49 protein-coding genes (2 of these 49 only partly in view) are annotated in these 57,671 nt (G+C 63.0%); 7 read left to right on the top strand and 42 right to left on the bottom strand.

The window, feature by feature from the left end; translation table 11 throughout:
- From LRX77_RS04575 to LRX77_RS04550, 6 genes are all read right to left on the bottom strand, one after another.
- Positions 1 to 1,134: the 5' portion of an amidase family protein gene (locus tag LRX77_RS04575; protein ID WP_231831751.1), read on the bottom strand. 828 nt of this gene lie to the left of the window's left edge; the window shows 1,134 of its 1,962 coding nt (coding positions 1-1,134); its start codon is at positions 1,132 to 1,134; its stop codon lies off the left edge, out of view.
- Positions 1,135 to 1,255: 121 nt separating this feature from the next.
- Positions 1,256 to 2,815 (bottom strand): ABC transporter substrate-binding protein, encoded by a 1,560-nt coding sequence (locus LRX77_RS04570; RefSeq protein WP_231831750.1) that lies wholly within the window; start codon positions 2,813 to 2,815, stop codon positions 1,256 to 1,258.
- A gap of 80 nt (positions 2,816 to 2,895) precedes the next feature.
- Positions 2,896 to 3,723, bottom strand: a complete 828-nt coding sequence (locus LRX77_RS04565) for an ATP-binding cassette domain-containing protein (protein WP_231831749.1) — start codon at positions 3,721 to 3,723, stop codon at positions 2,896 to 2,898.
- Positions 3,720 to 4,763 (bottom strand): ABC transporter ATP-binding protein, encoded by a 1,044-nt coding sequence (locus LRX77_RS04560; protein WP_231831748.1) that lies wholly within the window; start codon positions 4,761 to 4,763, stop codon positions 3,720 to 3,722. The genes LRX77_RS04565 and LRX77_RS04560 overlap by 4 nt, the downstream gene beginning before the upstream one ends.
- Before the next feature lie 47 nt (positions 4,764 to 4,810).
- Positions 4,811 to 5,719, bottom strand: coding sequence for an ABC transporter permease (locus tag LRX77_RS04555; protein ID WP_231831747.1), 909 nt, complete (start codon positions 5,717 to 5,719; stop codon positions 4,811 to 4,813).
- Between the two features lies 1 nt (position 5,720).
- Positions 5,721 to 6,671: an ABC transporter permease gene (locus LRX77_RS04550; RefSeq protein WP_231831746.1), complete on the bottom strand. Its 951-nt coding sequence runs from the start codon at positions 6,669 to 6,671 to the stop codon at positions 5,721 to 5,723.
- A 243-nt stretch (positions 6,672 to 6,914) separates the two neighbouring features.
- On the opposite strand from LRX77_RS04550, the gene LRX77_RS04545 reads away from it, so the two are divergent.
- Positions 6,915 to 8,327, top strand: coding sequence for an amidase (locus LRX77_RS04545; RefSeq protein ID WP_231831745.1), 1,413 nt, complete (start codon positions 6,915 to 6,917; stop codon positions 8,325 to 8,327).
- 82 nt (positions 8,328 to 8,409) lie between these two features.
- Here the strand turns inward: LRX77_RS04545 and LRX77_RS04540 are convergent, their stop codons facing one another.
- From LRX77_RS04540 to LRX77_RS04510, 7 genes are all read right to left on the bottom strand, one after another.
- A complete protein-coding gene (locus tag LRX77_RS04540; RefSeq protein ID WP_231831744.1) occupies positions 8,410 to 9,504 on the bottom strand; it encodes a phosphotransferase in 1,095 nt (364 codons plus the stop codon).
- Positions 9,505 to 10,473, bottom strand: a complete 969-nt coding sequence (locus LRX77_RS04535; RefSeq protein WP_231831743.1) for a C-terminal binding protein — start codon at positions 10,471 to 10,473, stop codon at positions 9,505 to 9,507. It lies immediately after the preceding gene.
- 17 nt (positions 10,474 to 10,490) lie between these two features.
- Entirely contained in the window at positions 10,491 to 11,474 is a 984-nt protein-coding gene (locus LRX77_RS04530) for an NAD(P)-dependent oxidoreductase (RefSeq protein ID WP_231831742.1), read from the bottom strand.
- On the bottom strand, positions 11,464 to 12,528 hold the full coding sequence (locus tag LRX77_RS04525; RefSeq protein ID WP_231831741.1) for an ABC transporter ATP-binding protein: 1,065 nt from the start codon (positions 12,526 to 12,528) through the stop codon (positions 11,464 to 11,466). The genes LRX77_RS04530 and LRX77_RS04525 overlap by 11 nt, the downstream gene beginning before the upstream one ends.
- A gap of 86 nt (positions 12,529 to 12,614) precedes the next feature.
- Positions 12,615 to 13,427 carry an ABC transporter permease gene (locus LRX77_RS04520; protein WP_231831740.1) on the bottom strand — a complete coding sequence of 271 codons (813 nt, stop codon included), beginning with the start codon at positions 13,425 to 13,427 and terminating at the stop codon, positions 12,615 to 12,617.
- Complete coding sequence (locus LRX77_RS04515) at positions 13,424 to 14,293, bottom strand: ABC transporter permease (protein ID WP_231831739.1); 870 nt, start codon at positions 14,291 to 14,293, stop codon at positions 13,424 to 13,426. Before LRX77_RS04515 ends, LRX77_RS04520 begins: the two co-directional genes overlap by 4 nt.
- Positions 14,294 to 14,449: 156 nt before the next feature.
- The gene (locus LRX77_RS04510) at positions 14,450 to 15,670 is read right to left on the bottom strand and encodes an aspartate aminotransferase family protein (protein ID WP_231831738.1); all 1,221 of its coding nucleotides are present in this window, start codon (positions 15,668 to 15,670) and stop codon (positions 14,450 to 14,452) included.
- A gap of 116 nt (positions 15,671 to 15,786) precedes the next feature.
- On the opposite strand from LRX77_RS04510, the gene LRX77_RS04505 reads away from it, so the two are divergent.
- Positions 15,787 to 16,737: an SDR family NAD(P)-dependent oxidoreductase gene (locus LRX77_RS04505; protein ID WP_231831737.1), complete on the top strand. Its 951-nt coding sequence runs from the start codon at positions 15,787 to 15,789 to the stop codon at positions 16,735 to 16,737.
- Between the two features lie 18 nt (positions 16,738 to 16,755).
- Here LRX77_RS04505 and LRX77_RS04500 read toward each other — a convergent pair whose 3' ends face one another.
- The 4 genes from LRX77_RS04500 to LRX77_RS04485 all read right to left on the bottom strand — a co-directional run bounded on the left by LRX77_RS04500 (position 16,756) and on the right by LRX77_RS04485 (position 21,531).
- Positions 16,756 to 17,664, bottom strand: coding sequence for an NAD(P)-dependent oxidoreductase (locus tag LRX77_RS04500; protein ID WP_231832004.1), 909 nt, complete (start codon positions 17,662 to 17,664; stop codon positions 16,756 to 16,758).
- Positions 17,665 to 17,748: 84 nt separating this feature from the next.
- Complete coding sequence (solA, locus tag LRX77_RS04495) at positions 17,749 to 18,924, bottom strand: N-methyl-L-tryptophan oxidase (RefSeq protein WP_231831736.1); 1,176 nt, start codon at positions 18,922 to 18,924, stop codon at positions 17,749 to 17,751.
- 39 nt (positions 18,925 to 18,963) lie between these two features.
- On the bottom strand, positions 18,964 to 20,103 hold the full coding sequence (locus LRX77_RS04490; protein WP_231831735.1) for a tyramine oxidase subunit B: 1,140 nt from the start codon (positions 20,101 to 20,103) through the stop codon (positions 18,964 to 18,966).
- A 42-nt stretch (positions 20,104 to 20,145) separates the two neighbouring features.
- Positions 20,146 to 21,531 (bottom strand): NAD-dependent succinate-semialdehyde dehydrogenase, encoded by a 1,386-nt coding sequence (locus LRX77_RS04485; RefSeq protein WP_231831734.1) that lies wholly within the window; start codon positions 21,529 to 21,531, stop codon positions 20,146 to 20,148.
- A gap of 358 nt (positions 21,532 to 21,889) precedes the next feature.
- On the opposite strand from LRX77_RS04485, the gene LRX77_RS04480 reads away from it, so the two are divergent.
- On the top strand, positions 21,890 to 22,921 hold the full coding sequence (locus LRX77_RS04480) for an extracellular solute-binding protein (RefSeq protein ID WP_231831733.1): 1,032 nt from the start codon (positions 21,890 to 21,892) through the stop codon (positions 22,919 to 22,921).
- Positions 22,922 to 22,988: 67 nt separating this feature from the next.
- On the opposite strand, the gene LRX77_RS04475 is transcribed toward LRX77_RS04480, so the two are convergent.
- From LRX77_RS04475 to dnaB, 7 genes are all read right to left on the bottom strand, one after another.
- Positions 22,989 to 23,696, bottom strand: a complete 708-nt coding sequence (locus tag LRX77_RS04475; RefSeq protein ID WP_231831732.1) for an SDR family NAD(P)-dependent oxidoreductase — start codon at positions 23,694 to 23,696, stop codon at positions 22,989 to 22,991.
- A gap of 7 nt (positions 23,697 to 23,703) precedes the next feature.
- Positions 23,704 to 25,155, bottom strand: a complete 1,452-nt coding sequence (locus LRX77_RS04470; protein ID WP_231831731.1) for an aspartate ammonia-lyase — start codon at positions 25,153 to 25,155, stop codon at positions 23,704 to 23,706.
- A 202-nt stretch (positions 25,156 to 25,357) separates the two neighbouring features.
- A complete protein-coding gene (locus tag LRX77_RS04465; protein WP_231831730.1) occupies positions 25,358 to 25,819 on the bottom strand; it encodes a hypothetical protein in 462 nt (153 codons plus the stop codon).
- A complete protein-coding gene (locus tag LRX77_RS04460; RefSeq protein ID WP_231831729.1) occupies positions 25,816 to 26,427 on the bottom strand; it encodes an HdeD family acid-resistance protein in 612 nt (203 codons plus the stop codon). The genes LRX77_RS04465 and LRX77_RS04460 overlap by 4 nt, the downstream gene beginning before the upstream one ends.
- A 46-nt stretch (positions 26,428 to 26,473) precedes the next feature.
- Positions 26,474 to 28,069 carry a peptidase C39 family protein gene (locus tag LRX77_RS10490; protein ID WP_231831728.1) on the bottom strand — a complete coding sequence of 532 codons (1,596 nt, stop codon included), beginning with the start codon at positions 28,067 to 28,069 and terminating at the stop codon, positions 26,474 to 26,476.
- A gap of 58 nt (positions 28,070 to 28,127) precedes the next feature.
- Positions 28,128 to 29,960, bottom strand: a complete 1,833-nt coding sequence (locus tag LRX77_RS04450) for an N-acetylmuramoyl-L-alanine amidase (protein ID WP_231831727.1) — start codon at positions 29,958 to 29,960, stop codon at positions 28,128 to 28,130.
- 277 nt (positions 29,961 to 30,237) lie between these two features.
- Positions 30,238 to 31,692, bottom strand: coding sequence for a replicative DNA helicase (gene dnaB / locus LRX77_RS04445; RefSeq protein WP_231832003.1), 1,455 nt, complete (start codon positions 31,690 to 31,692; stop codon positions 30,238 to 30,240).
- A gap of 566 nt (positions 31,693 to 32,258) precedes the next feature.
- Here dnaB and LRX77_RS04440 point away from each other — a divergent pair.
- The gene (locus LRX77_RS04440; RefSeq protein WP_231831726.1) at positions 32,259 to 32,903 is read left to right on the top strand and encodes a TetR/AcrR family transcriptional regulator; all 645 of its coding nucleotides are present in this window, start codon (positions 32,259 to 32,261) and stop codon (positions 32,901 to 32,903) included.
- 68 nt (positions 32,904 to 32,971) lie between these two features.
- Here LRX77_RS04440 and LRX77_RS04435 read toward each other — a convergent pair whose 3' ends face one another.
- The gene (locus tag LRX77_RS04435; protein ID WP_231831725.1) at positions 32,972 to 34,450 is read right to left on the bottom strand and encodes a peptide MFS transporter; all 1,479 of its coding nucleotides are present in this window, start codon (positions 34,448 to 34,450) and stop codon (positions 32,972 to 32,974) included.
- An 847-nt stretch (positions 34,451 to 35,297) separates the two neighbouring features.
- Between LRX77_RS04435 and LRX77_RS04430 the strand changes: the two genes are divergently transcribed.
- Complete coding sequence (locus LRX77_RS04430; protein WP_231831724.1) at positions 35,298 to 36,689, top strand: NAD(P)/FAD-dependent oxidoreductase; 1,392 nt, start codon at positions 35,298 to 35,300, stop codon at positions 36,687 to 36,689.
- Positions 36,690 to 36,730: 41 nt separating this feature from the next.
- Here LRX77_RS04430 and LRX77_RS04425 read toward each other — a convergent pair whose 3' ends face one another.
- Together LRX77_RS04425 and LRX77_RS04420 are read right to left on the bottom strand one after the other, a co-directional pair.
- Positions 36,731 to 38,836, bottom strand: a complete 2,106-nt coding sequence (locus tag LRX77_RS04425) for an LPXTG cell wall anchor domain-containing protein (RefSeq protein WP_231831723.1) — start codon at positions 38,834 to 38,836, stop codon at positions 36,731 to 36,733.
- A 55-nt stretch (positions 38,837 to 38,891) separates the two neighbouring features.
- Positions 38,892 to 41,048 (bottom strand): alkaline phosphatase family protein, encoded by a 2,157-nt coding sequence (locus LRX77_RS04420; protein WP_231831722.1) that lies wholly within the window; start codon positions 41,046 to 41,048, stop codon positions 38,892 to 38,894.
- 276 nt (positions 41,049 to 41,324) lie between these two features.
- Between LRX77_RS04420 and LRX77_RS04415 the strand changes: the two genes are divergently transcribed.
- Positions 41,325 to 42,098: a GntR family transcriptional regulator gene (locus LRX77_RS04415; protein ID WP_231831721.1), complete on the top strand. Its 774-nt coding sequence runs from the start codon at positions 41,325 to 41,327 to the stop codon at positions 42,096 to 42,098.
- Positions 42,099 to 42,100: 2 nt separating this feature from the next.
- Here the strand turns inward: LRX77_RS04415 and LRX77_RS04410 are convergent, their stop codons facing one another.
- The 15 genes from LRX77_RS04410 to LRX77_RS04340 all read right to left on the bottom strand — a co-directional run bounded on the left by LRX77_RS04410 (position 42,101) and on the right by LRX77_RS04340 (position 56,569).
- Positions 42,101 to 43,459 (bottom strand): aspartate aminotransferase family protein, encoded by a 1,359-nt coding sequence (locus LRX77_RS04410; RefSeq protein WP_231831720.1) that lies wholly within the window; start codon positions 43,457 to 43,459, stop codon positions 42,101 to 42,103.
- A 146-nt stretch (positions 43,460 to 43,605) separates the two neighbouring features.
- On the bottom strand, positions 43,606 to 44,319 hold the full coding sequence (locus LRX77_RS04405; RefSeq protein ID WP_231831719.1) for a GntR family transcriptional regulator: 714 nt from the start codon (positions 44,317 to 44,319) through the stop codon (positions 43,606 to 43,608).
- Between the two features lie 217 nt (positions 44,320 to 44,536).
- Positions 44,537 to 44,989: a 50S ribosomal protein L9 gene (gene rplI / locus LRX77_RS04400; protein WP_231831718.1), complete on the bottom strand. Its 453-nt coding sequence runs from the start codon at positions 44,987 to 44,989 to the stop codon at positions 44,537 to 44,539.
- Positions 44,990 to 45,019: 30 nt separating this feature from the next.
- A complete protein-coding gene (gene rpsR, locus LRX77_RS04395; RefSeq protein WP_158030521.1) occupies positions 45,020 to 45,283 on the bottom strand; it encodes a 30S ribosomal protein S18 in 264 nt (87 codons plus the stop codon).
- A 93-nt stretch (positions 45,284 to 45,376) separates the two neighbouring features.
- The gene (locus tag LRX77_RS04390) at positions 45,377 to 46,006 is read right to left on the bottom strand and encodes a single-stranded DNA-binding protein (RefSeq protein WP_231831717.1); all 630 of its coding nucleotides are present in this window, start codon (positions 46,004 to 46,006) and stop codon (positions 45,377 to 45,379) included.
- Between the two features lie 2 nt (positions 46,007 to 46,008).
- Entirely contained in the window at positions 46,009 to 46,344 is a 336-nt protein-coding gene (rpsF, locus tag LRX77_RS04385) for a 30S ribosomal protein S6 (protein WP_225732897.1), read from the bottom strand.
- Between the two features lie 396 nt (positions 46,345 to 46,740).
- The gene (locus LRX77_RS04380) at positions 46,741 to 47,538 is read right to left on the bottom strand and encodes a serine hydrolase (RefSeq protein ID WP_231831716.1); all 798 of its coding nucleotides are present in this window, start codon (positions 47,536 to 47,538) and stop codon (positions 46,741 to 46,743) included.
- Positions 47,538 to 48,629: a C45 family autoproteolytic acyltransferase/hydolase gene (locus tag LRX77_RS04375; RefSeq protein ID WP_231831715.1), complete on the bottom strand. Its 1,092-nt coding sequence runs from the start codon at positions 48,627 to 48,629 to the stop codon at positions 47,538 to 47,540. The genes LRX77_RS04380 and LRX77_RS04375 overlap by 1 nt, the downstream gene beginning before the upstream one ends.
- Positions 48,626 to 49,447, bottom strand: a complete 822-nt coding sequence (locus LRX77_RS04370) for a serine hydrolase (protein WP_231831714.1) — start codon at positions 49,445 to 49,447, stop codon at positions 48,626 to 48,628. Before LRX77_RS04370 ends, LRX77_RS04375 begins: the two co-directional genes overlap by 4 nt.
- Entirely contained in the window at positions 49,444 to 49,959 is a 516-nt protein-coding gene (locus tag LRX77_RS04365) for an Lrp/AsnC family transcriptional regulator (protein WP_231831713.1), read from the bottom strand. Before LRX77_RS04365 ends, LRX77_RS04370 begins: the two co-directional genes overlap by 4 nt.
- A 21-nt stretch (positions 49,960 to 49,980) precedes the next feature.
- Complete coding sequence (locus LRX77_RS04360) at positions 49,981 to 50,985, bottom strand: S66 peptidase family protein (protein WP_231831712.1); 1,005 nt, start codon at positions 50,983 to 50,985, stop codon at positions 49,981 to 49,983.
- Positions 50,982 to 52,634 carry an ATP-binding cassette domain-containing protein gene (locus LRX77_RS04355; protein WP_231831711.1) on the bottom strand — a complete coding sequence of 551 codons (1,653 nt, stop codon included), beginning with the start codon at positions 52,632 to 52,634 and terminating at the stop codon, positions 50,982 to 50,984. The genes LRX77_RS04360 and LRX77_RS04355 overlap by 4 nt, the downstream gene beginning before the upstream one ends.
- A 2-nt stretch (positions 52,635 to 52,636) precedes the next feature.
- Positions 52,637 to 53,563, bottom strand: coding sequence for an ABC transporter permease (locus LRX77_RS04350; protein ID WP_231831710.1), 927 nt, complete (start codon positions 53,561 to 53,563; stop codon positions 52,637 to 52,639).
- Entirely contained in the window at positions 53,560 to 54,603 is a 1,044-nt protein-coding gene (locus LRX77_RS04345; protein WP_231831709.1) for an ABC transporter permease, read from the bottom strand. Before LRX77_RS04345 ends, LRX77_RS04350 begins: the two co-directional genes overlap by 4 nt.
- Positions 54,604 to 54,721: 118 nt before the next feature.
- A complete protein-coding gene (locus LRX77_RS04340; protein WP_231831708.1) occupies positions 54,722 to 56,569 on the bottom strand; it encodes an ABC transporter substrate-binding protein in 1,848 nt (615 codons plus the stop codon).
- 286 nt (positions 56,570 to 56,855) lie between these two features.
- On the opposite strand from LRX77_RS04340, the gene LRX77_RS10350 reads away from it, so the two are divergent.
- Positions 56,856 to 57,671, top strand: partial view of a C39 family peptidase gene (locus LRX77_RS10350; protein ID WP_269453692.1) — the beginning only. Its footprint extends 873 nt past the window's final position; the window shows 816 of its 1,689 coding nt (coding positions 1-816); the start codon lies at positions 56,856 to 56,858; the stop codon falls past the right edge of the window.

The following is a 57,671-nucleotide window of genomic DNA, read 5'->3' as shown; positions in this document are numbered from 1 at the left end:
CACAAGTGAGTGCGGACCAGTGAAGTTGAAATCACGCATGAACTGTTGCGTCACCAGGGGGTTGAGCACCCCCCACTCCGTGCTCATCCATTCGGCGGGCAGCACCCCATCACGCACGAACGATGCGAGTGTACGTGGTGCCGACTCATAACGATCACGCAGCGGAAAGTCGACCCAGATGACTTGGGCCCCGTGAGCGCGAAGGGTCTCGAGCGCCTCATCGAACAGCCTTCGAATACTAGGCCGCACGTGCACAGCGGGAATCTCTCCAGAGGTCAGCCCCGCGTACGGGCTGAGTACACCAATGCGCAGACCAACAAGCCCTTGTCTTTCAGACAGGTCAACTGTGGCAAGCTCGACAGCCTGCTGCTGCCGCCAGAAATCGCCACGCGTATCGTCGTCAGGCACGGCCAGTACGTCGATAACTTCACACAGATCAGCAACCGTGCGCGCATGTGGCACCACGACATCCTTTGTCGCGTGCAACGGCCAGTTGCCCCGCAGCGAGAGCACGCCCCGAGAAGGTGTATACGCCGCTAAACCATTGTTCGATGCCGGGGATCGGCCAGAAGAAACGGTCTCCTCAGCCATGCCGAATGCGGCGAAGCTCGCTGCAGTCGAGACGCCAGACCCGTTTGACGACCCAGAATCCCAAGCAGCTGACAACCAGTCGCGGCTATACGGGCTCTCGGCACGCCCGTACACCCCTCGTTGCACACCACCAGCAGCCATCGGCGGCATGTTGGTGCGGCCGATCACGAGCGCACCTGCCGCGCGCAGCCTAGCGACTGTCGCGCTGTCCTCATGCGACTCGGTCGCAACCAATGCAGGCGATCCAGCGGCCATGCTCATGCCGCGCACAAGATAACTGTCTTTCACGGTGAATGGAATGCCGTGCAGAGGCCCGAGAAGCCGCCCCTCGGCCCGAAGTCGATCGAGGCGGGCAGCCTCAAGGAATGCGTCACGTGCCACCAGAGGGACGGCGTTCAGACGAATGCCACCAAGGTCATAGCGGAAGATCCTGTTCAGATACTGCACGACGAGCTCAGTACTTGTCACCGCTCCGCATTCGAGCCAGCCTCGCAATGTGGCGACCGAGGCCTCCACCACATCCACTTCTCGTGGATTCTCCATCTTCCTTCTCCTTCACCCTGTCAGCTGCACTCACTCTCACGCGAGCACTGAGGGTCCGGGGGCACCATCCACGAATGAATGATGCCCCCGACCACCAGCGTCATACGCTGGCAGAGATCGGCTACTCAGTCAGCTGCAGCGAGTAGAAGATGGGCCCCTGGATGCCCGTGCGATACCCGCTGAGCGAGTTCGTGCGGACACTGACCTGCTCGAGTTGGTCGATGATGACCACAGGAACGTAGTCATAGAACCAGTTCTGTAGCGCGTCATATCCGGCCTGCTTCTCTTTGTCGGTGCTGGCAGTGTTGATCTGCTCGTTGATGCTGGTCAGATCGTCGCTGACGGTCCAGCCTGAACCGGTGGGTTGCAAGAAGGCATAGTTCGTCGGGTCAGATGAGTAGCTGTAGTCGGTGAGCATCATGTCCCAGGCATCAGGCACGAACAGTTTTTGCAGCTGTGTAGCCCAGTCCATGACATCAAGTTGAACGTTGAGGCCGATCTCTTTCAACTGCTGCTGGATCTCAAGCGAGCCATCGTACATGAAGGAGTAATCCTTGTTCGCCATCATGTGAATGGTCTCGCCGTTGTAACCCGACTCAGCGACCAACTGCTTGGACTGCTCGACATCTCCTTGGTTGTATTTATCGAGTGATGCATCCGAACGGAGCGAGCTGCTCGCTGGCATCATGCCACCGTCAAGCGTGTAAAGATCGTCTGACTGGTGTGCAGCCTTGGCAATCTTTGACATGTCCAGCCCAGTAAGCACGGCTTGGCGAAGCTTCTGGTTGGTCGCGAAGACGCCTTGCTTCTTGTTGAACAGCAGCACCTCGACCATGGGGTCATTCTCTGCCGTCAGCGTGGAATCGTTCTTGACCTGCGAATACTGGCTCTCAGCGAGCGCGTAGCCGACTTGGTCAGTACCGCTGGTCACGTTCGCCAGTCGCGTGTTGCTATCTGGAATGATGTCAAACTGCAGAGCGTCAAGGTGAGGCGTACGATCACCGGCATAGCCGTTGGCCTCACCCTCAGGGCTCTTGTAGTCGGCGAACTTCTCCAGTTTGATGTTCTGGTCTTTCTCCCACGAGACGAACTTGAATGGGCCAGTACCGATGTATTCCTTGACGCCAGTCGCATCTGCGGCATCAATAGCAGACTTTGGCATGATCGCCATCGCTCGGTTCATGTCTGCCATCTGGTAAAGACCAGTCGCCAGGGGCTTCGCTGACTGGATCACCACGGTGTCAGCCGACGGTGAGGTAACGGTCGCATCGCCGAAGTAGGTCTTACCAACCAACGACTGTGATGCCCAGCGCTGCACCGAGGCCACAACGTCCTCTGCCGTCATGACAGCGCCATTGTGGAACTTCACACCTTGACGAAGTTTGAAAGTGAAGGTCTTGTTGTCATCGCTGACGTCATAGCTCTCGGCCAGCAACGGCGCAACGTTTCCATCAGCATCCAGAGTCACAAGCGACTCGAACACATTACGAGTCACATCTCGCGTGACATACGCACCAGTCATGATGGGGTCAAGCGTAACGGGGTTCGCGTTCAATGCGATCCGAGCCGTTCCGCCTTCTTTCGGCGTTCCACCGGTCGAGGAGCCGCCAGCACATCCGGTGAGTGATATCACCACAGCCAATGCCGCAGCGACAACGAGACTTCGTTTCGTTTTCTTCATTTCTTCTCCTTATTCAGCCGATGCCCTGACGGATCTCGGTAGGTGATGCCGCACCGTTGCCGTGCAACGAGACGGAGTTCTCAGACAAGCTGCCTGCGGGTGGGGTCGGGGATCGGAACGCTGCGAAGCAGCAAACGGGTGTACTCCGACTCCGGGGACTCAAAGATCTGTGAGACGTCACCTTCCTCGACCATTTCACCCATGCGCAGCACACCGACTTTGTCGGCCATGAAGCGCACGACGCTGAGGTCGTGTGTGATGAACAAGTAGCTCAGCGAGAATTCAGACTTCAGCTCCTGCAGAAGGTTCAACACTTGGGCCTGAATCGAGACGTCGAGAGCAGACACCGACTCATCAAGCACGATCAGTCGCGGACGCACGGCGAGCGTGCGCGCAACGCTGACGCGCTGCAACTGCCCACCAGAGAACTGGTGGGGGTACCGGTCGAAGTGCCACCGTGAGAAGCCCACGCGCTCAAGTGCAGCAACAGCCAGCTGCCGACGTTCCTCACGCGAAGACCCCAGACCTCGAATGCGCAAGGTCTCTTCGATAGCTGCACCGATAGTCTTCCGGGGGTTCAGCGCAGAGAAGGGATCTTGGAAGACCATCTGCACGCTGCCCCGCAAGGACTGCCTCAAGACGCGCTCTGGATCGTGCGTGTAATCACGCCCGTCAAGCTCGACGCTGCCCGAAGTGATGTCTTCCAGCCGACAGATCATGCGCCCGGTCGTGGTCTTACCGCTGCCTGATTCCCCCACCAACGCGTAGGTCTGACCTGCTTCAAGGGTGAACGACACCCCTTTCACGGCGTGTGTCACCGAGGTCGTGCGCCCGAAGCCACGGGCGACATAATCCTTGACGAGATCCGTCACTTTCAGCAGGGGTGCCGCGTTCGTCGTGGTGCTCATGCTAAGACCTCCTCGAGCGTCTGATCGGTCTTGATACAGCGCACATCGTGAGTGACTCCGAGACCGACATCATGCATGTCGATGTCTTCTGCGACACATGCAGCAGTCGCGAGCGGGCATCTGGTCGCGAAACGACATCCGACATGATCACTTGCCAGACGAGGCACAGAGCCCTCAATTGCCGACAGGCGCTCAGGGATTGGCCCCGACATCGGCGGCGTCGACGCGAGCAGACCGCGTGTGTACGGGTGTCGCGGGTGAGCGAAGAGCTCCTCGACGGGGGCAGTCTCGACGACTTGTCCCAAATACATGACCGCAACTCGATCGCAGACCTCGGCGACCACGCCCATGTCATGGGTGATCAGAATGACACTCATATCACGTTCGCGACTCAACTGGCGGATCACCCGCAACACCTGTGCCTGAGTGGTTACATCGAGCGCCGTCGTGGGCTCATCAGCAATCAACAACGACGGGTCGCCGAGCAGTGCGAGCCCAATCATCACACGCTGAATCATGCCGCCAGACATCTGGTGCGGATACCGGGCCATCCATCCATCCGGGTCGTCCGATCCTGCCGCCGTGAGTGCGCGACGGCACCGTTCGAGTGCTTCAGCGCGCGATTCCTCAGGAAAGTGCACATGCACGGTCTCCAGGAGCTGCTCCTGAATCGTGAACAGCGGGTCCAGGCTCGACATTGGGTTCTGAAAGATCATGCCGATCTGTCGCCCACGCAGATGCCGCAGAGCAGCCGCGTCCATGTGCAGAACGTCCTCGCCTTCGAAGCTCACCTCGCCCGAGTACTGGGTCGAGACGGCATCGTGCAGGCGAAGCAGCGAAAAGGCTGTGACGCTCTTTCCGCATCCGGATTCGCCAACCACACCGAGGATCTCCCCACGGTTCACCGAATAGCTCACACCTTCGATGGCCGGGTTCCACCCGCCGTCCTCACCGCGAAACCGAACTTCAAGGTCGCGAATCGAGACCAGCTCGGAAGGAGGTGTCGCATCGTTGGCTGCCACTGCGTCATGCGGGCTCATGTCGACTCTTTTCTTCGTCTGAACGTGTGTTGCTGCCGTGGATATATTCATCGCCTTCCCTTCGGATCAAGCCACTCGCGCAACCCGTCGCCGAAGAGGTTGATGCCGAGCACCGTGATGGCCAGCGCAGCGCCGGGGAATGCCAGCATCCACCCGGCTTGATAGAGGTAGTTTCGCGCGTCGTAGAGCATGTTGCCCCAGCTCGGGGTGGGGGCCGGTATGCCGGCGCCGATGAAGCTCATGGCCGCTTCAACCAGAATGGCATCAGCAAAGATGAACGTTACTTGGATCAGCCAGGGCGAGATCACGTTCCGGGCGATATTCCCCCACAAGATGCGAGTACTGGAAGCGCCCATATTGACCAAGACCTCAACGAATTGCTCGCCCTTGACAGTCATTGCCGAGGACCGAACAACACGTGCAACGTAGGGAAAGAACACCACGCTCAGGGCGAGAATCACATTCTGGATGCTCTGTCCGAAAGCACCCATCAACACGATTCCAAACAAGATCGCGGGAAAGGCCATCAAGCCGTCGCAGATACGCATGATCACGTAACCGACGCGAGGGTAGTACGCTGCGTATAGACCGGCCACGAAGCCCGAGGCACCCGAAATGATGGCCACGGCAAAGCCGACAGTCAGTGACACCTGACCGCCGATCAGCACTCGACTCGTCACGTCACGTCCGACGTTATCCGTACCCATGAGATGTGTGCCTGATGGACCGAGCAGCATCACATCGGTATCTGTCGAGTACGGATCGAGGTTGGCAATCAAGGGGTAGAGCATGCACGCAACGATCATGAAGAGCAGCAGTACAGCGCCCATGGCCAGTGCGGGATAGTTCTTGAGACGCCTCAGTAGTTGTCTGCGCTGAGCCCGTCGAGTGGGTTCACCCGGCTGCATGGGGGCAGGCGCCTGTCCTGGGATCTTCTCGAGTGTGGTGACAGTCATGTCAGAACGACCTCTCTCGGATGCGGGGATCAATGACTGCGTAGAAGATGTCAACGACCAAATTGATGATGATGAATGCGAGTGCCGTGAGCATAAGCACGCCCTGTACCACGGAGTAGTCGCGCCTTAGAATGGAGTTGGCGACAAGCTGCCCGATACCGGGAATATTGAAGACGGTCTCAACCACCACGGTGCCTGCGATGAGAGCACCGAACGATTGACCAACAACGGTCAGCACGGGGATGGAGGCGTTCTTCAAGCCGTGCTTCCAGATGATCTTTCGCTCTGGAAGACCTTTTGCACGAGTCGTTCGGATGAAGTCTCCAGTCAACACATCGACCATTGATGATCGGGTCATGCGCGTCACCACAGCGATCTGCAGAGAAGTCACCGCGATGGCGGGGAGCACCAAGTGCGAGACAAATCCAGCGAAGTTCTGGGTGGGTTCAACCCACCCACTCGCGGGGAGCACCTTGAGAGTCACCGCGAAGAACGCGATCAGGAGCAACCCCACGAGGAAGCTAGGGAACGCGGTGGTGAGTGTGGCAAAGCCCATGATGCCCTGGTCAGTCCAAGTACCCTTCCGCCGTGCGGCCTGAACTCCGAGAGGAATCGCCACGAGCAGCGCCAGAATCTGTCCAAGCAAAGCGATCGCGATGGTCGGCCCGAAGTGACTCGTGATCGCTTCGGTCACGCTCTGCTGCATGACATACGAGTAGCCGAGATTGCCCTGCACTAAGTGTCCACCCCAAACCAACAGCTGCTCGTACAAGGGATGGTCGAGGCCCATCTCGGAACGGACTGCTGAGATCTGTTCATCAGTGGCGTCGCCTCCGAGCAGGACACGTGCAGGATCGCCTCCGCTGAGACGGGTCATGAAGAACACGATCAGCGCGACGATGATCAGCACAGGAACCGCCGAAACCAATCGCTTCAGGATGTATTTGATCATTAATGACCCAGACCTTTCATGGACGAGATGCAGGCAAGTATCCAGTGGTCGTGTTTCCTCGTGATTTCGCTATGTTTACCAGCAGCAAACACTCTGTCTGTGTTCATTAAGGCGCTAGCGCTCGCTGTTGCGACCAGTGATCTACTGGTCATGCCTCGGCAATATCCGAGAAACACTTAGCTCCTAGCCTCCGAACAGTAACGACCGAATCTCGGTCATCCCATGGAGTCATGAAGGAGTGTCATGGTAGACGAATTGTGGGCGTGGTCGGCCACGCGATTGGCGACGGCCATCGCTGCGAAGGACGTCTCAGCGAAGGACGCCGTCACTGCATCCTTCGCACGCATTGATGCGCTCAACCCCAGCCTCAACGCGATGGTCGACGTCTATCGGGAGGAAGCCATCAACGCGGCCGAGGCTACCGACCAGTACCTTGCTGCAGGCTTCTCACTCGGCCCATTGGGCGGTGTTCCCGTGGCGATCAAAGACAACACGCATTCAGCCGGACACCCCGCCACAAATGGTATTCCTGCTCATGCGACGGAAATCTCTGCCGTTGACGATCCGGTGGTCGCACATTTGCGCCGAGGCGGGGCGAACGTCATCGGCCGCACCAACCTGCCGCCTTGGTGCTGGCAATGGTTCTCGACGAATGAGCTCTTTGGCTCGACGCTTAACCCACGAAACTCCGCTCTTACCCCCGGAGGATCGAGTGGTGGCGCTGGTGCTGCCGTCGCTGCCGGTTTTGTCTCGGTCGCGCAGGGCAATGACATCGCCGGTTCGATCCGTTACCCTGCCTACGCCAATGGCGTGGTGGGGCTGCGCCCGACGGTTGGAGCGGTGCCGGGCAATGACCCTTCGCCCGAGGATAAGCCGCTAGCGAATCAGCTCTTCGCCGTTCAGGGCCCCCTCACTCGCAGCGTGTCTGACGTGAAGCTGGCCTTCCAAGTGATGCGTGGGTACTCTCCCCGAGATGCGGTGACAGTTCCCCCTGTTGATCTTTCTGCCGGAACACGGCGCGTGGCCATCTACCGAGGAACCGAGATCGCCCCACTCGCTCCTGAGGTGGCGCAGGCACTCAACGCTTCAGCGCACGCGTTGGAATCGGCTGGCTACGAGGTCGAAGAGATCGAGACGAACCTCTTCGAGCAGATGTTCGAGTTGGAGGAGCTGCTTGCCCTGCAGGAGTTCATCCAGTCTGGGTCTACTCACCTCGATGAGGGAGGCGAGATTCTGCAGAAGGGCTTGGAAGGGCACCGTGCCCTCGTTGAGCAGTACTTCGGCAAGGGGTACGAGCTGACGCTCGGCGACTACACGCAGGCGCTGGCACGCCGCGGCACGGTCATCCGTGGTCTGCAGGCGCAGCTCGAGAAAACCCCAATCATTCTTACCCCAGCCTCTGCCGAGCTTCCATACGCACAAGACGAAGACCAACACGCACCGCTCGCTCGCAAGCTCGAGATGGTGCTCGCAGCTTGGCCGATGTGCACGACTCCGGCCGTCGGCTTCCCTGGCCTCGTCGTTCCCACTGATGTTGTAGGGCAGGGAGTTCCTCTCGGTGTGCAGCTGGTCTCGCGGCGATTTGCTGAGAACGATCTGTTCGCTGCTGGCCAAGCGCTTGAGGACACATTTGGTCCGGTGACGATCGCCCAGTGAGGTGATGCCACTCGGCATCAGAAAAGCGCCGAGGCCATCGAGAAGATGGCGCCTCGGCGCTTTTCTTTGTCTGAGAAGCTGATCAGCGAAGAGCCCGAAGCGACTCCACGCGATCATCGACAGACATGTCTAACACCCGCGTGAGCGGAGTGACCAGATCAGTCGCGTGCGAAGCCAGGTACGCGGCACGTTCAGGAGACTGCGCCGAGGCCAGCCCTCGCAGCAGGATGCGTTGGGCCTGACGCGCCGGAGCAGCCACAGCAAGCACTTGCAGTTCGGTATCGCTGATCGGGCAAACACTCTGATAGCCCGAGACGAATCGCTCAACCAACCACCAGCCTCGAGCATCCAAATCGATCATGCTGCCGGCAGCGACAGAAGTATTGAGAATGGCCGCGGTGCGCACCACATCGCCGAAGTCGATGACGCCGGCGATTCGTGCACCGTTGCCGACAAGAACGTTGAAAGGGTTGAAATCGTTATGCTCTACTTGCCAACGCATATCAGCGATCGCTGGCCACGCATAGTGAGCAAATTCGTTCAAGGATTGCTTGGTGAGGTCGAGATCCTGCCCGTTGAGGTGCTGAGTCAGTGGAGCCAAGGTAGGCAGCTCCGCAAGGTCCCAAGCGAGCCGCCGAGAATCGGCGGGGTGATTGAACCCGTTCAGGGATTCGGCAAGGCAGGCGCACGCTCCCCCAAGACGCTCCATTGCCGCCCCGTCGAGTTTCGGAGCATCATCGCTGCCAATCGGCACTCCCGGAAGAAACTCGAGCACCCGAAGCACGCGCGGGTAGCGCTGGGATTGCGAGGGATCGTCTGTCAGTGAAACTGTGGCGGCCCCAGTGGTGGTGCGCAGCACCCGGGGCACCGGTGGGCCTTCGGCACTCATATGCGCACCGGCCCAGATCATGGCCTCGGTCTGCAGACTGATAAGGTTTGGCGCCTCTGAGGCAGCAGAGATCTTGACCGTCCACGAGGCTTCATCGGTCGCCGCACGAAAGGTGTCGTCTTTCTCTGTCGGCAGTCGACGCAAGTCGACGTCGAGCGCGTAGTGCTCACGGAGCAGATCTCGAACCTGATGTTCATCGAGATGATTCACTGGCTCTTCGGTAAACCCCGATTCGCCAAGCAGAGCGGTGAGGTCGGCCTCGCGTGCTGGTGTACTGACTCGGGACATTTAGAACTCCACTTCCTGGTTCACCAGACTCGACGGCCGGGTGCATTCGACCAAGCGCTCGACGTGACTGCGCAGCACGCGCTCCCGTGCGTCAAGGAACGATTCCTCTGAAAGAAAGGCGGCATGCGGCGTGATCACCGTTTGTTCAAGTGCGCTCAACGCCCTCGGCGGCACGGGCTCGCCTTCGCAGACATCGAGCGCGGCTCCGGCGATGACCCCGTTTGTGAGGGCCGCAACCAGCGCGGTCTCGTCGACGACTGCTCCCCGGGCAGTGTTCACGAGCACCGCGCTATCACGCATCCGTTGAAACTCTGCGGTACCCATCAGGTGCCGGGTCTCAGGCAGCAACGGGCAGTGCAGCGAGACGATATCGCTCTGCGTCAACAACTCGTCGAGCGTGCCCACCTGACGAGCCCCGCACGAGCGGATGAACTCTGCTGTCTTGGTGGGAGCAAAGACGAGAATCTCGAGGCCGAGCGCGCGCAGACCGGAAACCATGCGCTGAGGAATGCCCCCGAAAAACACCAGCCCGACTGTGCGCCCGACCAGTCGGTGAGGCATTGGCGCAGCAAACGGATTCCATTCTCCGCGTCGCACTGATCGGTCAAGGCGCGTGATGCCACGGGTGATGTCGATGATCAGGCCAAGGGCGTGCGCGGCGACCTCTTCGACGCAGAACCCCGGCGCATTCGTCACACACACTCCACGCTCGGTGGCTGTGCCGGAATCGATGTTGTTTGTGCCGATAGCTTGCACGGAGACTATTCGCAGGTCGGGCAGGTGCCTGATAACCTCGCCAGTCACCTCGACGTACTCGACGACAACGCCGGCTGCACCTTGGGCGGCCTCGATAAGTGCCTCGGCGGTATCGGGGCCCGTGGCCCGTCGCAGCGTGATTTCATCAGCTACGCCCCAGCGACTGAGCAGCTCTTGTTCGTATGCTAAATCGTCAGCGATGTTGAAGTACACGACCTCTGGATGCGTCGTCATGAGGCCTTCCCCTCTCCCGTTGCTGCTTCGACTGCGACATCCCAGCCTCGATATCGACTCCCCGGAGTTAACCAGGCTTGATGTGGGGTCACCAAAGCGTGGGGCGCCGAAAGCAACGGATCTGTCTGCCACAGCGGAGGCTCGTGTTCGAGCACATCGAGTACGGCACCGCGAAGATGCTGCCGATGCAGCGCATCGGCCACCGCAGTAGCGTCGATTAGCCCACCACGCGCAGTGTTGACCAAGCCGCTCCCAGCCTTCATCCAGGTCAGAAACTGTGGACCGACCATGTTCGCCGTGCTATTGGTAAGTGGGACGTGCAAAGACACGACATCGCACGTTGCCACCAAGTCCTGCATGGAGGCGCAGAATTCCACGTGCGATGACTCCGGATACCGATCAATGGCTGAGCGGTTCCAAACGAGCGTGCGTACGTCCAATTCATGCAGCTGCACAGCCAAGCGACGCGCAATCGTGCCAAACCCGATGAGCCCGACCACAGCATCCTGCAGGGCAATGGGTTCAAGTTGACGGCAGCGCCACTCGCGATCTGCCACGGTAGCGGCACCACGCAGGAGGTCTTTGAGCAACAACAATATTCCGCTTAGTGCATATTCAGCGACTTCGGTGGCGTTGTACCCAGGAGCGCTACAGACGGTGATCCCCAAAGCCTGCGCGGCGCCAATGTCGATGTGATCGACTCCGACCGACGGAGTGGCTACGGCCCGAAGCCCAGCGATGCCACAAAGAAACCGCCCATCGACTGGCGACGCCGGCGCCGCGAGCAGCAACGATGCTGCTTGGCCCTCAGGAACTGACTCAGGACTTGCCGAAACCAGGTGAAAACCCCGATGCTCGACCAAGGATCGGATGTACTCTACCTCAGCATCGGTCTGATCGACGCGCAGCAGCAGAGCGGTGCCAGTGCCAGACTCAGCCATCATCTCATACCCACCGAATCCAGCCAGCTCAGGCTTCATCTGACGGCACTAGCGAAATGTCCTCAGGCGCCCATGACACGCTCACTCGCTCGCCCTTGCGCGTCTCTCCCTCTGGAAGGTGGCGGCGCACACGAACTTCGATTTCGAAGCCAAGGTCACAGCTTACGTAGAACCGGTATGCTGTGCCTAGGTAAATCACCTCACGCACCGTTCCCTGCACCTCAGGCCCCTTGACCTGCGCGGTATCAGCGCGGGAATGCCGGCTGCGCAGTGTGACCTGTTCAGGCCGCACGATGATCGCCGCCCGGTCTCCATCAGAGATCCGCCCCTTGCTACGTGTGGGAATCGGGAAGACCTGACCTCCAACCGCAAGGGCTCCTTGGCTCATCTGCCCGCGAAGAATATTCGACTCACCGATGAAGTCAGCAACGAAGATGGACGCGGGGTTTTCATAAAGATCCTGCGAGGTACCATACTGTTCTATTCCGCCATCGTTATAGATGGCGATCTGGTCGCTCATCACTAAGGCCTCTTCTTGGTCGTGTGTTACGAAGACAACCGTTGAATTCAGCTGCTCAGCGATGTTCTTGATGCTGATCTGCATGGTCTCGCGCAGACGCTTGTCAAGAGCACCCAGTGGCTCGTCCATGAGCAGGAGATCCGGCTCAAACACGATCGCTCGGGCCAAAGCGACACGCTGCTGCTGACCGCCTGACAGCTCCTTAGGGAATGCTCGGGCTCGGTGCCCGAGCTCAACAAGCTCGAGAGCCGCGGCTGCCTTCGCTGCAGCTTCTCGCCGCTTCATTCCTCGCACCTCAAGTGGGAAGGCCACGTTGCGCAGTACGTTCAGATGGGGGAAGAGCGAGTAGTTCTGGAAGACCATGCCGATAGCGCGCTTGTTGGGCAGAAGCGTGGTGATGTCTCGGCCGCGCAGACGAATGGTTCCTTCCGTGGGATCGAGAAACCCCGCGATCATGTTGAGCGTCGTCGACTTGCCTGAACCAGATGGGCCCAGCATAGTCAGAAAGGTCCCTTGCTCAAGTTCGAAACTGACATCACGCACAGCGTAGGAATCACCGAATTTCTTACCCACCCCCTCAAGTATGAGGGCGGGCCCGTCTGCCTCTCGTGCAGCGAACTGGTCAGCGATGGATGGGGTATTCAACGCAGTCGACATGGTTACTTCGAGCCTTTCTGTACGCGGGTTAGCCCGATCAGAGCCACTGTGGAGATGATCATGAGCACGGTACTCAATGCCGCAAGCGTTGGCGTGAGCGTGGTGCGCGACTGCGTCCACATCTCGACGGGCAGCGTTTTCAACTTGGGCGACACCAAGAAAGTCGAGACGACCACTTCATCCCACGACGTCACGAAAGCGAACAACCCGCCGGCGATCACGCCGGGGGTAATCTGCGGGAGTGTCACTCTGCAGAAAGTGGTGAGCGGCCCAGCCCCCAAGATGGATGCCGCGCGAGCCTGGTTCGGGTCGAGTTGAGCGATGCTCGACCCGACCACGACCATGACAAATGGAATGCAGATGACGGTGTGCCCAATGACGAAGCCAAGCAAGGTACCGTACAGCCCGATCTTGAGGAACAGCATATAAAGGCCAATACCGACGATCACAGCAGGGATGATCATGGGCGCCATGGTCAGCCCCTGGATAATGCCCTGCACCTTCTTAGACGACTTCAAGATACCCATCGCTGCGGCAGTGCCGAGCACCGTGGCAAATACCGTGGCGATCAGCCCGACCTGCAGGCTCACCCAGGCGGTGCGTGCCCACACGGGGTCTTCTACCAGCTGCTGGTACCAATGCAAGGTCCAACCCCCGCGGAACTGGCCGAGAGTTGGACTCTCAGTCAACGACATCGGAACGATGAACAGTGTGGGAAGCACGAGGTAGAGACCAATCAAGCCGGTGAGGATGCCCAGTACCACCCACCGAGGCTGCACCCGGCCACGAGTTTTCCGTATCGAGGAATTGCTCACTTGCGCTTCTCCTTGGTTGTGGTTGTGATCTGCTGAACCGCTGCAACCAGAGCCAGTGAGACCAGAGTGCCGCCCAACAGAATCATGCCGATGGCGCTGGCACGCACCGTGCCGATCTTCTGCACCTCTTGGATGAGCAATTCACCGACCATCATGTTGTCGGGCGAGCCCAGGAGCGCCGGAGTGATGTAGAAGCCAAGGCTCATCACGAAGACGAGCACGCCCCCGGCGAGCACCCCAGGCACAGACAACGGCAGAAAAACCTTAAAGAACCGCTGCCAAGGGTTCGCACCCAAGCTGACTGCAGCACGCAGATACGAACCGTCGATGTTGCCCATCGCGTTCATCAGCGGAATCACAGTGAACGGCAGCAACACATGCACCATGCCGATGAGTACTCCCAGTTCAGTGCGGATCAACGGCAGTGGCGCGTCGGTCACCCCCCAATCCATGAGCGTCTGGTTGATCACCCCTGTGTCTTGCAGCAGGCCGACCCAGGCAAAGGATCGGGTCAGCACACTCACCCAGAACGGCATGAGCACGAGCGCTGTGAGCAGCAACCTTAATCGCGCCCCCACACGCTGCATGACGTAGGCGTAAGGATAGGCCGATGCAAGGCAGACGACGGTGGTGATCACCGCTGTCTTCAAGGTGTTACCGAACACTTTCATGTGTGAGGGAGATGTAAACACCTCTGCGTAGGTGACCACGCCATCTTTCAGAGAATTCGCTAGCATCAGTGCCAGCGGCACGATGAAGAACACCGCGAGAAAGAGCACGCCTGGGAGCACCAACGTCCAGCCAGGCAATCGACGAGGTGCAAATCGCGTGCGCTCTCGCGCTGAGGCTGTGCCTTGAGTCATCATGCGGTGTCCTTCGTGCGGGCCTCTCACTTGTCGGTAGGCCCGCTGCAGATCAGAGATTCTTGCGATGATGCCAAATACCGTTTCACGGACACGTTTCCGATGAACGTGCCAACTGTTACATCCATGTGTCCGGACGACGAAACATGCAGCGATCGTTCAGTGCAGAATTCCCTCGCTGCGCAGCTGCGTGCACACGGCATCGAACTCGCTGAGCAGACGATCGGCGTCTCCTGCCCTGAACGCCATCGGAGGACGAATCTTCAGTATGTTGCCGTCCACACCAGAGGCAGAGATCAGCACCCGCCGCTCGCGCAATCGATTCACGATCTCCGAGGCCAATGCTGCATCCGGCGTCCAGCGTTCTCGGTCACAGACCAGATCGACACCAATGAACAACCCACTACCACGTACCTCGGCAACAGCGGCATCGTTCGCCGTCACCGACAGCAGCCCTGCCATGATCTGACGCCCCACGGCCTGTGCGTTCGCGATGAGGTGCTCATCCTCGATCACGTCGAACACCGCCTGGGCAGCTGCGATTGACACGGAGTTTCCCCCGAAGGTGTTGAAGTACCTGATTCGAGCGCCGAAGCTGTCGAGCAGTTCTGGCTGGAATACAGCGGCGGCGATGGGGACGCCGTTGCCCATGGGTTTGCCCATCGTCACGATGTCAGGAATCACCCCGTGACGCATGAATCCCCACCACCCATCACCGAGACGCCCGAACCCCGGCTGCACTTCATCGGCGATGTACAGGCCGCCAGCCTCGCGCACCACAGTAGCGGCCTCAGCCAGCCAGCCAGTGGGGTCAGGATGCACACCGTCAGAAGAGAATGCGCAGTCAGTGATCAGCGCAGCCACGGCGATCCCGTGCCGCTGCAGATCGTCCACGGCGGCCTGCACGCTGGCGCGCATCACGGCGTTGAATTCTGCTCCGCTCACTCCTAGGCGAAGCGGGTCGGGGGCTGGAATCAAGCGCACATGTGGACCCAACGGCACATGCTGTCCGAGCGACGGAGAGAATGTCGCGACCGTCTCTGTGACCCCATGATAGGCATTCGCCGTAACGATAACGCCGGTACCTCCCGTATGCCAATGCGCAACTCGCATTGCGAGATCATTGGCTTCCGATCCAGAGCAGGTGAACATTACGTGGCCCAGCTCGTCGGGGAATGTGGCCAGCAGCCGCTCGGCGTAGTCCACCAGACCAGGTTGCAGATATCGGGTATTCGTGTTCACCCGCTGCATCTGTGCATGGACTGCCTCGACGACATGAGGATGGGCGTGCCCTACGCAGGGAACATTGTTGTAAACATCAAGATACTCGTTACCGTCAGGGTCGTAGAGGTGCACCCCCGAAGCATGATCGACGGTCACGGGATGCTTGTAGAACAATCGGTATGCTGGCCCCAGAGATTCGTTACGACGCCTGATGAGCGCGCGTTCAGCACTGGAAAGTGTGTCAACGCGCGACGGGTCAAAACCATTCACCATTGCACCAGACGAAGATGTTTCAGACGTTCGGACAGACATGGAGGCACTCCTCGCTCAGATCGACCGCAGGGATTCGCGGCCAGCCTCTTCATTTCACTCCACAGGGGCCTCTCGTACACATGAAGTCGCGACACTGCAACGAACTGGAAACACTCGCGTCACAGAGCGAGCTTAGATTTACCATCATGTCCATCCACCCGACTACTGACGTACCACAGGGCACACGGGCCTGTATTTTTGGCGGCAATCGCGGTATTGGTCTTGCGGTCACCGAACGACTGCTGAGCGTAGGCGCCGAGGTCTGCTACCTGTCGCGCGCACCGGCTGATGACAGCCGGGCCACGGGCGCGCAACATCTGCCGGTGGATCTCCGATCGCCAAAAGACACGCGTCGCGCCTTCCACGACGCGATCGACACGCTGGGTGGGCTCGACCTGCTTGTATTCGGCTCAGCCTCGTTCGACCGCGGTCGCCTTGAACACCTCGACCCGCAGACTTGGGATTCCGTCGTGGCAGTGAATCTCTCCGCCGCCTTTCATATTATGCAAGAGGCCATCCCAGTGCTGCGAAATTCCACGTGCCCGCGGATCATCGTGATCTCATCGATCACTGGCCCAGTGACTGGGCTGCCCGGGATGGCACACTACGGTGCGACGAAATCAGCCCTTGAAGGGCTCGTGCGTGGTACCGCAGTCGAACTCGCCCCAGATGGCATCACCGTCAACGCTGTGCAGCCCGGGCTGATCCTCACGGACAACATGCGTGAAAGTTACGGAGCCGAGCGCCTTGAGCAGATGGATTCCCTCGTGCCAGGCGGAACGATCGGCCGGCCCGAAGACATCGCCGCTGCAATCTCATACCTGGCCAGCCCTGCCGCAGGTTTCGTCACGGGGACCACGCTGTGCGTCGACGGCGGCATGACGCTCACCGAAAACCCGTACGCGCCCTGATCGTCGGCGCCCGCCGAATCATTCTTGCAGTATCTGATCAAGCAGAGTTCGCAGCCGACCCCCGACATCGCGATACAGTTCAGTCGCTGAGCGGTCTGAGTACCACCCCATGTGCGGAGTGAGCAGCACACGCCCCATGCTCAGTAACGGGTCATCTGCTGCAGGGGGCTCGGTCTCAAGTACATCGAGGGCCGCATGCAGAATGTGGCCTTCATCAATCGCTCGAGCGAGTGCCTTCTGATCGATGATCGCGCCTCGAGCCGTATTGATGATGGCGCTGCCAGGTTTCATCATGCGAAGCTGCTGAGCCCCGATGAGCCCTCTCGTCGCAGGAGTCAGCGGGATGTGCAGCGACACAATATCCACACTCGACAGCAGCGTCATCAGGTCGGGCGCCTGCCTGGCACCCGCAGCCTCGGCCGCCGGAGTCAGACCTTTGATCTCATGGACCAACACATCCATCCCTAATGCGAGCGCATCCATGGCGACGAGCTGAGCGACATCCCCAAAACCGATCAATCCGAGCCGTCTGCCGCGAATGAGCCTCGGGCGGGTCTCCAGCACGTTCCACTCGCCGGTGCGGGCAACTCGATCGGCCTGCCGAAGATCGCGAATCACGTTGAGGATGAGCGCAAGCGTGTGGTCTGCCGCCTCACGACGATTGTGCCCAGGAGTATTGACCACCTGTACCCCACGCTGCTTCGCTGTGGCGAGGTCAACATGGTCGGTTCCCACCGAAGGCGTGATGATGACTTTGAGGTTGGGCGGCGCCAGTATGGTGTTCCTGCCAAATGACAGATCGGTCTCAGCCACCATGGCCACAGCTGCAGGGTCGTTCAAATCGTTCGGCCCCATAACCACGCGGTAGCCCGCCCCAAGAGTTTCTTGCAGGATATCGCGTTGATGAGCAAGCGGCAGCCTCGTCATCAAGGCCACGATGGGTCTCTCTATCAACTTAGTGCTCCTGTCGTCAATGCTCCTTTGACCAGTGGAACAACACCGATCGCTCAGTCACTGCCCTAATGCTGCCAGATGTGCAGGGATGTCGTAATCGGCTGCTGCGAAAGTAATCTCATCACCGAATACGAATTGCTCAGCCATTTCACCGACGGCCGGGGCGAGTTTGAAGCCATGTCCAGAGAATCCGGTCAGTGTAAGTACGGTCCCCGTCGAATCGACGTCGACCACCGGCACCTTGTTAATGGTGAAGGCGTCATGGTGCACGCTGGAGTGCACGGGCTCTGGGTTCAGATCGGGGAAGAATGACTGGGCTAAGAGCCCAATCTCGCTGAGCTTCTCGGGCGTAATCACGGCAGGAACCTCGCTGACATCAGCCACTGGGTCGTGGAAATGGCGTGGAGTGACTTTCAGGCTATAACCGTCGAGCGACGGCGCACCGAAGAAGTGCACGCCGCCCTCATCTCGAATAAAGGCTGGAAAGCGATCGGGGGTGAACAGCTCGAGATGATGCGGCATGAACCACGTCAAAGGCAACGGTTGCACAGAGAGGATTCGGGACAGCTCGGGTGACAGCCGCTTGGCCCAAGAGCCTTGTGCCACAACGGCCTGACGGGCACGAATCGTGCGACGATCAGTGGTGATGGTAACGCGTTCAGGGCCATCGACCGAGATGTCGAGTACTTTTTCGTTGGCCAGCACTTGGGCGCCGAAGCGCTGAGCCTGTTCCAGTGCACTGAGCACGCTCAATTCGGGGCGCATACCACCACCAAAGACGTCAAGAACTCCGATGTTCCCGTTCTTTACTGCGTGCTGCGGGTAACGCTCGCGCAACTGAGCAGGGTCGAGGACTTCATGCGGCAGGTCGTACTCACGCACGCTGTCGATCACGTTCTGCACCGCGGCGTCTTCGGCATATCCCACAGTCAGTGTGCCAACCTGCAGCAGCAGCTGACGACCGCTGTCCTTCTCAAGTTCATGCCAAAGCTCTCGCGACCTCAGCAGTGTGGGCACATAACGGGTTCCCTCATGATAGGCCGTCCGGAACACTCGAGACTCACCAGTAAACGATCCATGGCTGTGCACCAACCCGTACTGTTCAATGCCGACAACGGAACGAGCAGACCTGCGTGCAATACGCCACAGAGCCATCGCCCCCATTGTGCCCAGTCCGACGACCGCGACATCCGCCTCGATATGGTTCGACTCTGTCTGCTTGCGGGTATCCACCTTGTGCTCCTCTGTCTCTTCACCCATCATGTTCAGCTGCTACGCGAGATCTGGCTGATCCCAGAAGGGCAACCGGGTGCCAATGCTTTGGCGTACTGCATTGCGATAGACCTCGGTACCCCACGCCATGTCTTCAACCGGCATACCGCCAATGCTCAGAACGATGATCTCGTCATCACTCGTGCGCCCCGGATGCTCGCCCTTGATAATGGCTCCGAGGTTCGTGACTTCGTCTTGGCTGATGTGACCTTCCTTTACCAGGTCGATAAACTCCGTGCCAATGATGCCGATGAACTCGTGCAGAGCGGGCACGTCATACTCGTTTGCCCAAGATTCGTAGAGCCCAAGATAGTCGACGATCTTAGTCGCACGATTCATCAAGAATTCAGGGTCAAGCTGGAGATTCGCAGGCACGCTGAGCAAGGCACCGGGTTTGATCCAAGACTCATCGATAAAAGGATAGTTCTGCGAGCCGCGTGCACCTGTGGTGGCGGAGCTCACGATATCGGCACCACGCACCGCCTGCTCGATCGAGTCTGCGATGACGATGTTCTTGATCCCAGGAAAGTGCTCGCGAGCGTAGTCGGCGAATGCTTCTGAGGTGACGGTACGGCGACCAAAGATTTGCAGCGTGTCGATGCCCGGTCGAACGCTGAGAAACGACTCCAGCGCAGTGCGGTTCATCACTCCGGGGCCGATGATGCCCAGCACGTGGGCATCTTCTCTGGCCAGGTGGCGCGCACCGACGCCTGGCACCGCGCCAGTGCGGTAGGCACTGACCAAGTTACCCGCCATAATCGCCTTGGGTGCTCCGGTCTCCTTGTCGTTCAGCACGACAACGTGGATGGATCTGGGAAGCCCCTGTTCACGGTTCTTGGTGTTCGACCCATACCATTTGACGCCCGCGGCATCGAAGCCGCCGCCGATATATGCCGGCATCGCCATAAACCGTCGATCAGGGGCGTTCACAGGCATGTTCGGGAACGGCGAGGCATCGGGGAAAGTGATCATCATCCCATGCGAGTTATGGTCGCTTCCACCCATCCGGTAATCGCCATCGTGCAGCAGCGTCAAAACTTCTGACATGGCATCGATGCATTTAGGCATATCCTTGACACCGGCTGCGATCATGTCTGGCTCGCTGAGGTACAACACATCGAGAGCGGTTGATGAAGTCACAAGAATCTCCTTGAGGGTGCAATGGTGGCGGTCGTCATGAGGTCAGGCATTGATATCACCAAGACCGATGACTTTGAGGTTGACGAACTCCAACAGCCCCAGCTCAGTCAGCTCACGGCCGTACCCAGATCGCTTCGTTCCGCCAAATGGTACGTCAGCCCCGCCCAGCGATGGCCGGTTGATCGACACCATGCCCGTGTCGAGCCGCCCGCCGACAGCCAGGGCCCGCTGCTCATCGGCACCGAAGACAGAACCGCCCAGCCCATACGGGCTCGAGTTCGCCACAGCAACGGCTTCATTCTCATCGGCGACGCAATAGAGTTGCGTGACCGGACCGAAGAACTCTTCGGTGTAGGCGGGGTTGTCAGGAGTAATATCAGTCAGGATTACCGGCGTGAAAAACCAGCCGGAGTCTGGAAGCGCCACGTCAACGGTCTCGACGGTTGCACCAGCGGCACCGGCCCGGGCCACCTGTGCGAGCAGCTCGTCGCGTGCAGCCTGTGAACTCAGCGGCGCGAGGGTCGTGGTCTCATCACGGGGATCACCTGCGACCAGTGCGGCAACGTTCTTGCGGTACGCCGAGACGAAACGGTCATAGACAGCGTCGACAACAATCATGCGCTTCGACGACACGCACACCTGCCCCGCATTTCGGTGACGCCCGTTCGCCGCCCATTTTGCGGCGAGATCGACATTGGCATCATCGAGAACGATGAGGGCATCCGCTCCGCCGAGCTCCATAGTGCTCTTCTTGAGCGCTGCGGCAGCCTGACCGGCGATGATCGCTCCAGCCTGCTCACTGCCGGTCAAGGCAACACCGCGTACGCGCTCATCGGCGATGATGCGCGCGCTCTGCGCATGAGTGGCGAAGACGTTCGTGAACAGACCGTCTGGCGCACCAGCCTCCCCCATGAGCTTCTGCCACGCGGCTGCGGCACGAGGCACGTTTGAGGCATGCTTGAGAATCACGGTATTGCCCGCAGCAAGCTGCGGCGCGAGCACGCGAGCGATCTGATAGTACGGAAAGTTCCAAGGCTCGACGATGTAGATGATTCCTACCGGCGTGGGAACCACTTGATACTGCCCGCCCTTGTAATTCTGTGAAGGTCGCACTTGAGGCGCGAGCGCTGCTGAAGCGTGCTTCGCGTACCAGCGCAGAATGCGCACGCAATTGTCCACTTCGGCACGAGCCTCAACCAGTGTTTTGCCCATGTCAGCGGTCAGCACAGGTGCGTACGTCTCACGATCTCGTTCCAGCAAGTCGGCAATGGCGCCCAGCAGCCTTGCACGCTGCGCATGATCTGTCTCGCGCCAGTTCAGAAAGGCCTGATGAGCAGTATCCAGTGCCGAATCGACCTGCGCATCGGTCGCGTTCGGGAACTCTTGCTCGACCTGCTCGGTATAGGGGTTGATCGCTGTATACGCCACTTCTCTACTCCGTTCGCCTTATCTGGTTGACACTAGGCAGCGTGTGTTTCATTGACATTTCACATCGGTTTCCATCCCACACGCACAGGAGCCGAACGTCCAGTCGCCCACTGCGACAGCCATTGCTCGGAGGTCTACTAAACACGGCAAACACCTGGTGCAGATTAAGACTCAGTGCGACAACGTTAATGCCTATGAAACACAGCTGTCTCACAAGATCCTTAGGGTCTTCCACAAGCGAAGCTACCGCGCCGCCGTCTCACCACCAGCAACGACGAAAGAAAGAAGAGCCGCGATGAGTCTGAGATCCACCGCCAAAAAGTCCCGTGCCCTGAAGCACTCGCGTATAGCCCAGGGAATGGCAGTCGCCGCGGCAACCGCGGCTGCATTCACACTCGTGGGTTGCGCCGATTCCTCCGATGACTCGAAAACTATAACCATTTACGACTGGAGTGCGACCACTGGCACCGGCTACACACCGACGAACAATACCTATCTCTATGAGCCATGTGCACAAGACCTGGGCGTAACGGTAGAGGTCGACAACCCCATCGATTACTCCAAGATTCGCACCGCGATCGAGTCAGGCAATGTGCCTTGGGATCTCATGAACGTGCAGAACGACTTCGGGGCCAGTCCCAACGAGCTCGAACCAATTGACTACTCAGTAATCAATCGCGACCGCTTCTCCGACGACTACGCGCAGGACTACCGTGTGGGTTCAGACATTCAGGCCACAGCTGTCGCCTACAACTCCGAGTTATTCCCCACCGGTTTCGATGACTTCTCGGCCTTTTTCGACACTGAGCGGTTCCCTGGCAAGCGTGCCGTTCCCAAAAGTCTGTTCGCCGGGCTAATCGAGGCTGCGCTCATCGCTGATGGCGTGCCGAAGGATCAGATCTACACCATGCCCCTAGATGAAACACTCGACCGAGCATTCGCCAAACTCGACACCATAAAGGATGACCTCGTGTTCTGGGAAACCGGTGCTGACTCCCAGTCGAAGCTCTCCAGCGGAGAAGCAGTGGCAGGGCTAGTCTGGGTCAACCGTGCCGATGACGCAGTCAAAAATGACGGTGCACCACTTAAGGTCGTCAAGAGTGAGTGGATCCAGACCGATGACTACTGGGTCATTCCAAAGGGTGCTCCCCACGCCGAGCTGGCACAGCAGTTCATAAACTGCATCACCGACCCGGCAAAGCAGGTGCAGTGGTCGAACCACATCGTGTTCGGGCCGACGACCACCGAGGCACTGGAATCACCTGATCTCGAAGCGAACCCCAACCGTCCCACGAGCTACATCGAGGGTCAGGTAAAAGTTGACGACGACTGGTGGACTGAGAACTACAAGGCGATCGCTGAACGCTACAACTCGTGGATGCTCAGCTGATTGCTCTGTAGCAACGTGTCAACACCGGGCGGGGTCGCGGCTGGGGTCTTGACCCCGCGCGGTGTTATCAGAGCATATCTTCCAAGCGGCAGTTAACCAGCAACTCGGCAACTGACGCCTCGTTCGGGAGATCGACGATCGTACGCATCAAATGGGCGAGAGTGACCGGCTGTGTCATCTCTTTAGGGGCAATCTTCGTGGCATGAGCCGTCATATCAGTGCGCACGAAACTCGGGCACACCACACATACTCGCACGCCATCGTCCCAGGCCTCTTGACGAAGAGTGTGCGCGAGAGCAACCACACCGGACTTGCTCTCGCTGTACGCGACTTTGTCGTTACGCACGCGTTTCCCTGACATGGATGCCAGCAAGAGCACTCGGCCGCGGTGCGATGCGCGCAGGCTGGGCAGCACGGCCTGCGCTAGCATCGTGGGGGCGAGTGTGTTCACCCGCCACACCCGTTCGATTTCATCAGGCTGAGCTGTCTGGAACGGCTGAGAGCTGTTAACGCCTGCACAGTGAATCAGCGCATCCACGTGACCGGCCCAACGCAATGTCTCTTCATGCCAGCACCCGGCTGCAGCAGTGTCACAGGCGTCATACCAGGTCACCAACACGCGCTTTGAACTCGCTAGTTCCGTATCCACGCCGCTGAGGTCTCGCACGCCCAAAGACAGTTGCCAACCGGCGTCATACAGTTCTCGAGCGACTGCAGCGCCAATGCCGCGTGTCGCGCCCGAGATCATGGCCAGCCGCGGGGTCTGCGATGGCATGACCGTGTCAGTCCTCGACCACAGGAATCCACGGGTGGATCAGGTGTTCGGGCAGCAGAGCGGCCTCCAGCTGCTCGTCGCTCATGAGGCCCTCTTCGCGCACGATATCGGGGATGCTGCGGTTCTGCGCCAGCGCATCCTGCGCCACGCGGGTCGCGGTCTGATACCCGAGCACTGGAGACAGAGCAGTCACGATCGACACCGAGTTCCAGACCTGCTCGCGCAGGTGCTCAGTATTGGCGGTGATGCCGACGATGCACCGATCGGTGAGCGTGCACAGTGCACGCTCGAGATGCCGGATCTCTTCGAAGAGCGAGTGCGCGATGATCGGTTCGAAGGCATTCAGCTGCAGCTGCCCGCCCTCGGCTGCGAGCGAGATGGTCACATCGTGACCGATGATCTCGTACGCGACCTGGTTGACCACCTCGGGGATCACCGGGTTAACCTTGCCCGGCATGATCGACGAACCAGCCTGCACCGGAGGCAGGTTGATCTCACCCAGGCCCGAGCGCGGGCCGCTCGAGAGCAGCCGCAGATCGTTGCAGACCTTCGAGATCTTCACCGCGATGCGTTTGAGCACACCCGAGAGCTGCACGAAGCCGCCGACGTCCTGCGTTGCCTCGACAAGGTTGCCGGCGCCCAAAAGGCCCAGCCCGGTCAGTCGGTTCAGCTCGACGATCATCGCCGGGGCATACTCCGGTGGCGTGTTGATGCCGGTGCCGATGGCGGTGCCGCCGATGTTCAGCTCTTTGAGCAGCGCGCGAGCGGCAGCCAGCACCTTGATGTCTGCGCGGATCATCTCGGCGTAGGTGCCGAACTCCTGACCGAGCGTCATCGGCACGGCATCCTGCAGCTGGGTGCGCCCGAGCTTCAGCACATGCGCGAACTCGCTCTCTTTCACGGCGAAGGCGTCGGCCGTGTATGCGAGCGCCTCGCTCAGCTCGTCGAGCATCAGCAGCAGGGCGATCTTGATCGCACTGGGGTAGACGTCGTTGGTCGACTGGCAGCAGTTGACGTCGTTGTGCGGGTCGATCAGGTCATAGCGCCCCTTCTGCTCGCCGATCTCTTCGAGGGCCGCGTTCGCCACGACCTCATTGGCATTCATATTGGTCGAGGTGCCGGCGCCGCCCTGAATCATGCCGACGGCGAACTCGTCATGCAGCTCACCGGAGCGGATGCGCTCGCACGCATCGACGATCGCCTTCGACGTGTTCGGCTTGATCAGCCCGAGATGCGCATTGACCGAGGCCGCCGCCTGCTTCAGCACAGCCAGAGCGTTCACGAACTCCGGGTAGCTGCCGACCGGCTTGTGCGTGATCGGAAAGTTCTGCAGCGCCCGTTCGGTGTTGATGCCGTAGTAGTGCGAATTGTCGATATCCAGCGTGCCGAGCAGGTCGCTCTCCTGCCGCCGAGATTCGGCGGTCGCGGTATCGGTGTGGGCATCCATGATCTTGCTCATGCGCGGTGTTTTCTCCTTGTGGGAACGTAATCGGTCGCATGACCTGGGCAGCCGGCCCTCGTCTGCCGGACGCATGCCGTTCAGTCTAGAAGCGCCGATGTGTCAGCCGTGTTGCGAGAAGTTGTCCAGTCTGGATATCGAAGAGCCACAGCGGCGCTTGTTCGAGTCGGCTCGCTGTGGCAGACGTGTGGCAGGCAGCCGATCAGCGGTCGGAGTCTCTGGTTCGGCGCTCGTCGTCTGACGTCTCGGCTGTGTGCGGTGCACGACTGTCTGGCCGCTGCGCCTCAAGCTGGTCGTTGAGCTCTTTGACCCGAGCCGTCTGCGCCTCGATGCGCGCGGCCTGCTGCCGAATGGCCTCATCGATCTCGCGCTGGCGCTGCTCTCGCTCGATCTCCTGCTTTTCACTCTGATCTGGCTTCACCGTGAGCGCCAGCGTGGCGAACACCACCAGCACCACGATGAACGCGATGCCGAAGGCGGTCGCCGTCAGCGTGACCGAGCGCGTACCGATCATGACGACGGCGGCGGCGAAGACGCTGAAGACGCCCGCAAGGCTCACGATCTCGTAGGGTTTCGCACGGGCCTGCAGCGGCGGACGCTGCTGAGGCTTGGGTGCGGACGTTCCGTTCTCGCCGTTCGACGGCGCTGAGGATTCTTCGCTCATGCGTGGTTCCGCTTCGTCTGGGACTGTGCAGGACCGACTTGGCGCCCTGCGCCGCGCAGCCCCACACCGGCCAGAATGAGCTGCACTCCGATGAGGGCGGTGTAGAAGCCGAACAGGCCCGCTCCCCAGAGCCCGGCACCGCTGAAGTACTCGGCGACGGCGAAGAGCACGGTGAGAGAGCCGGCGATGATGTGATCAGCCCGCATGTCTGAGCCCGCTGAGAGACGCAGCCCGAGGATGAGCTCCACCAGACCTGCGACGATCGCCCACACGGCGATCAGCACAGTGATCGGCTGGTCGGTCATGCCCTGCCAGAACGGTGCCAGCACTCCGGCGAGAACGGTGACGCCGGCGAGCACTCCGACATAGAAGCGAGACATCGTCTCGGTCAGACCGGTGGCGGCGAATCCGACCATCGTGGCGCCGACGACGACGCCCCACACAGCAAAGATCATCGTGGTGAACTGATCTGTGTGGTTCAGGCTCAGCGTGATGATCACACCCATGGCTGCGCTGGCGACACCGCGTGCGAGCACCCACCACCAGGCGTTGGGCGTCACAGTCGTGGTGAGCACACGTTCTTCATCACTCACAGTGGTCTCATTCATATCGACTTGAGTCTAGTCGAGCTGCCTTTCAACCAGCGCCATCGCCTCACATGCTGCGAGCGCACCGACGCGCGTTTCCACGACGACCAACCATGACGGTGAAGAGCCCAATCAGGGCGGCTCCTGAAGCGGCAGCTGCGACGACATGCCAAGCTGCCATGGCAGATCCGGTCTGCGCAAGCTGCTGTTTCGGTCTGCCGCCCCCGCCAGACGAGCTCGAAATCCCCTGCTGATCGTCCGTACTCACGGGTGACGTGGGAGTCGGCTGAGTGGCGAGACTCGTCTTGTCGGTCGGAGTCGGCTCCGGATTCGCAGGCGTAGAGCCCGTGGGCGCCACGGGCGATACAGGCGACGCCTCTCCGGGCAGCGGATGGCCTTGCGGCAGCGTGATGTAGGCGGTGCCGTTCGAGCCGTTCAGCCAGACCTGCTCGAAGTTCGCACGGGGGTAGATTCGGCGCACCTCCTCATTGGTCGGCGAGTACGGGTCGTTCACGATGACATCGCCCGCAGCGGTGAATCCGACGATGACGAGCAGGTGCCCGTTCGTCGAGTACCCAGCCTGGGGCAGTTCGGCGCGTGTAAATGCCACCGATGCCACGAGAGGAATGCCAGCGGCGATGTACGTCTCGGCTTCGGCCAGGTTTTGCATCCTGGTCACGAAGCTCTTCAGCCCGAACGACGCGGAGTACGCCGAATTGAAGGGCCAGTTCCCGGCCCCTTCGTATGCGAAGTCATAGGTGTGCATCGCCGCCCAGTCGACCTGGGGGTCGCCATTCGGAGCTATGACGCTCTGAAGATTTGCCGACTTCGGTCCCATCTTCCAGTACCCGAGCACCATGCTCGAAGAAGTCGGTGAGCACCAGGCTTCGCCGCCGTTGTCGAATTCCGGGTACTCGCCACGGTGGATCTCTTGTGACAGCTGCGGCACGTCGAGCGTCATGTCTTTGGTCATACTCGTCGTGCTCGGCTTCGTGGTTGTCGCTCCAAGACGAGAGGCGACGACACTGACCAGCGAGACAGACACGTCGGCGAGCGCCCCAACCGGCCGCAGCAGGGTCACCCTCGCCTGGTCGCTCACGATCGGTTTGCCATCGGCAGCTGAGAACGTGTCCGTGTAGACGTCTCCGTCGGCGTTCGACTGCCCGTCCACCGAGGTGCGGTGGATGTCGCCGGCGGCGAAGTCCATGCCGCTCGCCCAACGCCCCATCACGAACCACTCGGTCCATGTTCCGTCGGCATGCCGGCCGCGCATCTCGCTCTGCACCCAGGTGCCGGTCGGAGTCGCCGCGTTCCACGAGACGATGGCGTCTGAGGCCTCGAAGCCGATGTCGTGCACTGGTGACGTCCATGTGCCCGTCTCATACTCGACAGCGGCACGCTGATCTGCGAAGGGGTCGGCATACGATGTACGCCCCTCGGGCATTGACGTCAGACTCAGCGTCTCGTCTCGGTCGATCTCGACTCCCGTCCCCTCTCCGAGGCTGAAGTCTGCTGCCGAGTCCCAGGCCTGAAAGTCGGCAGTCCTCGGTTGGGCTTCACTCTGCGGCAGCTCATCGGCTGTCGCGGTGGGCACCCCGATCATGAGCACGGCCCCGATCGCGGTCAGGGTGGAAAGCGCCGCACGAAGTGTCTGTCTGTTCACGAATCTCTTCCTTCCACGCTTGCTGTGGGATGACGGCGGTCTTGCCTCGGCTCAAGACCTAGCGGTGCAGCCTCACGTCATCCCCCTTGATGAAGGCGAGTCTGTGCCCGAGATACACCAAGAGGTATTGGGTGCGCCCCACGATGTCGACATGATCGCCGGGGGTGTCAGGATCGAAGGTCTGCGCGCGGTAGTAGTCGGTCGCCGGTCGGTCGCCGACGACCACATAGCGCTGGCCTCGCCCGAGCCGGTAGACAAGAGGCGGGGCCTCGACCACATCCGCCGCATTCGCGAAGGCCTGGGCCTCTGGGTAGGCGGCGCCGAAGACCGCCGTGTCGTCATGCCTAATCTCAGCGACCGTCGGCCGCGACACGACCCGCACGACGGGCCGCTGGGCCGAGTTGCGCAGCCAGCCGCGAGCACCGAGGTACCAGACGGCGATCCAGTCGTCGCGTACGTCGGCGACGACGTAGTCCGTGCCCGCCGATGCACGAGCGCCGACATCGGCGACGTCGGTGGTCGGGGTGTCATTCGGATGCTGTCCGACGTCGACGAGCAGCGGGGCGTTGTCGTCGGGCGCGGTGCGCAGCGGCACGAAGTTGCACGAGGTCGGCGAGCCGTCGAGGGTGCCCTGCGCGGAACTGCCGGTGATCACCTGCAGGTTCTCGGCGAATCCCGGCAGGATCCGAACGGTGCTGCCCGGGCGCAGACGACGTCCTGCCGGCGTCGTCCCTCGGTCGAGAGGCCTGCCCAGCAGGCGGAAGTAGCGCTCCCAATCCCAGAACGGTCCCGGATCCCAGTGCATGCCACGAATGCCTTCTGACTTGAGAGCGGGCACCTGGTCGTGTCCGAGGATGTGCCCACGATCTAGCGGGATACGGTATTTCTCGCACAAGTACGCGACAAGGCGAGCCGACTTGCGGTACATGGCGTCGGTGTACCACTCGGTGCCGCTGATCGCGTAGCCCTCGTGTTCCACACCGACGGCGTGCGTGTTGACGTACCAGTTGCCAGCGTGCCAGCCGATGTCTTTCGTGCGCAGGTGCTGTGCGATCTTGCCGTCTGAGGAGCGAACGGTGTAGTTCCACGCCAAGTAGTTCGGATCCTGTACAAGGTTCATCGCCTGATCGTATGAGCACTCGGTGTCATGGATGACGACCATGTCGAGCGAGGGGCTGCGCGGCCGGTCGCCGAGATCATGGTTGCCGTAGTCTCCGGCGCCGGCGCCCGTCTGCAGGTATGGCGCCTCGACCCACTCCACGCCGAGGTCGCGCGGCGCGTCGACGGGCGATGACGACGGCACTGCGTGATGCCACCGGTCGCGGCGGCGGCGCAGCGCCCTGTCGCTCCCGGTTCGGTCGACTGACCGACCCGGCTGGCGCACGACGTCATGGCCGACCTTCAGCGTCGTGCCCTGCTCCAGACGCTCACGAAGACCGTCAGCGAACGAAGTCTGAGCGTCGAGAGACGGGCGGCCGCTCACCAGGGTCGCCGCCGCGATCCAGTCGGCGGGGTCGGTGTCCTGCCCCAGGCTTCCACCGGACTGCCGCTGAGCGTCGGCGAGCAGCGCTGCAGCCGCCTGGAGGTTGGCAGCCGGATCGCTCACGACCTCTTGTGCAGGTCGGCCGGAGAGCCGAACGGCTTCACCCAGCTGGTCGACAGGTGCCGGCGCGCTGCCGCCGTACGCTGCGTCTCTCGCCTGACGCGCAGCGGATCCGTCGACCAGGGTCGTCGGAAGGCCCGATTGGGAGTTCGAGCCATCGTGGTTGAGTACACAGAAGGCGGCGATGACGGATATCGGCACCTGATGATCTGCGGCCGCCGCTTCGAGGCCGGCGGAGACCTCTGCGGCGACGGCGGCCGGTGGCCGCGAGGCGTTCAGTGTGCTCACGGCAGCAGCCGAACTCAGAGCAAGAAGAAAGTGACGTCGGGAGATGGGCATGTGGGACTCTTTCACGAAAGCGCGACACTACGCACATGTGACTGAGCTGACAGTGACCTTTGGGCAGGCTGTCAGCTCCGGGGGACAAGAGTCACTCTAGGAGCGTGGACCGTGGAGGCACCGTGCATTCACCACTTCGCAACAATCGTTTACCTTGCTGCAATATTGCATATTTGTCGGATATTATCCGGCAAAAAACATATAGTGCAGCAAATGCACCGCCCGTTCAGACCGGCTCTTCGACGTCGCTGTACGCCATGTTCGCGAAGCGCGACAGATGCCCCTGGAAGGCCACACGCAGATTGGCCGTCGGGCCGTTACGGTGCTTGGCCACGATCATCTCGGCCTCGCCCAGTCCCGAGACCGCCCCCGGTTCGTAGCTCGACTCGCGGTGCAGCAGAATCACCATGTCGGCATCCTGCTCAATCGAGCCCGACTCTCGCAGATCGCTCAGAGCAGGCCGCTTGTCTTGCCTCTGCTCGGGGCCACGGTTCAGCTGCGACAGCGCGACGACCGGCACGTTCAGCTCTTTCGACAGCAGTTTGAGCGCACGAGAGAACTCGCTGACCTCCTGCTGACGCGACTCCACCTTCTTGCCGCTCGTCATCAGCTGCAGATAGTCGATGACGACGAGCTTCAGACCGATCTGCTGCTTGAGGCGACGGCACTTCGCACGAATCTCGACCAGAGTCAGGTTCGGCGAATCGTCCAGATAGAGCGGCGCATCATTGATGCGCCCATGCGTCGACGCGATTGTCGTCCAGTCTTGCCCGTCGAGCATGCCCTTGCGGAGCTTCTGCAGCTCGACCCCGGCCTCGGCCGAGAGCAGGCGCATCGCGATCTCGGTCTGCCCCATCTCGAGAGAGAAGAACGCGGTGGGCATGTTGTGCGCGATCGCGGCCGAACGGGCGAAGTCGAGCGCCAGTGTCGACTTTCCGAGACCCGGTCGGGCAGCCACGATGATCAGCTGGCCGACGTGCAGGCCGTTGGTCAGTTTGTCAAGGTCGACGAAGCCCGTCGGCACGCCGGTCATCGAGCCGTCGCGCCCCTTGGCCGACTCGATCTCGGCGATGGCCTTCTCGACCGCCGCCGACAGCGGGCTGACGTCTTCGGACTGATCTTTGCCTCCGACGCCATAGATCTCTGCTTGCGCCTCGTTGACAAGGTCGGTGACTTCACCCTCGGCGTTGTACCCGAGTTGCGCGACGTGCGTGCCCACCTCGACCAGTCGGCGCAGCAGCGACTTCTCTTGCACGATGCGCGCATAGTAGCCGGCGTTGGCGGCCGTCGGCACAATGGCCGTCAGAGTATGCAGGTACTCGATGCCCCCGGCGCGCGAGATCTGCCCGGTCTTGGTCAGCTCGTCAGTCACGGCGATGACGTCGGTCGGTTCACCCTTTGAATACAGGTCGAAGATCGCATTGAAGATGATCTCGTGCTTCGGCTGGTAGAAGTCGGTGGCCTTGACCTCTTCGAGTGCGGTCGCCACAGCGTCTTTGTTCAGCAGCATGCCGCCCAGCACCGACTGCTCGCTCAGATCGTCATGGGGCGGCGTGCGATCGACGCCGGACAGCGTGCCGGCGAAACCCTCGCCGCGTGACGATCCGCGGTGGTCATCGTTCCAGGAGTCTTTCGAGCGAGAGCCGCCCGAGGCATCGCCCGTGATGTTCGCGATGCTCATCATGAGTGGCCTCCTCTGTCGTGCGATCCGTCGCCATCATTGTGATGGCACCCTGCGACATCGCTCCAGGCGCGGAGCGCCGCACGGTCACACCGTGGGCAGTCGGGGCGGCTGCCCCGCACCTCTCAGAGAGACAGCCCGCACCACTCTATGCACCTCGGGCCACATTGTGCACCCCTCGAACCGTGAGTTATCCACATCCACAGGAATCTTTCTGTGGATAACCTGGTGAGAACTCTCCCCAACCTGCGCATAACCATGTGGAAAACTCCGACTTTTGTGCACAGCCTTCCACACACAGACGGAACTTCCCCGGAATTCCGGCGTTCTCTCGTGTGGAAAACTCGACACCGCAAGTTCACCTGAATCTCATATTGAAGGTTGTCCGGCATTTGACAACACTCCCGCGAGCGCGCTAGCGCTCGATTCCACACCCGTTATCCCCAAGTTATCCACAGGCGCATCGGCGTTATTCCGGCCATCTGCCGGCAAACGCCGCATCCGTCGATCACTCCGGCCATCGGCGCAGACCCGACGACACGCCCACCCTCGGGTAACGTGTTGGCATGACTGTGACGCAGCGCGGCGAAGCCCGACGCAGAGACATTCTTCGGCACACGATCGAGACAATTGCCGACCGCGGCATCGAGAACACACGATTCCAAGACGTGGCGGCGTCAGCCGACGTGTCGATCGGCACGGTGCAGCATTATTTCGGCTCTCGCGACGACCTCATCGACGCAGCGCTCTCAGCACACACTCTCGCGACGATCAGCGAGATCTGGTCGACCATTCCAGAAGCGGGCGACCCCTGGCAGGGGCTGGTGTCCTTGCTGCACGGGTACCGTGTGTCTGGCGATATTCGTCAACGCGCACGAATCTGGATCTCACTCTCGAACTCTGCGATGAACAACCCGAGACATCGCACGCTGCTCGAGTCACTGTACTTCGAGTGGGGGCGCCCCTTCATGGCGGTCATCCAACGCGGCACAGAGCAAGGGGTCTTCCATCTGCTGATGCCGGTTGAGACCTGTGTCGACATCTTGCTGCGGCTGACCGACGGCTACGCCATGGCCGAGGCGACCAGTCTCACCGGCGGGCCCGCACTGAGCAGCACGCTCGCTGCGCAGGCCGTTCCCGGAGTCGACGATCGTACTGAAGCCGTCTTCGTAGGGCTGGCCGCCGCACTCGTCGGCAGAAGAGCAGCGTGAGGGTCGGCGACTCCGGAAGGATCCGACCCTCACGTACAGGCAGCCCAGTCGCCGCGCCACGCCGGGTGTTACTCGATGATGCGGTTCAGCGGGCGACGCACCAGCATCAGCACACCGCCGAGCACGAGACCCGTGCAGGCCACGATGGTGAAGTAGGCCCCGTTCGGAATTGCGGTGAAGAGCTGACCGAGCAGACCGGAGAGCGAAGAGCCGAGGGCCAGGGAGAGGAAATTCAGCCCCACCATCTGCGCCTCGAACGACTTCGGTCCGATCTTCGTGGCCAGCGCGAGGCCGATCGGGCCGATGAACACCTCGGACGAACCCGCGAAGCACATGAACAGCAGAATCAGTGCCAACGGGATCATCGCATCCCCCGTCACGCTTGAGATGAGCAGCAGATACAGATAGGCGCAGCCGATCTGGATCAGGCCGATGGCGTACTTCGTCGCGGGCTTCGGCTGGCGCGTGCCCAGACGCTGCCAGAGTTTGGCGATCAGCGGCGTGATCAGCACCGCGGAGAGCGGGCTGACCATCGTGATCCAGGCAACCGGGAACGTCCATGACCCGATGTGCAGGTCGATGCGCTCGGTGACCAGGATCGAGATGGCCGTGAACTTCTGGAACAGCAGGCCGAAGTAGATTCCTGAGAGCAGGAACAGCGGCAGGAAGGCTGCGACTCGCCGCTTCTCGAAGGTCGTCACCTGTTTCGAGGAGAGCATGACGGTGAAGTAGGCACCCGCTGCGACAAGCGCGATGATCGTCACGATGCTCGAGAGGTTCTCGGCACGCAGCAGACCAGTCACCGCGGCGACGACGATCACGCCGACGCCGAGAACCAGCCACACGACCGGGGCGAGGCGACGCGAGCGCGGGAGCGGGTTGTCCACCTGGCCGGCGCGCTCCGGCAGACGCTTCATCGACGGAATGTACTGGATCAGTGCCGCGATCATACCGATCGCCGCGAGTCCGAAGCCGTAGTGGAAGCCCAGCTGGTTCTGTGCCAGACCGGTCGTGAGCGGACCGACGACTGCACCGACGTTGATCGCCATGTAGAAGTATGAGAAGCCGGCATCCCGACGGCTGGTCTCGGCACCCTCGAGCATGTAGCCGACGATCGTGGTGATGTTGGTCTTGAGGGCGCCAGTGCCGACGATGATGAGCACCAGCCCCACACCGAGGCCGAGCAGGCCTGGCAGCGCCGCCAGAGCGAGGTGTCCTGCGGTGATCACGATGCCGCCGATCAGCACCATGCGCTTCGGCGAGATCAGTCGGTCGCCGGCCCAGGCGCCGAGCAGCTGAGCGAGGTAGACCGAGCCTCCGTAGGCCCCGACGATTCCTGCAGCCGCTGCGGGCGCGACCTCGAGCCCGCCTTTGTCGAGCGAGTAGAGCAGGTAGAACGAGAGGATCCCCTGCAGCCCGTAGAACGAGAATCGCTCCCAGAGCTCGGTGAAGGCCATCTGCCAGATGCCTTTGGGGATGCGATCTCGACGAGACGCCTCAGGCGCATCGCCTGGTGGTGTCTGCACGTACGGGGCAGTTGTCATCATGTGTTCTCCTCGACATTCGACGCTCGGAGAGGTGGGGGAACCGAGCGGATGGTGCGGGCCCGGATGGCGCCCGCAGGCCGTGACTCCGAATCAGGAGCACGGCGAGCTTGGGGGTGGGAGTGTCAAGTCCTGTCAGTACGTCGGGGGCGACATGCCCCAGACCACACGCGCCGACTGACGGCCGGTGCTCTCGACCACTCAGTGCGGTTGACTGCTGCGCTAGTGCACCGAGTCGAGGGCCGAGAGATGGTGCTCCTCGTCTGCGATGAAGACGTCCACCTCGCCCTCGATCACGAGCAGGATCTCTTCTCAATCGCCATGTGTGCACGTCTCTGGCCCGGTCGAGCCGCCGGGGTCGAAACCTCCCAGCAGCAGTTCCAGATGGTCGAAACCCCGAGGGTTCAGCCTGATCTTCGAGGCGCCCTCTGGGAGAGGTCTCGCTCGGTGATTCCCGCCTGGGTCGCCACATCACTGAGGCTCAGGTGAAGCGCCTGTCTGCGTCGACGGATGCGCGAGCCGGCGATGATCGTGGGATCCTGCTGGACTGTCATGAGCAGTAGTCAAACCCAGATTCAGCCAAGGTTCAAGAGAATATATTTTTGGTAATACAGTTTTTACATTCATTGTGGCCTGTATTTACAAGGATCATCGCCATTTATACCTGCCGCAGAGACCCCAGCAGTTGCCAAAGTCTCATACCACGGTATTATTCAGAACACCTGCTGCCACCTGGTTCCTCCCCCCTCCAGGTGGCAGCAGGCTTTCATCTGCCAGTCAGTTATCTACAGTGGGAATTCCCATGGAGCCCGCCACCGGCTCTGCTCCGCCAGTCGAAAGTGAAACGATCATGAAGAACGGGCACATCTCCTTCTGGATGGACCGAGACCTCGACGACACGCACCCGGCGCGCCGGCGCCTCGACGCCAATCTTGACTGTGACGTCTGCATCGTCGGAGCCGGGTTCACCGGCCTGTGGACCGCATACCTGCTGCAGCGCCACGACCCCGCACTGCGCATCCGCATTCTCGAGAGCGATTTCGTCGGCCACGGCGCATCCGGTCGCAACGACGGCTGGGTCTCAGCGCTGCTCAGCGCGAACCGCGGGAAGCTGGCCGCGGCATCCGGCCGCTCGGCGGTGATCGAGTTCCAGCGCACCATGATCGACGCCGTCGACGAGATCATCGAAATTCTCGATGCCGAGCACATCGACGCCCATCAGATCAAGGGCGGCCACCTGCGCGTCGCCCGCACACCTGCAGCGCTCGCCCGTCAGGAGGCCTCGCAACGCAGTGCCCTCGACTGGGGGTACCGTCCCGAGCACATCACCATGCTCTCCAAGGAGGAGGCCGACGAACTCATTCGCGTCGACGGCACCGTCGGCGGCATGTTCAACACGACGACCGCCCGCATCGACCCGGCGCTGCTCGTCACCGGGCTCGCCCGCCTGGTAGAGCGCCGCGGAGCCGTCATCCACGAGCACACCCGTGTCGCATCCGTCGCCGCGCATACGGCCCGCACCGAACGGGGTCAGCACGTGCGGGCGCCATACGTGCTGGTGTGCACCGAGGCCTACACCGGGCAGATCGACGGCATGCCGAAACGACGCATCGCCCCGGTGAACTCCTCGATCGTGATCACCGAACCGCTGAGCGAGGCCCAGTGGTCGACCATCGGCTGGAACAACGACGAGTGCTTCGGCGACTCCGCCCATGTCTTCACCTATGCGCAGCGCACCGCTGACGGGCGCATCGCCATCGGCGGCAGGGGCAAACCCTACCGATACGGCTCACGCACAGACGAGGCGGGAGAGGTCGACGACAAGACCGTACAACTGCTGCACAGCCGTCTGACCGAGTACTTCCCCGATGCCGGAGAGATCCCTCTTGCCCACGCCTGGTGCGGCGTGATCGGCGTCACACGCGACTGGTGCGCGTTCGTCGACCTCGACCGCCAGACCGGCATCGGCACGGCCGGGGGGTATGCCGGGCACGGTGTGACCACCGCGTTCGTCGCAGCCAACACCCTGGCAGACCGCATCTGCGGGGTCGACTCCCAGTACAGCAGGCTGCCCTGGTTCGGGCATCGCCCGCCGCTGTGGGAGCCGGAGCCTGCCAGATGGATCGGCATCACCAGCATGTATGGCCTCTTCGGCGTCGCCGACGGCCAAGAGGAACGGGCGCACGCCGAGCGCACCGCGCCCATCGCACGCCTCGCCGCGAAGATCACCGGGATGGGCTGATCAGCGCCCCGAGAAGCGCCGATCAGCCACGTGGCCGCAGGCTAGCTGCGCCGGCGGCGCGCCGCGACGAGCACGACCATGCCCACCAGCGTGGCCGTGGCGCCGATGCCGAGCGCCCAGCCCGATTGCGCCCCAGTCTGCGCGAGCTGGCCGTCACCCGACTGCTGCGGCTGCTCGTCGTGCACCGGATCAGCTGAGTCGGCCGGGTCAGTGGGATCCGTGGGATCAGTGGGATCCGTGGGGTCTTTGGGGTCTGTGGGATCCGTGGGGTCTTTGGGGTCTGTGGGGTCTGTGGGGTCTGTGGGGTCAGTCGGCGTACTCGGCTTCTCGCCGATCGAGAACGTCGTCGCCACCGCGCGATGATCGCTCGGCCAGGCGTTCGAAGCGGGGTCGGCATTGCTGGGAAAGCCGGCGACGACGGTGCTCGAATCCTCGACGGTCAGGCGACTTCCCGCGAACCAGACGGCGTCGACCCGATCCTGAGGCTCCGCTGCGCCGTGCTCTTCGTTCTCGGTGACGAATGCCGACCAGGTGTCGCCGGGGTCAACCGCCGGGTCTGGGTGCGCGACGCGGTACGAGTCGGTCAGCTGTGCGCTGCTGGCTCCCACCACGCGCAGCGCCGCCGCCACCGGCCAGTCGACCGCACCGACGCCGCAGTGCTGCGCCGCAGTCGCCTCGGTCCAGTCCTGCCCCGATGGCGACTCCAGATCTCCGAGCAGCATGAGCGGTGTCTCATTCGCAGCCTTGACGTCATCCGCGAGACGTGCGGCGACGGCCTGCGCCTGCGCGAAACGAGTGGTCTGCTTCTCGGCGGCGACGAGAGCATCCGCGTCTCGCACCCCGTCGAAGCAGGCACGATACGGCCCGTACTGCTCGTCGCTCAGGCCGGCAACCCACACACGCACCTTCGTGCCGGCGATGTCTGCGGTCGCGGCTGCGGCAGGAGCATCCGCCGTCGCGTCGACCTCGTCAGTCAGCGGCCAGGCCGACACGATGCCGAGCCCGTCGCTCGCCTGCGAGTGGTACCAGCCGAGAGCATCGGCGAGTTCGGTGGCGACGGTCCCGTCGTCCTCCTGCACGCCGATGACCGCGAGGCTGTTGTCGGCGATTGCCTTCAGCTCTTTTGCCAGCCCGTCGTCGACGTTCTCGCCGGCATCCCACAGATTCCAGGTCGATGCGACGACCTGTGGCCGAGCATCAGCGGCGATCACCGGCACGGTCACCGTGATCTCGCTGGTGCTGTCGCCGAGTGGGGCGCTGACCGTGACATCGGCGTAGTCGCCGGCTGCGTCAGACGGCGCGGTGCCGCTGACCACGCCGTCATCGCTGACCGAGAGCCAGTCCGGGCCATCCACCTTCGTGAATTTCGCCGGGGTCTCACCGTGCCACAGCCCTGCAGCGCGCAGGCGCACGTCACTGCCTGCGGGGGTCTCGGGGGTGTAGAAGGCGTCAGTCACGAAACCGTCAGGCAGCTGCGTGCCGGAGTGCGGCCCGGTGCTGCCCTTGACCTGCACGTTGTCGAACATCCAGTACCAGTTGTTGCTGCTCTTGAGGTACTCCCAGCCGAACTTCACCTTGTGCGTGCCAGCGGTCAGGCTCACGGTCTTTGTCACCGTCTCGTTCGAACGCGTGTCGGCGAACTCCTCCAGGGCGGTCGGAGCGCCGCCGTCGACGCTCACCAGCAGATGCGCCGGCGGGTTCTGCCCCTGGCGGTACTGATTGTCGAACGCGATCTGCACCGCGTCGACGTCGGTGAAGCTGTACTCCGGGCTCCACAGTGTTGAGCTGAAGGTGCCGCTGGTCGGCTTGTTGCCGTCTGACTCGACGATGGCGACCTGCCCCTGAGCCTTGGTGAAGTCGGCATAGTTGCCGCCAGCGCCCCAGTTCTGGATCGTCTCATCGAGCGTGTGGAACGTCCAGCCGTCCCAGCCGTCGCGCATGCCGGCGGTGTTCACGTCGGTCTTCGTCCAGTCGGCAGGAGGCTGCGTCGCCGACGACGTGGTGAAATCCTGGTCGAGAGCGGGTTCGGCCGAGGCCGTGAAGGCCGGGGCCAGCAGCATGCCGAACAGGACGGCGAGAGCTGCGCCGACTGCGCCCAGGCGTGCGGCCCGGCGCGTTCGTCGATGGCGGGCGGGTGAGCGTTGCATGTCGAGAGTCTCCTGATTCGCTGTCATGATTCGTTGGCTGTCTGCGGATGCGATGTCACGCCGTGATCTGAGCGACGCGGCCGGCATATCGGTGCTGCCACCCGGCACCGTTGTCGGCGGTGATGACGACGTCGTAGTAGCCGTTCTTCGTGGGCCAGATGATGGTCTGGCTCTTGTCGAACGCGACGCGCACCGACTGCGTGCGACCGTCGTAGTCGTTTGCGGTGAGCGTGAACTTCACCGGGCGACGGCCGTCGTTGTGCAGCGTGATGCGCACGCCGGCATCGCTGCCGGGCACGAGCTCGACGTCTGCGCGAGGCACGCCTCCCGTGTTCTGCCCGGCCGGAATGACGGTGCCCGCGTGCGAACGCACGAAGCCGTCAGGGCCGTAGACGCTGAACGCATAGCGGCCGTCGGTCTTCGACACATCGACCGTGTGGGTGCGCGGGTTGGCTGCGGTGACCGTGTACGGGGTGTTCGTGAACTCGGCGTACTTGTCGGGGAACGCCTGCAGGCTCACACCCTTGCCGCTGACCCCGCCTGCGAACGAGAGGTTCGCCTGCACCGTGCCTCGAGCACGATCTTCGGTGAACGTGCCGTGCGCGTGATATGACAGCGGGCGATGCTGCAGTTCGGTGACCGCCGACCACTTGTGCTCGTCTGGCACCTTCTGCGTGAAGGTGGCGTTCGGGTCGTTGTCGGCGATGTAGATCAGCGCCGAGGTGTCTGGCAGCGACGGGGTGTCGACGATCGGGTGGGCGAAGTCGATCGCGCTGGTCAGGTCGCCGCTGATGGTGCGGCGCCAGTCGGTGATGTTCGAGCTCTTGGCCGGCTTGCCCAGTGAGGCGGTCCACTTCTCGAGAAAGCGAATCACCGAGGTGTGGTCGAAGACCTCGGAGCACACCCAGCCGCCTCGCGTCCACGGCGACACCAGAATCATCGGCACGCGCGCGCCGTAGCCGATCGGCGTGCTGTCCGAGTACTCGCCCTTCGTGCCGGCCTCGGGACGCGGCGGCAGCACGTGATCGAAGTAGCCGTCGTTCTCGTCGAAGGTGAGAATGAAGAGCGTGCTCTTCCAGATCTCGGGATTGCTCTGCAGCGTCTGAATGACCCTGTTCGTGAAGTGCGCCCCGTGCTCGGGGTTCGCCGAGGGGTGTTCGCACCACTTGTACGGAGCCACCACCCACGAGACCTCGGGCAGCGGGAACTCGGCGTCGGGTTTGCAGGCGTCGATGAACTTCTTCAGCACACCGTTCAGGTTCTCGTCCGAGTCGTTGTTGGGCGCGCCCGACGGCTTGTAGGGTTCGCCGCCCGCGCGCCAGATCAGGCCGGTGCCGGGTGCGTTCTTCTCAGCGTCGGCACGGTTCGCGAGATCCTGCGCACTGCTGCCGTTCGTGGTGAAGTTCGCAAAGCCGCGAATCGGGTTGTCGGTGTAGTCGCCGACCCAGCTCGAGCCGTTTCCGCTGTTGTCGACGTAGATGCGCCAGCTCACACCCGCCTTCTGCAGCTGCTCGGGGTAGGTCTCCCACTGCTTGTCGCCGTTCGACTCACCGCCGTTGCCGGTGCCGCCGTTCGACATGCCGCTCCAGAGGTACAGCCGGTTCGGCGTCGTGGGGCCGGCGACCGAGCAGTGGTGCATGTCACAGATCGTGTAGGCGCTGGCCAGAGAGTACTGCCACGGCATCTCGTCGCCGGTGAGGTAGTTCATGGTGCTGTCGCCCTTGGCAGCGATCCAGCCGTTGTACCGGCCTTCGTTCCAGGCCTTCGTGCCGCCGGCATACGAATGGTCGAGGCCGGTCTCCATGCCCGCGACGGTGGTCACATGATTCGGCTTGACGAACGACGCTCCCTTGGGCTGCGAGAACACGTCGGTGCCGTTCTGAAAGCGCAGCGCCTGCTTGTCGTCGTGCCCGCGCACACCGGGCAGTGAGCCGTAGTAATGATCGAACGAGCGGTTCTCCTGCATGAGAATCACCACATGTTTGAGATCTGACATGTCTCCGGCGAAACCGGTGGGCAGCTGATAGCTCTCAGCGGCGTGCGCGAGAGGCGATCCGACACCGCCGAGCCGCCCCATGACTGCAGCGCCGCCCATGAGGCCCAGCGTCTGCAGCACCTGGCGTCGTGAGAATCCCTGCTTCAGCAGATTCTCGGGAACCAGCTCGGGGCGATCGTACGGTTCTGACTCGAACGGAACAGGGGTCGAAGACACGGGAACTCCTTGGGGATGGATGGCTCAGCACACGGCATCTGCCGCACGAGTGCCATGCAAGAAGTCGCGGATGAAGTCGCGGTGAACGTGCGGTTATGTCTCGGCGCCGTTCAGGGGGCCGAGACCCGAAATGAGGGTCCGACTGCGCACAGCAGGCCTGTCTGCCGGCCTCGTCGCGTGGGCTCAGTCGTCGAGTCGGGGGATGCCATCGTGCCGACGCGTCGTCTGGCGTGTGCTTCGTGCTCCATGCGTCGACAGGCGGCCTAGGCTGTTGGCATGACAGGTTCTGACCACCCATCTCGCACAGACGAGCCCCTGCACGAGCAGGTCTATCTGACGCTTCGCGAGCTCATCCAGGTCGGCACTTGGGCCGAGGGCGAGCGTGTGCCCACCGAGAAGGTCCTCATGACCGAGTTCGGCGTGTCCCGCTCGACGATTCGCCAGGCGTTCAGCCGGCTTCGAGCAGAGGGTGCCGTCGTCGGAGGCCGTGGCGCGCCGCCGCGCGTGCACCGAGTGATTCCGGGCCAGTCTTTCGAGACGTTCATGTCGTTCACCGAGTGGGCGAACGGCTTGGGGCGCACACCCGATCAGCGCGTGGTCGGCACTGCGCGTCGGTCAGCGAGCGAGACCGTGGCCCGCGAACTCGGCATCGCCGTCGGCGACCCCGTCGTGACCAATATTCGAGCGCGGTATCTCGACGGCGATCCGGCCATGCTCGAACGCTCCTGGTTTCCCCTTCGGGTGGGCCTGCACCTGCTCACCGCCGACCTCGACCACGCCAGCATCTACCAGACGCTGCGCACCGTGCGCATCACCCCGGTGCGCGCTCGGCACCGCATCGACGCCGTCGCGGCGCACCAGCTCGATGCCGAGTGGCTCGAGATCGATCGTGGCGCTCCCCTGCTGCGATCGCGCCGGGTGTCATACGATGCGCAGAATCGTGCCATCGAGTACGCCGACGACCGCTATCTGCCCGCGACTGCCGCATTCGTCATCGAGAACTCGATCGACGGCCGGTCACCGGCGACGCACCTGTCGACCAGCGAGTGATCTCACGCCCTCAGTTCGCTCAGCGTCTCGTCGAGCGTCGTGCAGACCTGATCGATGTCGCGCAGGTCGAACACCAGCGGCGGCCGCAGCTTCAACACGTTGCCGGCCGCACCGGCCACCGAGGTGAGCAGCCGCCGCTCGCGCAGCCCCTCGAGCACGGCCAGCGCGAGGGGGCCGTCCGCCGTCTGGCCGTCGACCGGCGAGACGATGTCGACGCCGGTGTAGAGACCGACGCCGCGCACCTCGCCGATGCCGACATGCTGCTCGGCGACACGGCGCAGCTCGGTGCGCAGGCGCTCTCCGACCAGCAGTGCATGCTGCTGCAGATCACGGCCCTGTATCTCGTGCAGCACCGCGAGCGCAGCGGCCATCGACACGGGGCTGCCGCCGAAGGTGTTGAAATACGGCAACCGGTCGCTGAACGCGGCAAGCACCTCGTCGCGCCCGAAGAGCCCAGAGACCGGAATGCCGTTGCCCATCGGCTTGCCCGTGGTCACCAGGTCGGGCACCACGCCGTGCCGCGCGAAGCCCCAGAATGCCTCACCGGTGCGGGCGAAGCCCGGCTGCACCTCGTCTGCGATGAACACGCCGCCACGTCGGTGAACGACGTCGACGGCCGGCGCGAGCCAGCCGGCGTGACCGGGGTGCACGCCGTCAGACGAGAAGATCGAGTCGGCCAGAAACCCGGCGAACGGCGCACCGGCCTCCTCGAGGCTGTCGATCGCCGCCTCCATCTCTCGAGCGAAGGCCTCCCCCGCAGTCTCTCGGGTCAGGGCGCCGCCGTTCGCCATGGCATCCGCCCACGGCACGCTCACCCGACGGCACGCGCCATCGAGCGGCTGCCCGCCGCCCAGCGCCGGCGAGTGCCGAGAGGTGAGATCGGTGTTGCCGTGATAGGCCTCAGCCGACACGATGATGCCGGTGCCGCCGGTGTATTCGCGCGCGACCCGAATGGCCAGATCGTTGGCCTCCGAGCCCGTGCACATGTACATGGCTCGGGTGATTGCGTCGGGCATCGTCGACAGAATCTGCTCGGAGTAGTCGACGATGTGCTCGTGCGCATAGCGGGTGTGCGTGTTGACGAGCCCCATCTGCTCGGCGACGGCCCGCGCGACCGCAGGGTTCGCATGGCCGACGCTCGCGACGTTGTTGTACATGTCGAGGTACTTCGCCCCGGCCGCGTCCCAGAGGTACTGCCCCTCGCCGCGCACGAGGTGCACCGGGTGCTGGTAGAACAGCCGGTAGGCTCCGCCGAGCACGGTCAGCCGACGCCTGACCAGCTGCCGGGTCTCGCCGTCGAGCTGCTCGAGGGCGTCGGCGCTGAAGCTGTTCGTGTCCATGATGGTCGATTTGCTGGTCATGAGTCTCTCTCTCGGCGGGCCGCGGGCTCAGGTGAGCGCACGCGCCGACCAGTCAACCGAGCGCCGATGTCTGGCAGGTGAACAGACGCCGCCTGGCGGTCGCCCGGTGGTCACGACCGGCCCACCAGCGGGGCCAGGTGTGCGCATCAGGCCGTTGCGGCACCGGCGGCCGCGATCTCGAACACGATGGTGTCGGGCAGGTACCGGTCTTCGCCCACCTCGACGACGCGACCGTCTCGCGAGAACGTGACACGACGCACCTGCAGCAGCGGGCTGCTTCTGCGCACGCCGAGCAGTCTCGAGTCGGCGCTCGAGGCCGCGACCGCTTCGATCCGGTGCTGCCCGTAGACGACGTGGATGCCGTGGTCGCGCAGCGTCGCCGTCGTCGAGACGATGTCGTCGGGCACATCGCGGATCAGGGGCAGCACCCACGGTGCCCACGTCGATCGCTCGACCATGACCGTGCGCGCCTGCAGCGTGCGCACGCGGGTCATCCGCAGCACGGCGTCATCGATGTGCGTGCGCAGCAGACGTGCCTCTCGCACGTTCGCCTTCGCCTGCTCACGACTGACGATGCGGCCGCCCGGAACGAGCCCGCGCCCCTGCGCCCACTGCGCGAACGAGCGCATCTGGTCGAAGCCCTGCGACTGTTCGGTCTGCGCGACGAACCAGCCGCTGCCGCGCCTGACGGTGATGAGGCCCCGCCGCTCCAGTGCCGCCAGCGCGTTGCGAACGGTCTTGCGCGAGACCCGGTAGTCGTCGCCCAGAGTCTCTTCAGAGGGCAGTCGGCTGCCGACCAGAAACTCGCCGTCGAGGATGCGCCGCCGAAGATCGGTGGCGACGCCTGAGTACTGAGACATGTGTCGATCGCGGCTTTCCGAGAAGAGCGAGACGACGCACTGAGCGTCGCGGTACTGTCATCCCCCCGAGACTGCGCGGCCAGCGTACCATCGTCGCGTCGACGCCCGAAATACGAGCAGGGCCCCGACATCCTCGAAAGGATGCGGGGCCCTGCTCGTGACGTGAGCCGGTCAGGCTGCCCGATCAGAGCATCCTGCGGCGCTCACCGCGACGAGGTCACTTCTTGGCGATGACCTGCAGCGTGATGTCGGCGACGACGTCGGGGTGCAGCTTGAGCTGCGCCTTGTGGTCGCCGGTCGACTTGATCGGGTCGGCGATGACGATGCGCTTGCGATCGACCTTGCCGATGCCGGCTGCGGCGATCGCCTCGGCGATGTCAGCGGCCTTCACCGCGCCGAAGAGACGGCCTTCACGACCGGCCTTGGTCTCGAGGCGCACGCGCACGTTCTCGATGCGCAGCTTGAGATCGCGGGCCTCTTCGATGGTCGCGAGCTCGCGAGCGGCACGTGCCGCGCGAATCTGCTCGACCTGCTTGGCGCCACCCGCGCTCCACGCGACGGCGTAGCCGTGCGGCAGCAGGTAGTTGCGGGCGTAGCCGGCCTTGACGTCGACGATGTCACCGGCGGTGCCGAGGCCGTCGACTTCTTGGGTCAGAATGAGTTTCGACATTGTGGTTCAGTCCCTTTCGCTTCTCGCGCCTCAGTGGCGGCCCGCGCCGGAGTACGGCAGCAGAGCGAGTTCACGGGCGTTCTTGACAGCGCGTGCGATCAGGCGCTGCTCCTGCACGCTCACGCCGGTGATGCGGCGCGAACGAATCTTGCCGCGCTCCGACACGAACTTGCGCAGGGTGTTGACATCTTTGTAGTCGACGACGTCGACGCGGATCACCTTGGAGGGCACAACCTTCTGGTTGAGCTTGGCGTTGCGCGCGGCCTTGGCGCGCGCTGCTCCCTTACCAGCCATTTTCTACTTCTTTCTGAGTTCTTGAAACTGTGTGTTGCGGATGCGGGCTCACGCCCGCCTGCTGCCCGCTTCGATTCTGACGCTGAGGCGCGTTTAGAACGGGGTGTCGTCGAGGTTGACGCCCGGCTGGTTCCAGCCGTCGCCGCCCGAGACAGGCTCGCCCCAGGCGTCTCCGCCGGGCTGACCGCCGCGGTTCTGGCCGCCCTGGTTGCCCTGGCCGGCGGCGGACTGCGCGGGCTGACCGCCGTAGCCGCCTTGGCCACCCTGGCCGCCCTGCTGGCCGTAGCCACCCTGACCGCCGCCGACCTGGTTGCCCTGGCCGCCGCCGAACCCGCCTTGACCGCCCTGGACACCGCCGCGGGCGACGCGCTCGACCTGAGCCGTCGCATAGCGCAACGACGGACCGACCTCGTCGATGTCGAGTTCGTAGCTGGTGCGGTTGTTGCCTTCACGATCCTGGTATGACCGCTGGCGCAGCCGACCCTGGGCGATGACTCGCATGCCCTTGGTCAGGCTCTTCGCAACATGCTCTGCGAAGTCGCGCCACACGCTCGCGCGAAGGAACAGCGCGTCGCCGTCCTTCCACTCGCCCGATGCGCGGTCGAAGCTGCGCGGGGTCGAGGCGATCGTGAACGACGCCACTGCGACACCGTTCTGGGTGTAGCGCAGCTCAGGGTCGCCGGTCAGGTTGCCGACGACCGTGATGACGGTCTCGCCGGCCATGGTCAGCTGGCCTTCCGAGGCTGACGCAGCACGACGCGGGCGTCTTCGGCGCGCAGCACCTTGGTGCGCAGCACGGAGTCTGACAGACGCAGCAGACGGTCGACCTCGTTGATGGTGTCAGGAGTCGAGCTGATCTGCACGAAGGCGTAGCTGCCCTCGGTCTTCTTCTGAATGGGGTATGCGAACTGACGACGGCCCCAGATGTCGACGTTGTCGACGGTGCCGCCCTCTTTCGGGACGACAGCCAGGAACTTCTCGATGGTCGTGGCAACCTTTCGGTCATCCACCGACGGATCGAGAATCACGGCCAGCTCATACTTGTTGATGTTCTGAGACATGAATCACCCACCTCCTTCGGACTCGAACGGCCGCAGAACTCTTCTGCAGCAGGAGGGTAATCTCAATGTCCAGCTGTCAGCATATGGATATGCGACGGCACAGACCGCTCAAGCATACCAGCAGAACGCTCCGATCGGCCACCGCAACGGCAACATCCACACCCCAGCCCCAGTCCCTGCAGCACCCACACCTCAACCCACCCACACCCAGTCCCAGCCACCCCGCCAAATCACCGCAGCACCGACCAAATCACCGCAGAATCACTGCTTCTCTGCGGGGGTTGGGCGAGAGCTGCGCAGATCTTGGCGGGGCTCTTCGCAGTAACCGGCAGTGCAAGGCAGCGCACACCTCAGCGCACACCTCAGCACACTCAGACTCGCCTCCGGCAGCAGTCTTCAGCCGAGCAGATGCCGACGAATGCCCTCGCCGACTGTGCGCATCTGCTGCAGAGCCTCGTCTCGTCGGTCGTCGCCGCGACGCCAGTTGGCGAGCACCGCATAGGCGACTCGGCGCGTCTTCGACATCGCGACACCGATGTCGGCCCGAGCGCAGCCGATCGTGCCGGTCTTGTTCCACAGCCAGATCTCGGGGTCGTAGTAGTAGTGCGAGAGCGGATCGACGTTGAAGGCGCTGGCCACCATCGAGCAGTCCATGCCGGCGCCCAGCCAGCGGGTGAAGACGTCGATGCTCGAGCGGCTGAGCGACTCGCCACGGGCAATGCGCGCCACGAAGTCGGCGAGCTCGCGGGCGCTGCCGTGCGAGAGCGTCGTCGGCTGCCCCGGCTGCATCGGCCAGCGCACGCTGTCGTCGAGCCCTGAGTCGCGATAGCCCAGACGCTCGGTGTGCCGCTGCACAGCGTCGAGCCCGACCACCCGACACAGTGTGTTCGTGGCCGCGTTGTCGCTCACCGCGCCGATCAGCGCACAGATGTCGTAGACGCTGAGCGTGTCAGCCTGAAGCAGGTACCAGAGCCCGGAGTTGTCCATGAGCTCCGAGGGGCGTCGCGTGATCTGCTCCTCGAGCACCCGCTCGCCGCGATCGACCTGGTCGAGCACCGTGTGCAGCAGAAAGATCTTGCCCACGCTCGCGGTGTCCAACACTCGGTCTTCGCAGTGCTCCAGCAGCACCTCGCCGGTGTCGATGTCGAACACCCTCGCCGACCAGCGCATGGTCTCGTCGTCGTGCACCTGCATCAGCTTTCCTCCTGCTCTCCACGAACGAAGGCGCTCAGACGCCCCGTCCACGCCGTCGTCGACGCCTGCACCGTGATGCGATCCTCCGTGAGATCAGCCACCGCGGTCGCCAATGTGCACAGATCGTCGCGTCGGTTCAGCACACCGGGCGCGCGCAACGCCGCCAGCACACCGGCGGCATCCACCGCACCCGCCGACGTCTCAGCGCTCTCGACAGCCGAAGACAGCGCACGACGCCGAGTGCGGCTCTCGGCGAGCCACTCGTCGTTATCGGGGACGCTCAGCCCGGCCTCCGTGCCGTCGACCAGACGCAAATGGTTGGTGTGGCAGAACACGGCAGAGTCTGCGGAGACCTCGCTCACACGCCCGGCCGCGTTCTCGATCACGTCAGCTCGGCCGTTCACGGCATCTGCGATGTCGAAAGAGAACCCTCCGGCACACGGCGTCTCGCGCACCACGCGGCGAGCAGCCTGCCCATCAGGCTGGCGCTGGGCATGGCGCGCGACGAAGTGCCGCCCGCAGCCGGTGATGCTCGGGGTCGACACCGGCACATGGTCGAGGCCGAAGACCAGCCCTGCTGAGGTCGCGACGAACGAATTCGCAGGCAGCATTCCCGGGTACCAGATCACCGTGCAGCTGGGGTCGCCCTCGACATCGAGCGTAATGAGGCGCATGTCTTCGCGAAGATGGGCGTCGCCGTCTTCGTTGTGGCCCAGCACGACGTGTCCATCGTTCGCGGTGCAGACGTCTGAGCATCCGGTGCCGTCACGTCCGAGATCGCCACGCAGGTTGTACACCCAGAGATCGAGTTCGTGCAGACCGGCGCCTGCAGCGATCCAGGCGAGCTCCTGCGCCTCGATGGGCAACCATCGTCTGGTGCTGTCGATGATGCGGCTCAGTCGCTCAGCCCGCTGCGGGTCATCGATTCGGTTCATCAGCGACTGCCACTGCTGGTCGACGCGGCCGCGCACCGACGAGATCAGCTCGGCGTGATGACGGCCGAGGGCGAGAAAGACCGACTCGCGGTCACCGCGAAAGACCGTCCACGGCAGGCCCGCGACAGCCGGCAGCGTCTCGACCCGGGCGGTCATGCAGGCAGCCCGGTGACGTGCGCGCGAATCTGCTCGCCGATGGCGTGCATCGCCTGCAGTACAGGAGCGCGCAGATCGTCGGGTTCGCCTTTCCAGTTGGCGGCGACGGCATAGGCGACACCTGCCTGCGGCCCGTTGACGACGCCGACATCGATACGCGCGAAGTCGGTGCTGCCGGTCTTGTGTCGCAGCACCATCTGCTCGTACTCGGGTTCGACGTGCGCGAGAGGATCGAGCAGAAACGCATCGGCCACCATCGACGTGTCGACGTCTGCGGCGAGCCAGTCGAGCACCTGCGCGCTGACCGCCGCTGAGATGACTTCGTGACGCCCGAGCCGCCCGATCACGTCGCCGAGCTCGGCGGCGGTGCCGTACGACGGCGTCCAGGGCAGGTCTGGCGTGCGCTCGTTGCGAATGTAGTCATGCAGTGAGGTGCGCGCATACCCCAGTGCCGGCGCGACCGCGCGCACCGCGTCGAGACCGCACAGGTGGATGAGCGCGTTGGTCGCCAGATTGTCGCTGACCGCGCCGACCAGGAGGGCGGCGTCATGCACGGTGATGCGCTGGTCATGCATGCGGTAGAGCAGACCCGAGTCGGCCACGCGCAGGGCATCGGGAATCTCGATGCGCTGTTCGGCGGCCAGGCTGCCCTCGTCGAGTCGCCTCGCCACCTCGATCAGCAGAAAGATCTTGCCGATGCTCGCGGTCTCGCACTGGGTGTCGGGCTCATGCGAGGCGAGCACCTCGCCGGTCTGCGCATCGGCGACGTGGATCGACCAGGTCACGCGTGAATGCAGCTCTGGAATCTCGATGGTCACTGCGGCTCCTTCTCTGTCATTGTGGGGTCAGACGTGGGTGGTGCGCCCGTCGATGCGTCGGCCAGCTGCTCATGGCGGTGTTCGAAGGGAGTGCTCAGAATGATCGTGGTTCGCGTCGTGACTCGCGCGTGAAGGCGAATGCTGCCGATCAGCTGCTCGAGCGCGATGGGCCCCTCGACCCGCACGAACAGCACATAGCTCGCTGCGCCAGCCACCGAATAGCACGAGACGATGCCGTCGATGTGGCGCAGCCGATCTGGCGCGTCGTCGGGCTGCCCCGGATCGACCGGGGTGATCTCGATGAGTGCGGTCAATGAGCGTCCGAGCCGATCGTAGTCGACCTGTGCGCGATAGCCGGTGATGAGGCCGGTGCTCTCGAGTCGACGCAGGCGCAGCTGCACCGCCGATGTCGACAGACCGGTCGCGTCGGCCAGCGCGGCGAGACGGGCCCGGCCGTCAGACATCAGCAGATCGATGATGATGCGGTCGATCTCGTCGACTCTCTCAGTCATCAGGCATCACCTTCTGGTGTCTCAGACCGACTCGACGACCAGACGGGGCTGCTCGCTCGTGTGCGCGTGCAGTCGCACCGTCGCGCCCAGGGGCACGCTCGGCGCTTCGGGGTCATGCCCGACGCCGAGCTCCCAGGCCACCGGCACGCCCAGGTCTCCGACGTAGTGCATTATGAGCGCGCGCACCTCATCGATCGGCGCACAGTTGTGCCATGAGCCGAGCACGATGCCGGCGGCCGCACGAAGCCAGCCACAGCGCTGCAACTGGATCATGAGGTTGTCGAGGCGGTAGAGGTCTTCGTCGATGTCTTCGAGAATCGCGATGCCACCCGCAGGCAGTGTGAACTCGGGCGCGCCGACCGACGCCGCGATCAGGCTCAGATTGCCGCCGAAGGTGCGCCCCTGCACCTCGCCGGCGACGAGGGTCTCTGCGCGTGGCCCGGTGATCACCCGACCGCGCCACGGCTCCATCAGCCACCGATGCACATCGGCTCGAATGAACGTCGAGTCGCGAAACACGTCATTCGCCGGCATCGGGCTGAACAGCGTGGGAACACCGACGTGTGCCCCCCACGCCTGATGCAGGGCGGTGACGTCAGACGACCCCGTGAGCAGCTTGGGCCGCCCCGTCGCCCCGATGCGCGCGCCACGCATCGCCGACCAGTCGATCCCGTCGAGCAGACGCATCGCGCCGTAGCCGCCGCGCAGACAGATCACCGCCTGCGCCTCGGGGTCGAGCCAGGCGTCGACGAGGTCGGCGCGGCGATCGTCATCGCTGCCGGCGAGGTAGGGCAGCTGCCTGTCGACGTCGTGCGCGTGGTGGCCGACCACGGGGCGCAGCCCCCAGATGCTCAGCTGCTCGACGGCGTAGGCGATGCTGGCCGCCCTGCCCGGGCCGGATGCCGCCACCAGGCGCACGCGATCGCCCGGGCGCAGGGGTGCCTCGCTGAGAAAGGCGTCGTCGAGAAAGCCTGCATCCCTCGCGCCGGCCGAGCCGAGGCCGGCGACGCTGGTGGCGACAGTCATGCCGTCGCCCGCTCGATCTGCGGAGCCGCCTGCAACAGCCGTTTCGTGTATGCGTCCTGCGGGTCGAGCAGCACCTGCTCGGTGGTGCCGTGCTCGACGATGCGCCCCTGATGCATCACGGCGACGGTGTCGGCGATGTTCCAGGCCAGACCGAGGTCGTGCGTGATCACCAGTGCAGAGAGCCCCAGGCGACGACGCAGCCCCAGCAGCAGGGCGAGGATCTCGCCGCGCACCGACGCGTCGAGCGATGCGACCGGCTCGTCAGCGATGAGCATCGACGGATGCAGCGCGAGCGCGCCTGCGATCACGACCCGCTGGCGCTGCCCGCCCGAGAGCTCCTGTGGAATCGCTCCCAGATAGCGCGATGCGGGGCGCAGCTCGGCGTTCTCGATGCTCTCGACCACGCGTGCGTGCTCGTCACCGCCGTAGCCCTGAATGCGCAGCCCCTCGGCCACTGACTCGTAGACGCTGAGCTTGGGGTTCAGCGCCGCCGATGGATCCTGCAGCACCAGCTGCACCTGCTGGCGAAAGCGCCTCAGCTCTTTCGACCGCGTCGGAATGGGGCTGCCCGAGTAGAGCACCTCGCCGCCGGGATCGACGGACTGCAGACCGAGCAGCGCACGGGCGAGACTCGTCTTGCCCGACCCCGACTGGCCCACCAGTGCGAGAATCTCGCCGCGATGGCAGGCGAGGTTGACATCGTGCACAGCCGTGTGCGGGCGTTTGCCGGTGCGGTACGTGATCGACACATTGCGCGCTTCGAGCAGCACCTCATCGGTCATCTCATGGTTCAGCCCGTCATCGGGTTTGTCTCGATGCTGGCGCGTCACCGGATGCATGCGAGATGCGGGGTCGCCGATCGTCGGGAAGGCGTGTGCGAGCTGCTGAGTGTACGGCTCACTGGGCTCCGTGCAGATGCGGTGCGACTCGCCCACCTCGACCAGTTCGCCGCCGCGCATCACGGCGATGCGCTCGCACGCGGTGGCGAGCACAGAGAGGTCGTGACTGATCATCAGCAGTGAGATGCCCCGCTCGGTGACGAGGTGGGCGATCATGTCGAGAATCTGCTTCTGAACGATCACGTCGAGCGCGGTCGTCGGTTCGTCGGCGATGATGATCTGCGGTTCGCAGGCCAGTGCCATGGCGATCATCACGCGCTGTTTCTGCCCACCCGAGAGTTCGTGCGGGTAGCTGGCGGCCTTGGCCTTGGCCAGGTCGACCGATTCCAGCAGCTCGTGCAGACGGGCGCGCCGTGCCTCGGCGGTCTTCCATTTGCCCTTGGTGTGCAGTTCGAGGGCCTCGAGAATCTGCTGCCCCACCGTGCGCACGGGGTTGAGCGAGTGCATGGCTCCCTGAAAGACGATCGAGGCCTCGGCCCAGCGCACGGCTCGCAGCTCGCCGAAGCTCAGCTCGTCGACTCGCTTGTCGCCGAGCAGCACCTCTCCGTCGATGCGAGCGTTCTTGGGCAGCAGTCTGAGCGCGCTCATGGCGAGCGTCGACTTGCCCGAGCCCGATTCGCCGGCGAGACCGAGGGTGCCGCCTTCCGGAAGAGCGAGCGAGACCCCCTTCACCGCGGCGACGGTGCCTCGGTCGTTGCGACCCGAGGTGCGATAGGTGATCGAGACGTTGTCGAAGACGAGATCCGGCATGGTCAGCGGCTCCTCAGTGTGGGGTTGACGATCGACTCGACGGCGCGGCCGACCAGGGTGAAGGCGAGCACGACCAGCAGAATGGCGATGCCGGGCACGAGCACGTACCACCAGTAACCGCTCGTGGCAGCCGAGACGTCCATCGAGTTCTTCAGAATGGTGCCCCATGACTGCTGGTTCGGATCGCCCAGCCCCAAAAAGGCCAACGTCGACTCCGAGATCACGGCAGACCCGACGGTCAGCGTCGTGTTGGCCATCACCAACGGCATGACCGCGGGCAGCACGTGTTTGAAGATGACATGCCAGTGCCCGGCGCCGAGCACGCGCGAGCGCTCGATGTAGGCACGCGATTCGACCGACAGCGTCTGCGCGCGAACCACGCGGGCGGTCGACGCCCAAGAGGTGATGCCGATCGCGATGACGATGGTGAGCACGCCGCGCGACAGCACGGTCGAGAGCACGATCGCAAGAATGAGCGAGGGCAGCACCAAGAAGAAGTCGACGATGCGCATCAGCAGCCCGCCAGTGAACCCGGTGAAGTGACCGGCCGCCATACCGATCACGGTGCCGATGATCATCGACATCGCCGTGGCGGCGAACGCGACGATCAACGAGACTCGGGCGCCCCACAGCATCCGCACCCAGAGCTCACGGCCCTGATGATCGGTGCCGAGAGGATGCGCCAGTGACGGCGGTGCGAAGCGCGGCTGATCCATGAGCTGCGTGACGTCGAGCATGCGCGCAGGAGCGATCACGGGAGCGAGAATGGCCAGCAGCACGATGACAACCAGAAAGATCAGGCCGACCATGCCTGAGCGGCTGTGGCTGAACAGCCGAAACGAGTCGCCGACGGCCTGCGCGCGGCGACGCCAGGCCAGTCGTCCGGGCGATGTGGTGGATGTCATGGTGGTCTCGGTTGTGGTGGTCATGCCCGCCTCACTCTCGGGTCGAGCTGCCGGTAGATGAGGTCGGCGATCAAGTTCATCAGGATGATGATCGCCGAGAAGACGACGAACGTGCCCTGCAGCAGCGGCAGGTCGGGCCCGCTGATCGCCTCGTAGGTGAGTTTGCCGAGACCGGGCCAGGAGAACACCGTCTCGACGGTGACGGCGCCGGCGATCAGACCGCCGAGGTGCATGAAGACCAGGGTCACCGTCGGCAGCAGCGCGTTCGGCACGGCGTGGCGACGACGAACGAGATCTTCGCGCAGGCCTTTGGCTCGTGCGGTCGTGAGGTAGTCGGCCGACATCTCTTCGAGCAGCGATGCACGCATCACCATGACGTATTGGGCGTAGATGACCGCGACCATGGTGATCACGGGAAGAATCATGTGGCTGATCACGTCGAGCACCAGCCCGAAGCCGCTCGATGGCGCGTTGGGCGAGACCATGCCGCCGGTCGGAAACCAGTGCAGCGTGCCGCCGAAGATCATCAGCAGAATCAGACCGAGCCAGAAGGTCGGCACTGACCAGAACACCAGCGACGTGCCGGTCGTGATCTTGTCGAACAGACCGCCGGCCTGCCAGGCCGCCTTCTGCCCGAGCCAGAGGCCGAGTGCGATCGCGATGACCGCAGAGGTCGCCGTGAGCAGCAGCGTCGGGCCGAGGTACTGCACGATCAGCGACGACACCGACTGGTGGTACACATAGCTCTCGCCGAAGTTGCCCGTGAACACGTTGGCCAGGTAGTCCCAGAACTGTGCGAGCAGCGGCTTGTCGAGACCGTACTCCTGACGCAGTTGGGCGATCTGCTCGGCGCTCATCTGCTTCTCACGCGCCATGGCGCGCACCGGGTCGCCGGGCAGAATCTTGAACGCGAAGAATCCGAGCACGATGACCATGACGAGGCTGATGAGCGCCCCGCCGACCTTGTTCAGCAAATACCGCAGACCTGAGCCGCCGCCGGCGACGCTCTCTTCGTCTGCCTCGTTCTGCAGCACCGCCCCGACGGGCGCCACGACATCAGGCATGTCGACTCCTTGAAATCTCGACTGTTGCAGTTGTGTCTGCCGACCGTCGCGAGACGGCCGGCAGACGAAGCGGGGTGCGCTCGACCTCTGCGAGCGCACCCCATGAGGCATTCTCAGCCTATTCGACGTCGTCAGCGCGCTTCTTGCGCCGAGCGAAGAAGATGACACCGCCGATGATCACCACGACGAGCACGCCTGCGCCCACCCACAGACCGACTGCGGTGCCTGATCCGCTGCCGGCCTCTGACGCCGGCTCGACGTTGATGTAGCTCCAGTAGCCTGCCTGGCCCGCGATCATGCCGTTCGAGGCGGGCTGCGTGCCGAATCCGGTGAAGCGATCAGATCGGTAGGCCTCAAGCGCCTTGCCGTACCACAGCGCGACCTGTGCGGTGTCGTCGTAGTTCATGCGCAGCATGTCGCGAACGATCTCGGTGCGCTTGTCATGATCCTGCTCCGAGCGCTGCTGCGCGTACAGCTTGTCGAACTCGGGGTTGCAGTAGCCATCCTGCGTGGTGCCGTTGTCGCCTTCGGCATCGGGCAGGTTCTCACACGTGTTGATGCCGAGCTGGTAGTCGGGGTCGGGGTTCACGCTCCAGCCGCTGAAGTACATGTCGTAGTCGCCCTTGGCCGCGCGATCGCTGATCGTGTCGGAGTCAGACGACTGCACGTCGACGGCGATGCCGATCGACTGCATCCACGGCTTGAAGTACTCGGCGATCGACTGCTCGGTCGGTTCGTCCGCGTCGACGAGCAGTCGCAGCGACAGCTTCTGCCCGTCCTTCTCGCGGATGCCGTCAGCGCCGGCCTTCCAGCCGTCGTCTTCGAGCAGCTGCTTGGCGGCGTCCGGGTCGAAGCTCTTGATCACTGAGTCGTCATCCGGCAGGTGCCACTGGTCGAAGGCCGAGGGGATGAAGCTGGTCGCCACAGTGCCCTGACCGTCGAGCACCTGCTTGAGCAGCGCCTCAGAGTCAGTGCCCTGTCTGATGGCCTGTCGCACGGCTTTGTCGTGCAGAGCCGACGATCCGGTGCCGTAGGCCTCACCCTCAGGCGTCTTGAGGCCGGAGTTGATGCTGATCGAGGTGTACCTGCGACCCTCGCCCGAATGGGTGGTGACGCCGTCGGCGCCGTTGAGGGCGTTGAACTGGGTCGGGCTCAGCCCGGTCACGAAGTCGATGTCGCCAGAGCGCAGCGCCTGCACCTGGGCGTCTGAGTTCGTGTAGTACACGTACTGGATGCCGTCGATCTTGGGGCGACCCTGCCAGAAGTTGTCATTGGCCTTGAGTGTGATGGACTGGTTGGCCGAATAGCTCGAGAGCAGGAACGGCCCCGACCCCACGACGTCAGTGTCGTTTGCGTAGTCGCCTTTGTCGGCGATGCCTTCCCAGACGTGCTTCGGCACCACCGGAATCTCAAGCCCGGGGTTCGGTGCCTGAGGCGTCTTGAGGTTGATGACCAGAGTCTGGTCGTCAGGGGCCTCGACGCTCTCGAAGTTCGAGACCAGATTGCCGTTGGCCGTGCCGAGCTTCGAATCGTTCATCATCTGCTCGTAGGTGAACTTCGGATCGGCCGAGGTGATGGGCTGGCCGTCAGACCACTTGAGGTCGGACTGCATCTTGTAGACCCAGCGCTTGCCGTCCTCTTCGACCGTCCACGAGTCGGCGAGGCCCTTCGTGGGCGAGCCGTCCTGCTGGTCGTTCTGCACGAGGTTCTCGTAGACGTTGCGCAGAATCTGCGTCGGGGTGAGGTAGATCGAGGTGAACGGGTTGAAGCTGTCGACGTGGCCCGACGTGGCGATGCGCAGCACCTGACTGCTGCTGTCGCCCTCTGCCTGCGTCGTGGCGGCGGACTGCGCCGGCTCGGCGAATGCCGCTGTGCCGACGCCGAAGGCAGAACCCATCACCAAGGCGGCGGTCGTGAACGTGGCGGCCAGCGGTCGCATCCGCCGAGAGTGTTTTCCAGATCGCATAGTAGCTGTTCCTTTGTTCAGAGATCGATGATCATGACGGGATCATCAGCTCGCTACTCACGATGCAAGTCGATGTCCCGAGACACGTCAAACCGAAACAGGGCTTTCGTTGATCTTTTTACGTAGCGGAAACAATGCTGTCATCTGGCAGAATCGCTCGTCGATTTCATGCGCCCTTGCACGAATCATGGATCTTTTCCAGCACCATTGCCTCACCATTTCGTCAGTCTAGCCAGTCTGACGAGTATGTGCCGCGTGAGAGCAGAACGTATATATGATGCGTATCATGCCAGCACCCGCACCCCTGCCGCACATTCTTCTGCATCGCATCCCCGGCCCAGTCGATCTCGCCGACACGTGGGTCTCGCCATTCGTCGAATTCGCCTTCGGGGCCACCGAGCTGGTCGCCTCCTGGAATCTGTCATTCAGCGCACCGCAGACGACATCGACCGCATCCGCCCTGCGCACTGACGGTGACGCGGCATCGCAGTCGGCCATGTGGGCCTTGTCGACCGCGGCTGACACACCTGGCGGCGTCAGCGGCGGTCACGCGGCTGAGAGACCGCCCGCGCGGCGCACCGTTCAGATCGCCGTGCAGATCGACATGCAGGCTCGCCTCGCAGACGGCTCGTGCACAGGATGGATTCCCACGGCCCGCTGGAACGACCAGCCGACCGACCCGGCCGATGTGGCATCCACCGTGCGCACCAGCGCACCGAACCTGACCACGCCAGCCCGGGCAACAGGGAGACTGCTGGCTGCGACAGCGGCTGCGACAGCCACGGGGACAGCCACGCCGAATACAGCAGCAGAGGCGGCTGCGGACGGCTCAGGTGGCACGACGATGCCTGATGCTGTGAGCCTGCAGACCGACACGCTCGTGGCTCATGGCGACAATCGAATCACGGCCGCCCGGCTTCGGTTCAGCGTGCAGCCCGCAGCTGACGCGCCTGCCGATCACGCGAGTGCCTCATCTGTCGGTGCTCATGTGATCGTGCATCTGGCCACGCTCATGGGCTCTGCCGGCACCGGCGCAGCCGGCCACGTCGATGCAGACACCGCCGACGCTGCGACGTTTCCGGGCAGCAGGATGCCTCAGGGC

It is taken from the genome of Pseudoclavibacter sp. 13-3 (assembly GCF_021168475.1).
Taxonomy (GTDB): domain Bacteria; phylum Actinomycetota; class Actinomycetes; order Actinomycetales; family Microbacteriaceae; genus Pseudoclavibacter_A.
This window is presented reverse-complemented; position numbering and strand designations above follow the sequence as displayed.

What these genes read in the sequence shown, in the direction of transcription:
- LRX77_RS04570 (WP_231831750.1), bottom strand. Translation starts at nt 2,815, where the DNA reads ATGAAGAAAACGAAACGAAGTCTCGTTGTCGCTGCGGCATTGGCTGTG.
- LRX77_RS04565 (WP_231831749.1), bottom strand. Translation starts at nt 3,723, where the DNA reads ATGAGCACCACGACGAACGCGGCACCCCTGCTGAAAGTGACGGATCTC.
- LRX77_RS04560 (WP_231831748.1), bottom strand. Translation starts at nt 4,763, where the DNA reads ATGAGCCCGCATGACGCAGTGGCAGCCAACGATGCGACACCTCCTTCC.
- LRX77_RS04555 (WP_231831747.1), bottom strand. Translation starts at nt 5,719, where the DNA reads ATGACTGTCACCACACTCGAGAAGATCCCAGGACAGGCGCCTGCCCCC.
- LRX77_RS04550 (WP_231831746.1), bottom strand. Translation starts at nt 6,671, where the DNA reads ATGATCAAATACATCCTGAAGCGATTGGTTTCGGCGGTTCCTGTGCTG.
- LRX77_RS04545 (WP_231831745.1), top strand. Translation starts at nt 6,915, where the DNA reads ATGGTAGACGAATTGTGGGCGTGGTCGGCCACGCGATTGGCGACGGCC.
- LRX77_RS04540 (WP_231831744.1), bottom strand. Translation starts at nt 9,504, where the DNA reads ATGTCCCGAGTCAGTACACCAGCACGCGAGGCCGACCTCACCGCTCTG.
- LRX77_RS04530 (WP_231831742.1), bottom strand. Translation starts at nt 11,474, where the DNA reads ATGAAGCCTGAGCTGGCTGGATTCGGTGGGTATGAGATGATGGCTGAG.
- LRX77_RS04515 (WP_231831739.1), bottom strand. Translation starts at nt 14,293, where the DNA reads ATGATGACTCAAGGCACAGCCTCAGCGCGAGAGCGCACGCGATTTGCA.
- LRX77_RS04500 (WP_231832004.1), bottom strand. Translation starts at nt 17,664, where the DNA reads ATGACGAGGCTGCCGCTTGCTCATCAACGCGATATCCTGCAAGAAACT.
- LRX77_RS04480 (WP_231831733.1), top strand. Translation starts at nt 21,890, where the DNA reads ATGGCAGTCGCCGCGGCAACCGCGGCTGCATTCACACTCGTGGGTTGC.
- LRX77_RS04475 (WP_231831732.1), bottom strand. Translation starts at nt 23,696, where the DNA reads ATGCCATCGCAGACCCCGCGGCTGGCCATGATCTCGGGCGCGACACGC.
- LRX77_RS04470 (WP_231831731.1), bottom strand. Translation starts at nt 25,155, where the DNA reads ATGAGCAAGATCATGGATGCCCACACCGATACCGCGACCGCCGAATCT.
- LRX77_RS04465 (WP_231831730.1), bottom strand. Translation starts at nt 25,819, where the DNA reads ATGAGCGAAGAATCCTCAGCGCCGTCGAACGGCGAGAACGGAACGTCC.
- LRX77_RS04460 (WP_231831729.1), bottom strand. Translation starts at nt 26,427, where the DNA reads ATGAATGAGACCACTGTGAGTGATGAAGAACGTGTGCTCACCACGACT.
- dnaB (WP_231832003.1), bottom strand. Translation starts at nt 31,692, where the DNA reads ATGAGCATCGCGAACATCACGGGCGATGCCTCGGGCGGCTCTCGCTCG.
- LRX77_RS04440 (WP_231831726.1), top strand. Translation starts at nt 32,259, where the DNA reads ATGACTGTGACGCAGCGCGGCGAAGCCCGACGCAGAGACATTCTTCGG.
- LRX77_RS04435 (WP_231831725.1), bottom strand. Translation starts at nt 34,450, where the DNA reads ATGATGACAACTGCCCCGTACGTGCAGACACCACCAGGCGATGCGCCT.
- LRX77_RS04430 (WP_231831724.1), top strand. Translation starts at nt 35,298, where the DNA reads ATGAAGAACGGGCACATCTCCTTCTGGATGGACCGAGACCTCGACGAC.
- LRX77_RS04425 (WP_231831723.1), bottom strand. Translation starts at nt 38,836, where the DNA reads ATGCAACGCTCACCCGCCCGCCATCGACGAACGCGCCGGGCCGCACGC.
- LRX77_RS04415 (WP_231831721.1), top strand. Translation starts at nt 41,325, where the DNA reads ATGACAGGTTCTGACCACCCATCTCGCACAGACGAGCCCCTGCACGAG.
- LRX77_RS04410 (WP_231831720.1), bottom strand. Translation starts at nt 43,459, where the DNA reads ATGACCAGCAAATCGACCATCATGGACACGAACAGCTTCAGCGCCGAC.
- LRX77_RS04405 (WP_231831719.1), bottom strand. Translation starts at nt 44,319, where the DNA reads ATGTCTCAGTACTCAGGCGTCGCCACCGATCTTCGGCGGCGCATCCTC.
- rplI (WP_231831718.1), bottom strand. Translation starts at nt 44,989, where the DNA reads ATGTCGAAACTCATTCTGACCCAAGAAGTCGACGGCCTCGGCACCGCC.
- rpsR (WP_158030521.1), bottom strand. Translation starts at nt 45,283, where the DNA reads ATGGCTGGTAAGGGAGCAGCGCGCGCCAAGGCCGCGCGCAACGCCAAG.
- LRX77_RS04390 (WP_231831717.1), bottom strand. Translation starts at nt 46,006, where the DNA reads ATGGCCGGCGAGACCGTCATCACGGTCGTCGGCAACCTGACCGGCGAC.
- rpsF (WP_225732897.1), bottom strand. Translation starts at nt 46,344, where the DNA reads ATGTCTCAGAACATCAACAAGTATGAGCTGGCCGTGATTCTCGATCCG.
- LRX77_RS04380 (WP_231831716.1), bottom strand. Translation starts at nt 47,538, where the DNA reads ATGCAGGTGCACGACGACGAGACCATGCGCTGGTCGGCGAGGGTGTTC.
- LRX77_RS04375 (WP_231831715.1), bottom strand. Translation starts at nt 48,629, where the DNA reads ATGACCGCCCGGGTCGAGACGCTGCCGGCTGTCGCGGGCCTGCCGTGG.
- LRX77_RS04365 (WP_231831713.1), bottom strand. Translation starts at nt 49,959, where the DNA reads ATGACTGAGAGAGTCGACGAGATCGACCGCATCATCATCGATCTGCTG.
- LRX77_RS04360 (WP_231831712.1), bottom strand. Translation starts at nt 50,985, where the DNA reads ATGACTGTCGCCACCAGCGTCGCCGGCCTCGGCTCGGCCGGCGCGAGG.
- LRX77_RS04355 (WP_231831711.1), bottom strand. Translation starts at nt 52,634, where the DNA reads ATGCCGGATCTCGTCTTCGACAACGTCTCGATCACCTATCGCACCTCG.
- LRX77_RS04350 (WP_231831710.1), bottom strand. Translation starts at nt 53,563, where the DNA reads ATGACCACCACAACCGAGACCACCATGACATCCACCACATCGCCCGGA.
- LRX77_RS04345 (WP_231831709.1), bottom strand. Translation starts at nt 54,603, where the DNA reads ATGCCTGATGTCGTGGCGCCCGTCGGGGCGGTGCTGCAGAACGAGGCA.
- LRX77_RS04340 (WP_231831708.1), bottom strand. Translation starts at nt 56,569, where the DNA reads ATGCGATCTGGAAAACACTCTCGGCGGATGCGACCGCTGGCCGCCACG.